Below are 56354 nucleotides of genomic sequence, written 5' to 3' on the forward strand. Positions count from 1 at the left end.
TGACGGGCGCGACGCCGCGTGGAAGCACCCCGACTTCGCGCCGACCGCCGCCGACCTCGACGATCCCTCGGGCTATGTGTCCGGTGAGAAGCCAGCGATCGGCCAGCATCAGCCGGAGCCGGACGAGATGGATGACGCCCTCGCAGCGCTGCTCGCTCAGGGCCGCGCGGAGATGGACGCCGGTGAGACGCCCACCGCCAAACCCGACGCGGGCGACAAACCGGCCACCGGCGACGCCACCGACACCGATGGCGACGCAGATGACCCCACTGCTGGTGACGAAGGTCCGACCGGCGCGTGAGCTTCGCCGAACTCCGGGCCGACGCCACGCGTCTGCTCGCCGACTGGATCGCGCCCGACGAGGGTTCCGAACGGCTGCGCCTGGCCTATCTGAGCCACCTCGAGCAACACAGCGACGCGATGAGTCGGGATGGGGTGGTCGATCACCTGACCGGCAGTGGATTCGTGTTCGACCCCACGCTCGACCACGTCGCGATGGTCTTCCACGGCAAGGCGAAGCTCTGGTTGCAGCCCGGCGGACACTTCGAGGAAGGCGATCGGAGCGTGGTGGGGGCCGCGCTGCGGGAGATCAGAGAAGAGACCGGGCTCGACGTCGCAGACGAGAGCGTACGAGTGGTTGACCTGCACCACCACCAGTTGCCTGCCGCGTTCGGCCGCTGCCGATCCCACCTCGACCTGCGGGTCGGCGCCGTATTGACCCACCCGCAGACGGTGGTGGTCTCGCCCGAGTCAGAGGAGGTCCGCTGGTGTCCGGTCCAGCAGTTGCCCACCCCGACCGACCCCGACCTGCCGGCAACGATCAGGCGGGTGCGGCGTCTGCTGCTGGACCGTCGCTGAGGTCGTCCAACTCATCGAGCGCGGGCAGGCTCGCACCGAAGCTGGCTCCGGCCAGATAAGCCTCGGCGCGTTCCCGCTGGCGATAGCCGGCCAACAGGGCGTGGAAGGACCGGCCGTGGTCGGGTTGGAGCAGGTGAGCCAGTTCGTGCAACAGCACGAAGTCAATGACGTAGTCGGGCATCCCCTGCAGCCGTGACGAAAGCCGAATTTCCCTGGTCACCGGGGTGCAAGAACCCCAGCGCGACCGCTGATTGGTCACCCACCGCACCGATGCCGGAACCGCGAGGCCGCCGAGATGGGTGCGGGATAGCCGGGTCGCGCGTTCGGCCAAGGCCAGGTCGGTGGGCCGGCTTCCGCGCTGTTTGGCAACTACCCGGTTGACCAACCCGGGAACGATCCGATCGACCTCTGCCCGGCTGAGGTGAGCTGGCACGCGAACCACAATCCGCCCGTCGACGAAGGCCGCGGACGCCGAGCGCTGTCGCCGCGCTGAGCGGACGATCTCGACCTCGGGCTGCGCGGCATCCATCCCTGCAAGATACGTCGTCGACGGCCGCCGGAGAGCAACACGCGCCGCGGCTGTGGAAACCGGCATGCCTGTGGAGAAGTAGCGCCGGAAAATTCCACCGCACGCCATGCTGGCTCCTCGCCCGAGGGGAGCAACCATGGACCAACCACATTTCCGTGCACTGCGCTGCGGTCCCGACCGCGTGGTGCTCGGCATTTCGAGCCGCCACCCGCAGTTGTTGACCGGGCTGCCGGTTGCCGTGGTCGACGATCTTCTGCAGCTTCCCCCGCTGAGCGCGGCTCGGTGGCCGCAGGTGTTCCAACGCTCCGGGAATCGTCACCTCACCTCCTTGTTGCGCACCGCCATGGCCCGGATGGAGCCGACCGATCTGCGGGGGTTGCGGGTGGGTGTCGAGGGCGAGGGCCCGGTCGCCGACGACGTACGGTCGCTGCTGCATGACCTCGGTGTCAGCGACGGTTCACACCCCGACGTACGCGTCATGATCGGTGGTCCGGTCGATCTCGATCCGCTTTCCGCGCCCGGCCCCCACCTGGTTCTGCCGGTCGAGGTCGGCAGCGACCAGGTGGTCGTCGGCCCCCTACTGCGGCCCGACGACGGGCCGTGTGCGCGCTGTCTGCATCTGCGTCGGGCGGATCAGTTCGGCCCATGGCCGCTGGTGTTGGCCCAACTCCGCACCGTACGAATCAGTGAGGGTCCGGTGTCGACCGCGCCGGAGCTGAGTCGGATGGCGACCGGTTTGGTCGGTCTCGTCCTGCGCGGAATGGCCGCCGGCCACCCGATCACACCGGGCCTCGCACTCGCCGTCACCACTCCGGAACCGGTGGTGGAACACCGATTCTGGCCGATCCACCCGCGCTGTCATTGCTCCGGGATGTCGTTGGTCGGAGGTCTTGAGGTCGCTGGGTGACAATGGGGTTATGAGCGAAATCCCCCGCAAGGCTGTCGTACGCACCGCGCGACTGGCGAGCCTTCCGCTCGGGATCGGCGCCCGGGCCGCGCTCGGTGTTGGAAAGCGGATCGGCGGGCAGCCGGCCGAGGCCGTCGCGGCCGCCATGCAGGAACAGACCGCCGCCCAACTGTTCAAAGTTTTGGGTGGTCTCAAGGGTGGCGCGATGAAGTTCGGCCAGGGCCTGTCGATGTTCGAGGCCGCCCTGCCCGAGGAAATGGCCGCCCCCTACCGGGCGACGCTCACCAAGCTGCAGGACTCCGCGCCCTCGATGCCGGAGAAGACTGTCGTGCAGGTTCTGGGCGCTCAATTCGGGGCTGACTGGCGCGACCGATTTACCTCGTTCGAGATGAAGCCGGTGGCGAGCGCGTCGATCGGCCAGGTGCACCGTGGTGTCTGGGAGGACGGCCGCGACGTCGCGGTGAAGATCCAATACCCCGGGGCAGCCAAGGCATTGATGTCCGACCTCAACCAGTTGAGCCGGGTGGCGAAGATCAGCACCCTGTGGGTTCCCGGCCTCGACGTCGGTCCGATCCTGGATGAACTGAAGGCCCGGATGAGCGAGGAGACGAACTACCTGCTCGAGGCGCAGATGCAGGACCAGTTCGCCGAGGCCTATGCGGACAGCGATCACGTGCACGTCCCGGCGCTGATCGAGGCCACCGAAACGGTGATCGTCAGCGAATGGATGCACGGCACCCCGCTGTCGCGAATCATCTCCGACGGCACGCCCGGCCAGCGGGACCTCGCGGCCCGTCGATACCTGGAGTTCCTGCTCGGCGGCCCCGAACACGCCGGACTGCTCCACGCCGACCCTCACCCCGGCAACTTCCGATTGCTCGATGACGGACGTCTTGGGGTGCTCGACTTCGGCGCGGTCAACCGATTGCCCGATGGGCTGCCCACGGCACTCGGTGAGATCGCCAGTCAAGCCATGCTCGGCGATGGCGAGGCCCTGCTGGAGGTGCTGCGTGACCACGGCTTTGTTCGCTCCAGCATCCAGGTCGACCCAGACCGACTGCTGGACTACCTCGGCGTCTTCGTGGAGCCATTGCTGCAGGACCAATTCCGGTTCACCCGCGCTTGGCTGCGTGGGGTGTTCAACCACATCAACGATCCGCGCAGTTCACGGTTCACTGTCGGTCTACAGCTGAACCTGCCGCCGGAGTTCGTGCTGATCCACCGCACCTGGCTCGGCGGTATCGCGGTGTTGTGTCAGATCGAGGGGACGGTGCCCGCGCGTGACATCTTCGCCGAGTGCGTTCCGGGTTCCATCGGCCGCTAAAGGTCATAAACGGCAGTGACTCCCTGCCCCTGGAGCACCAACCCGCTGATGAGCGAGGCAGTCTTCCAAGGGCAGGGAGCCACATACCGAAGGCGGCGACCGGCCACGCCGGTCCGGGAAACGGTCACGCCGCGACCGGGTTCTTCCGTGGCCGCCCACGCGGCCGTTTGCGGGCGATCACGACACCCTGGTCGAAGATCTCTCCACCCCAGACGCCCCATGGCTCTTCCCGCTCCAGCGCACCGGCGAGGCACTCCTGTTGCAGCGGACAGGTGCCACACAACGCCTTCGCGAACTCGACGTCCTCGGGGCGCTGCGCGAACCACATCTCCGGGTCGTTGACCTGACAAGGAAGGTCAAGGCCTTCCTCGACGGCCGCAAACGTCTGATCGATGAACCCGCTCAAACTGATCTGTTGCTGATCGACATCACACATGTCTGGTCGTTCTCTCTGGTCGTTCCTGCTTGGAAGGGCGACCGCGGCGGACAAACACAAAAGCCGCGGACCCATGTTCACTGGGGTTCCGCGGCCTTGGTAAGGACCGATCATCTGTGGGTCAGATCAGATCGAGGTCCTCCCGGCAGCGGAGACAACTCCGGCGAAGGGGGAAATGCGCTCACGCTTCGAGAAAGCCGACGCGGACACAGTGGTCCCCTGGGTCGACGCCGGGACGGCGGCGAGGATCGGCAAGGTCGAGTGCATGACGCAACCGTCGAACGTATCGTTCGACAGCACCTGGGTGAGGTTCTTCTTCATCTCGCCAACCCTCCTTTCATCTGATCCCGGCCCCGATCGACCTGTGGTCAACCGAGCTGAACGGGATTCAGGCTAATCGCCTTGTCTCATGACGGGCAACTTATTTTCACGTCGAATTTCTGTGAATTCTTCGGTCACTCGGATTCTGTTGCAGCACAAGCAATTTCGATCATCTTCTCGACATCTTCGCCGCGCAGAACACCAAGGACGGCAGCGCCGTAGCGGTCGAGCTTGGTGCGTCCGACCCCTGAGACGGTCGACAGGCCACGCTCATCGGGCGGGTTCTTCTCCGCGATCGCGATCAAGGTCGCGTCAGTGAAGATCACGAACGCTGGCACTCGCTGCCGGTCGGCAACGGCCTTGCGCCAGGTGCGCATCGCTTCGAAGGTCTGCTCGTCATAGGTCGGCGGGCAATCGGCGCAGCGGCCGATCTTGCGTTCGGCGGCGAGGTAAAGGTCCTTGCCGCAGCCGCGGCAGCGTACGGCGCGGGCTCGCTCGGAGGTGCGGCCCCGGACGGGGGCGGCCCGACGCCGCGGAGCGACGCCATCCAGGACCCGATCGGCCGCGTTCAGGAACCGGCTGACCGACCTCGTGGGCTTGCCGCCCGGTTGTCGCGCCGCCGCCCAGGTCAGCACCAAGTGGCGGCGGGCACGGGTGAGCCCGACGTAGGCCAGCCGGCGCTCCTCCTCGATCGCGTCCGGGCCTTCAGCATGGGACAACGGCAGCAGTCCGTCCGAGCAGCCGGCCAGGATCACCGCATCCCACTCCAGCCCCTTTGCGGCGTGCAGGGATGCCAGGGTGACACCCTCGACCGCCGGGGCATGCTGTTCGGCCGCGCGCCGGTCGAGTTCGGCGACAACTTCGGGCAGCCTGGCCTCAGGGGTGTTGCGGGCAACCTCGTCGGCCACCGACGCGAGCGCCTCCAATGACTGCCAGCGCTCCAACAGCGCGCCACCGGACGGCCGATCGGGCTGCCACCCGGCGCCGCTGATCACGTCGCGAACCAAACGCCCCAGCGCGATGCTGCCGTCGTCGGAGCGCGCGGCGCCGCGCAGCAACAAGACCGCCTGGCGCACTTCTTGCCGGCGGAAGAAGCGCTCCCCGCCGCGCACCAGATAGTTGATGCCGGCCTGGGCGAGCGCTTGTTCGAGCGGCTCGGATTGCGCGTTGATGCGATACAACACAGCGATCTGGGAGTGCGGAACACCTTGCGCCACAAGGTCATTGACGTGGCCCGCAATCGCCTCTGCTTCGGCGACGTCGTCGGCGTATTCATGGATCCGAACCGCCGGACCCTGTTCACCCTGAGCCTGCAACGGCACCGCGTTGCCACCGCGCGCGGCGGACAACACCGCATTGGCGACCTGCAGGATCTGCGGTGTTGAGCGGTAGTTGCGCACCAGTCGTACGGTCGAAGACCCGGGGTGGCGCCGGCCGAACTCCAGCAGATGCTGGGCCGAGGCGCCGGTGAAGGAGTAGATCGTCTGGGCGGGGTCGCCGACGACACACACGTCGTTGCGGTCGCCCAGCCACAGGTCGAGCAAGGTCTGCTGGACCGCATTGACGTCCTGATACTCATCGACCACGAAGTGGCGATACTGCGACCGCACCTCACGGGCGACGTCGTCGCGCTCGGCGAGGAAACCAGCCATCAACAGCAAGACGTCCTCGAAGTCGATGACATGGCGCTCGGTTTTGACCTCTTCGTAGGTCTCCCAGAGCCGGGCCATTGCGGTGTGGTCGAGGTCGGCAACCTTCCGCCCCAACCGGGCGGCCTGGGCCGGATAGACCTGCGGCGTCAGCATGCTGACCTTTGCCCATTCGATCTCCGAGGCGATGTCGCGAATGGCCAATCGATCCAGTTCCAGCCGCAACCGGCCACCAGACTCACCGACCGCGGCCGCTTTGTGGCTCATGATCTCCGGCGGCGCACCGCCGATGACCTTCGGCCAGAAGTGGCCGAGTTGGCGCAGCGCTGCAGCGTGGAAGGTTCGGGCCTGGACGACCGGCAAGCCCAGGCCGCGCAGACGGGTGCGCATCTCCCCTGCAGCCCGCGCGGTGAAGGTCACTGCCAGCACCCGGTTCGGCGCGTAGGCGCCGGAGTGGACGCCATAAGCGATGCGGTGGGTGATGGCCCGCGTCTTCCCGGTTCCGGCGCCAGCCAGCACGCACATCGGCCCCAGCGGGCTAGCCGCCACCTCGCGTTGTTCGGGGTCGAGCCCCTCGAGTACTTCGTCAGGCGTCATGCGGGGTCGCCAGGTTGCGGCGGCACCGCGCCATACCAACGCTCGATGAGGTGGCGCGCGATCGACAGCTGAGGGGGCACCGTGACTTCGCCCGATGCCATGGCGGCGCGCAACTCCTCGCGAGAGAACCAGCGCGCACTACGAATCTCGCCCGGGTCGATGGTGATGTCGGTCGAGATCGCACGCGCCTCGAAGCCCACCATCAACGACGCCGGCATCGGCCATGGCTGGTTGTCGACATAGCTGACCTCACCCACTCGGATGCCCACCTCCTCCATCACCTCGCGCCGCACGGTCGCTTCGAGCGACTCACCAGGTTCCAGGAAACCAGCGAGCACCGACAACCCACTCGGCAGCCGAAACCGGGTGCCCTGGGCCAGCAGCAGGCGATCGTCGTCGTCGACGACGGACATGATCACCGCGGCGTCGGTGCGCGGGAACGTACGCAGTCCGCATCGGTCGCAAGCGTGAACCCAGCCGGCTTCCTCGATCCGCGTCGCGGACCCGCAGCGCGAGCAAAAACGTTGCATCACATGCCAATTGGACATCGCCGCGCCCGTCACGGCGACGCCCAGGTCAGCGACGGTCAGCGCCGAAGCGATCGACCGGAGGCTGCGGTAGGTCTCTGCCGCCGGCCGGCCCAACGCGGTAGGACCCTGCGCCGCGTCGCCACCCTCGGCCAGGGGCTCCCCCAGCAGTGCGATCACCGCTCTGCCGTCCTGACGTCCGAGGTAACACCAGGCCACTGTGTCATCGCCGTCGGCCGGCGCCCGGAACGCCAAGGCGGCCGGTTCGCCAACCACCGGCATCCGCGCGCCGCGCATGTCCAGGACCCGGGTCTGCGGGTCAGCCAGCAGTCGGTCCCGTAGTCCGTGGTCGAATCTTGCTGCGGCGTCCCGGTCAAGGGTGCCGGCGGACAGCATGGGTGTTCTGCGAGTTTCTAGGGGATCGGCCACGGCTCCCAGGCTAGGCGACGCGTCTCGCGTAGCGTGACCCCCGTGCTGCGCCACCCGAATGCCCTCGCTGCCCTCGCCGACGCCGCGCTGCCGCGGCTGATGCCACGCTCGGTAGCCGACGTGCCGACGCGGGTTACTGACAAATTCCAGGAAGCCGTCGTCGTCGGGGCCGATGACCAGCAATGGACAGTACGCGTCTCCCGCACCCCCGCTGCGGCTGCCGCGGCGGAGCAGGCCGACGCGTTCCTTGCGCTGCTGGCCAAGCGGGTTCCCTTCGCTGTGCCCCAGACCGAGGCCCGGATGATGCTGGCCGACCACAACCTGGTGACCCTGCACCCGTTGCTCCCCGGCAACCCGGCGACGTGGCGCAACCTGCGCGGTGGAAGCACCCTCGCGCGCAGCGTGGGCGAGGCACTCGCCGCGCTGCACGACGTCGACCCCCGCATCGCCGACGAGGCATCGATTCCCGTCTACGACGCTGATTCCTATCGCTCTCGGCGGCTCGCGGTGCTCGATCGCGCCGCCGGAACGGGGTTGGTGCCTTCGGGACTGCTGACTCGCTGGGAACGCGCCCTGGAAGAGGTCACGCTCTGGCGCTTCCCGACCTGCATCACGCACGGTCCGCTGGAGGCCCGCGACGTGCTGGTCGACGATCACGTGCGCGCGATCACCGGGTGGGAGAACGCCTCGGTTGCCGACCCCGCTGACGATTTCGCGGCCATCGTCGCCCTTGCTCCGACCGAAGCCCTCGACACGGTGCTCGAGGTCTACTCCGCCCATCGCTGCGAGGCCCCCGACAACCACCTCGAGCGCCGCGCGCGGTTGTCCGCCGAACTGCAACGGATCACGGCTTTGTTGGAAGCGATCGGTACGGGCGACGACGGCTTGATCGATCGGCGCGCCGCAGCGCTGCGCCGACTCGACGAGCAGACCGTCGACGACACCTCGCTGCAGCCGCGTCCGCCCACGCGCAATCCGTCGATGGCCGACGATTCCGAGCACCCCGCGCGGTCCGAGGACCCGACGGCGCCTGCGGGCCTCGATGACGTCGATGACGTCAGTGACACCCCTGGCGGCGACGCCCAGCCGGGGCACGACAGCATCCTCGACTCCAACTCGCTCGACCCCGAATCCACATCCGAACTCAGCTCGGACGATCGTTGCGCGGAGGACCTTTCCACGGAGGAAGACGAAGCGTTGCGGACCGACGACACCCAGGAGATCCCAACCGCTCGGTCCCCGGAAGATTCCCGCACTCAGCGCGAGGACTGAGCTTCGTGGAGGACTGTCAGCCCTGAACCTGCGGAATCGACTCGAACATTCGCGCGATCGCGTCATCCGCAGGGAGCACCGGCCGAATCGTCTCGCCCGTCACAGCGTAGTAGAACGCCACGTCGACTCGCTCGGCGGCCAGCCCGTTTAGTCGGGCGTAGGCGAGGCGGTAAGCCGCCAGTTGGAGCACTCGGGCCGAGGCGGTCAGGCCCGTGGGTGGCCGACCGGTTTTCCAGTCGACGATCGTCACCCGCCCGTCGTCCTGCGCGAAAACCGCGTCGATGCGGCCACGGACGGAAACGCCGTTGATCCAGGTCTCCACAGGCACCTCAATGGCCACCGGCGTTCTGGCTGCCCATTCCGACTCCAGGAACTGAGCCTTCATCAGATCGAGGTCTGCGTCAGGATCGGCTTCCAGATCGAAGGCTCCCGGCAACTCGTCGACATCGACCAAGGCGGCCTGTTGGTAGTGCTGCTCGACCCAGGCGTGGAAGCGGGTGCCGCGACGGGCGGCGACCGCCGGCCGGCTCGGCAACGGTCGTCTCAGAGAGCGCGCGAACTCCTCCGGGTCAGTGGCGAGTTGTACGACGGCCGAGGCAGACAGGTGAGACGGCAACAGCACCGAAGGGCGCCGGCGGGCCGTCGACCGAGCTCGCTCTTGCAGCAGGATCCGCAGCTCCCGGCGTCGGGCTCGTTCGTCGGATCCGAACTGCGCGTCATCGACCGCGATCGAGCCCAGCGGATCGCGATCGTGTGGTCCGGCGGCCGTTCGAATGTCGCGCACAGCCCGCCATCCCGCGGACAGCTGCTCTCGCCGGTGGGCCAACGGGTCGTCCGGCCACGAGACGGTGACGTCGGTGGCCAGCCGCGGGTTCTCATCCTCCGGACCACCCGGCAGCGCGGTGTTGGGTTCCGGCGCCACGAGTCCGGCGTCGATCAATTCGCCGAGGAACCGCGAAATCAGGCGTGGGTATTTTCCGGTGAACCAGACCGAGGAGGTCAACAGCAGGTCGTGCTTGGCCCGGGTCAGGGCGACGTAGGCCAAGCGACGTTCCTCCCCAAGACTGTGTTCGCCCGCAGCCCGTTTGAACTCCTCGACCGCTTCCCGAAATTCTTTGATGTCGTCGGCGCCGGCGAGATCCAGTTCCGGGAGGGCCTCGCGGTCACCACGCAACGCGTAGGGCACCGAATCGAGGCCGCTGAGCCAACCGCTGTCGTTGACCGCCCAGGTCGACCGGTCGCGGGGATCGCCATCCTTGCCGAGCCCCCAGCCACTGCCGTCTTTCTTGAAGCTTGGTCGACCGTTATGGGCCGGGAACACCCCTTCGACCAGTCCGGGGACTGCAACGTGGTCCCACTCCAGACCCTTGGCGGCGTGGATGGTCAGGACCTGCACTGCGCCGTAGGCCGCCTCAAGCTCCGGACGGTCCAGACCGCGCTCTTCATCCTCGGCCGCATCGAGCCAGCTGAGGAATCCGGACAAGGTCGGTCGATCGGCACTCGCCGAGAAGTGCGTTGCGACGTCAGCGAACGCATCGAGGTGAACACGCGCCGATTCGGCGGAGTGGCCGGGCCGAGAGAGGACCTCGATGTCGAGCCCGAGCGCCCGCTCCGCCTCGCCGACGAGTTCCGCAAGAGGCAGACCGGTCAGCGACCGCAGGGTGGTGATGGTTCCGGCGAGTCCGGCCAGTCGCGCTCGAGCGGGAACGGACAGTTGCTCCGCATCCGGGCCTGTCCACTGCAGGGGCGGCAGAGTTTCCAAGGCCTCGATGATCGAGACCCGGTCACGGGTGTCGGGCGCCTGGTCGCGTTGCTCGCGCGGAATCAGGGCCTGCTGTTCACGGGACAACTGGGTCGCCCAGGCGGCCAGCGCGTCGATGTCGGAGGCGCCAAGTCGGAGCGCGGGACCCACAAGCAGCCGCATCAGTCGGTCGCCCCGGGTGGGGTCCTGCACCGCCCACAACAGAGCGACGAGATCGGCAACCTCGGGAGTCATCAACAGACCGCCGACGCCGACGACTTCGACCGGCAGGTTGGCCGCCTCCAGTGCATCAACGACAAAAGGAAACAGCGACCGTTTCCGACACAACACCGCGGCGCTCGGCAGCAACCCGTCGTCGCCCGGGACCCAACGCTGCGCGATCCAACGGGCGACGTGGGTGGCTTCCTCCTCGATCGTCAGCAATCGCGCCGCGTCGACACGGCCCTGCGCTGCCGCCGGGCTCGGGTGGAGCGCCGACACCGGCACAACACTCGCCCCTCGCAGTGGCGCAGCCGCTCGGTTGGCAACGTCGAGCACCGCACGGTCGTTGCGCCAACTGGTCGACAGCGGACGGATGGTCGCAGTGCCATTCGCGTCGGCGAACTGCTCCGGGAACGATCCAAGAGTGGTAGCCGAGGCCCCGCGCCAGCCATAGATCGACTGGTGGGGGTCGCCCACGGCGGTCACCGGCACCGGCTCGTCCGCGGTCACGAAGAGCGCCTTCAGCAACTGCAGTTGCGCCTCGCTGGTGTCCTGGAACTCATCCAGCAACACCACCCGGAAGCGCCGGCGCTCAAGGGTTCCAACCCCTGGGTGTTGCTGGGCCAGGCGGGCGGCGAGCGCCATCTGGTCGGCAAAGTCCAGCGCGGCGCGGGAACGCTTCATCTCGTCGTAGGCCCGCACTATTGGCAGGATCGCGCGGCGAGCCTCGACCGAGTCCAGGAACGTTCGGTCGCCCGCCGTGAGCCCCTTGATCCGAGCCGTTGGCCGCATCGAGCGGATGTTCTCGGCGGTTGCTCGCAGTTCCTCATCGACCTCGTCGACGCCCAGCAAATGTTCGGCCATCTCACCCGCGAGAGCGGTGACGGCAGCAATCACGGTGGACTCCGCATTTGCTACGGCTTCCATATCGCCGGAGTAACGCTCGACCACCTCCGCGGCGTATTGCCACGCCGCCGCCTCGGTGAGCAGCCGCGCGTCGGGCTCAACACCTACGCGCAGGCCTTGCTCACGCACCAGTCGGCCGGCGTAGGAGTGATAGGTCAGAACGGTGGGCGCATCGCTGAGGCCGAGGGTTCCGTCGTCGTCAACCTCCGGCGTCCATAATCCCGCCTCCTGCAGGCTGCGCAACCGACCACTAATCCGTTCAGCCAGTTGACCGGCGGCTTTGCGGGTGAAGGTGAGCCCCAGCACCTGATCGGGCTGCACGAACCCGTTGGCGACGAGGAAGACCACGCGCGAAGCCATCGTCTCGGTCTTGCCGGACCCGGCCCCCGCCACCACCAGCATCGGTCGGGTGGCATCCGCCTCGATGATCGCCTGCTGCTCGGGCGTCGGGGTGAACTGGCCCAAAGCTTCGGCGATGTGGGCTGCCGAATAGGTCACGCCGGTCAGCGCACTCATGATGCCGCTCCTTCCGCCGCCGCCGGGCAGGCTCGTCGCACCGGACAGATCTGACACTGCGGACCGGGGGTCGCGGTGAAGTCCGCGCCGCCCATTCCCTCCGCAGTCGCCTGCAACAGCTCGCCGGCCCACTGCGGGTCAACGGTCTTGGCAAGTGGCGCCTGACGCTGCAGATCGACCCCGGAGCTAGCAGCCTTACCCACCTGGAGCAGGGCAGCACCGCCGGAGGTATCGCCGTGATCGGGGAATGCCTGGGATTCCACCGCCCACTGGTAGGCCGCCAGCTGCGGATGCTCCTCCAGTTCCTTGCGGCTCGGCTTGGAGCTGCCGGTCTTGAGGTCGATGATCCGCAGGCCGTGATCGTCGTGTCGTTCGAGACGGTCGACCCGACCCTTGAGGCGTAATCGGTCTTCGGTGACATCGAACGCGATCTCCACCTGAACCTTGGTCCATCCTTCGTCGGCAGCCGCCGCAATGTAGGAACGCACCCGCTCGAGCATGCCGATCGCCAGCTCCTTTTTTTGCCGACCGATCCAGGTGTCGCCCAGCCCGAGCTGGCCCCATCGTTCGTGGAGTGCGGGAATCATCCGGTCGGGGTCGTCGTCACCGAACTCGGCTGCGATCTCATGGACCAGGGTTCCCAGGCTGGCCGCGCCGATGTCCGGGCCTTGCCCGCCACGCGAGGACAGGAACCAGCGCAGCCCGCATTGCGCGAAGTCGGAGACTTTCGAGGGCGATACGGTGACCTGCTGATCAGGCCGGCGAACCGGGTTCAGACTGGACAGATCGTGGAATGCCCACCAGGAATCCGGGTCGGCGCCCGGTACTGCGAGGTCGTCGAGCTCGGCGAGCAGCGACGCCGCGCGATCGGGTGGAAGAACTCCGCCGCCGGGCACCAATTCGCGGCGCAACTCGGCGACCATCGCGCGCAGCGTCAGCGAGCGCCCGACGCCGGTGAACGGCCGTGGCCGATCTAACGGGTCGACCAGGTCGAGGTAGACGCTCGGCTGCTCCTCGTCGGAGCGCACGGCGGTGACCAGCACCCGCTCCGAGGCTCTGGTGAGTGCAACGTGGAACTGTCGTGTCTCGTCATAGCGCACTGCTGCGGCTTGCGCCCGCAGGTCGTCGGGTCGTCCGGTCAGGGCGTCGACCAACGCCTCGGAGCCGAGCAGCGAGCCACGCAACCGCAGGTCTGGCCAGACGCCTTCCTGCACGCCCGCGACCACCACGAATTGCCACTGCCGACCAGCCGCCGCTGCGGTCGTCAAGAGATCGACCGCTTCCCGCGCCGGAGCCGCAGAAGTCATCCGGTCGCCAGGCACCTCCTGCTCGCGGATGTGGTCGAGAAAACCAGCCGGTGACACCCCTTCGAGTCGGTCGACATAGGCCTGGGCCGCGCTGAAAAGCGCCACCACCGCATCGAGGTCGTGGTCGGCCCGCGTCCCCGCCTGTCCACCGGCAACGGCAACTTTCGCCCACCCGTCGGCAATACCCGCCGCTGACCACATCGCCCACAGCACCTGCTCCGCATCGGCCCCGGGTTCGTCCCAGGCGGCGACTGCTGCGGCGATCATTCGAGACACCAGCAGCATTGGATTCGCGATCGGCCCGAGAGTGACCAACACGTCGGGTCGGTGAATCGAGTCGGTCATCATCTCGTCGGCCGTCCGGCCGCCCCCATCAGCCAGTTCCATCGCCCGCAGCGCCCGACGGAGTCGGCGGATGGTCAGAGAATCGGCTTGAGCCAGAGGCGAAGTCAGCACATCGCAGAGTTCGTCGGCGGTCCAGCTCGGCAGTTGTCCGGCGGCGATGTCGCGAGCCACCTCGAAGACTGCCAGCAACGGTCGTACCGCCGGTTCATCGCGCAGCGCGAGGACGGTGGGCGGAACCGCCACCGGAACCCCGGCGACCTGCAGTACCCGGCGCAATCCGGTCAGCCGGCTCTGCCCACGGGTCAGCACCGCCATTTGGGACCACGGGACGCCCCGTTCGAAATGGGCGCGGCGCAGTTCGGCAGCGATGTGGGCCGACTCCTGACTGACAGCCTTGAACAGGGCGACCTCGGCCGACCCCTGCCGCAATGTTTCGGGACGTCGATGGTCGACTCCGGCGACCGCACCGATCCGGTCGGTGACGCGGCCGGCCGCGACCGCGATCGCGCTGGGCAGCCGGTAGGACCGAGACAGGACGAAGCGCGCAGGCTCCCCCGAGCGCGCAGCGAGAGCCCCGAACAGGCTTGGGTCTGCGCCACGGAAGGTCTGCACGGCCGCGTCGGGATCACCGATCAGCACCAACCGGGTGTTCGGACCAACCAGCAGACCGATCAACCGGACGGCGGCCCGCGTCAGCTCCTGGGCGTCATCAACCACGATCAGCCGCAGTTCGTCGTGCAGCTGCGCGAGTTGTTCCGGCTCCGTCTCGAGGAGGTCGGCGGCCCCACTCATGATCCACGCCGGGTCATAAGCGCCCGGCCGCGACAGCGCTGTGACTTGGTCGTATTCGTCGAGGACCTCGGCGGCAGCTAGCCAGGCGGTGCGTTCATGTTCCTGACCCAGCGCTCGCAGTTGCTCGGCGTCGATCCCCCACTCCACGGCGCGCATCAACAGGTCGCGTAGTTCGTGGCGAAAGCCCTTGGTGGGCAAGGCTTCTCGCAGAAAGTCCGGCCAGTTCGGGGCGGGCGCATCGCCGCGCGCGTGGCCCGCTAACAGCTCCGCGAGGATCACGTCTTGTTCGGGGCCGGTCAGCAGACGAGGCGCTTCACGTCCGGCGAGGGTCGCCAGCCGACGCAGGATGCCGAACCCGAGCGCTTGCGGGGTTCGGGCCATGGGGGCCGAGGACGATGTCGTCAGGCGCGCCGCTGCCACCTCGCGCAGCGCCGCCGCCTGGAGCCGGGTGGGCGCCAGGATCACGCAGCTGTCGGCCGGCAGGCCGCCGGCGTGGGCATGCACCACGGCCTCGACCGCGACCACACTTTTACCCGTCCCTGGCGCTCCCAACACCAACCGGGAAGCCGAAGGATCCTCGACCGCGGCGCGCTGGACAGCATCGAGCACCGGCACCGTGGTGGTGCTGCCCGGTGTGCGAACGAGTTCGACCATGCGGACCATGGAATCAGTCGGCACCGACAACCTCACCGGTCAGGTCAGGCGAGCGGCAGGGCAGGGTCGATTTCGGCAGCCCACGCGAGAATTCCACCGCGCATCGAACGCGCTGCGATGCCTCGCTCGGCGAGCAGATTGACCGCCGCCGCCGACCGCATGCCCGAGCGACACATGACCACCACGGGCCGATCGGTGGCAACCGTGGCTCCGGCCCGCAGGTCGTCCAACGGCACCCATTCAGCGCCCTCGATCCGCGCGATCTCGCGTTCCTGCTGGGTGCGGACGTCGATCAACAGAATCGAACCCTCGCGCAGGGCAGAGGCGACTTCAGCCGGGGAAGCCTCACTCACGGCGCACGCAGCCGGGGCGTCCTCGAGCAGCGGCGCGGCCCCCTCGGCACAGGTCGGACACTGCGGATCGCGCCGTACGGGCACTTCGCTCCACCCGAAGCCAAGGGCGTCGAAGACCGCCAACCGGCCGATCAGCGGCTCACCAATTCCCGTCAGCAGTTTGATCGCCTCCAGCGCTTGGGCCGTGCCGACCAGTCCGGGCAGAACGCCCAACACCCCCGCTTCGGCACAGGACGGAACCGAAGCCGGGTCTGGCGCGGCAGGGAACAAACACCGCAGGCAAGGGCCCGCACCCGGGGACCACACCGTCAGCTGCGCGTCGAACCGTTGCACCGCCGCCCACACCAGCGGCAACCCGAGCAAGACACAGGCGTCGTTCAACAGGAACCGAGTGGCGAAGTTGTCGGTCGCGTCGACGACGACATCGGCGTCTTCCAACAATCGCAATACGTTGTCCGCGACGACCCGCTCACGGATTCCCACGACCTCGACGTCGGGGTTCAACTCGGCTCCCAAGCGCACGAACGAGTCGATCTTGGCCGCGCCGACATCCGCCGTACGGTGCACCACCTGCCGCTGCAGATTGCTGAGGTCGACCACGTCATCGTCGACCACGGTGAGTCGACCGATCCCGGCTGCCACGAGGTATTGCCCCACCGGCACACCAAGGCCCCCGGCGCCAATCACGACGACATGCGCCGCCGACAGCCGACGTTGCCCTTCAGCACCGAATCCGGCAAGCGTGAGGTGTCGTGCGTAGCGCTGTTGCGACGCGCCGATCCGTTGGAACTCCATGACAGACAGGTTATGTCTGGACATAGGATGCTGACTCGCGAGTAATAAGCAGTCATCAGGAGGAGACCGTGGTCGGCACCCAGCCCGAGGCGTCCGTACGGGGGCGTCTGCCACGTTCGGCACGCCGTGCACAGCTGATGGAAGCTGCCCAGAGCGTTTTCGTCGAAGCCGGCTACCACGGCGCCGCGATGGATGAGATCGCCGAACGTGCCAACGTCAGCAAACCGGTTCTCTACCAACACTTCCCCGGCAAGCTCGACCTGTATCTAGCGCTGCTGGACCACCACACCCGCGAGGTGCCGGAGCTGGTGAACCAGGCGCTGAAGTCGACCGACAACAACAGCGATCGCGTTGCTGCAGCGATGAGTGCGTTCTTCCAGTTCGTCGCCCGCAAGGACGCGGCGTTCCGGATGGTGTTCGAGTCTGACCTGATCAATGAGCCGGCCGTCGCCGCCAAGGTCGAGCGGATGAGCCACCTCTGCGCCGCCGCCGTTGCCTCGGTGATCGCCGACGACACCGGATTGCCCGAAGACCAGTCGATGATGCTCGGCGTCGCACTGGTCGGCATGGCCCAGGTCGTCGCTCGCAACTGGATCTCCCAAGCCGATCGGATGCCCCGCGAGGAGGCCGAGCGACTCGTGACAGTGCTGGGCTGGCGCGGCATTGCGGGCTTCCCGAGGGTCGGCGACACCGCCTGACGAATCGGTCGCGCAAGCGTCGACATAGGCTCGTTGGCAGAAGATCCACCCACCCCTAGGCGGAGGTAAGACATGGAAGTTCGCATCGGCGTACGAAACGTGGCCCGTGAGGTACTCATCGAGTCCGAGCAGACCCAGGACGAGGTCGTCAAGGCCGTCTCCGAGGCCCTGACCAACGGCACCCCGGTGACCCTCACCGATGAGAAGGGCCACACCGTTATCGTTCCCGGCGACGCTCTGGGCTACGTCGACATCGCCCCCGAGCAAGGTCGCCGGGTCGGCTTCGGCAGCTGATTACTGCCCCATACGGTTCGACGTCGAATCGTTATACAACGCGACGGTGTCACTCAGCTGGAATACAGCTGAGCCTCAGTAGCGTTTAACGTCAACGACGCCCGTTTTACAACGGGTGCCGCCCGTTGCCCGACAAGGCGACGGGATCCTGGTTCCAGGAACACATTCGAAGGAGTCGAAATGCTTGGGAACATCATCGCTTGGATCGTCCTCGGTGCGATCATCGGCCTGCTCGCTCGCCTGGTTCTGCCGGGCAAGCAGAACATCAGCGTCGCGATCACGATCGTGCTCGGCATCATTGGTGCGGTCGTCGGCGGCCTGATCGCGAACGCTCTCGGCGTGGGCGACACGAATGGCATCGACTGGATCAAGTTGATCATCAGCGTGGTCGTTGCGGCCGCTCTCGTCACCGGCTACGGCGCCATCACTGGCAAGAAGGTCTGACCTTCCGCACAACGCAACGGGCCCCGCACTCCTTGGAGTGCGGGGCCCGCTTTTTTCGTACGAGGTCACGGAGTCAAGCCGAGGGCCTCCATCCGCGCGGTGTGCGCCTCGGTGATCCGGGTGAACATCCGCATCAGCTCCGCCAGGTCGTATCCGTTGCCCGAACCGTCGTCGACCAGCAAGGCCGTCAGGTCGTCGTTCTCGGCCGCGGCCCGCTGGGCCTGCGAGAGGGCCTCCCCCACAATCCGGCGGCCCCACAGCGCCATCCGCGCCCCGAGCCGCTCGTCGGCGGCGATCGCCGTCTGCAGTTCGCCCTTGGCGAAGTCGTAATGCGTGCTGTCGGCCAGAACACCGGCGACCAGCTCCCGGGTCTGCGGGTCGACGAACTGGCCACACTCCGCGTAGAAGTCGGTGGCGATGCTCGCACCGGCGTAGACCTTCATCAGGCCTTCGTACCAATCACTGGGGGTGCAACGACGGTGCCACTCGTCCAGGTGCGGACGGAAGGGCGCCATCACGGCGTGGACGTCGGCGCCGAGTTCATCCAGGCGCGCCGCCAACAATTCGTAGTGGTCGAACTCCTTGCGGGCGGCCTGCGCCAAGCGCACCTTGTCGTTGGTCGAGGGCGCCCGGTTGGCGTCGGCAACCACGGTGAAGAAGCTCACCAGCTCGCCGTACGACAGCATTCCCAGCAAGGCTACGACGCCGTTGCGGAAGGCCGGATCCTCCAGGTCTTCCGTGGTGCGGACGGTGGGGGTGCGGCGCTCGTCAGCGGCAGTGGGCGGGGTCTCATCGCGGGCCATATCGGCGATCGTAGCGATCAGCCGCTAAAGTGGCGCCTGACCACAGCGGTGCCCGGTCGGCACGCCTCTCATCCGTCGCAAGCGATTCTCGCGCCCGACACCCGAAATTCTCCGATCGGCCCGGACACAACCGCCCTGGACCGCGCTCGCGCGCGGGTCGCCCGACGCGTCGTCGGACGGCGGGGACCGATCGAAGGATCCACTCACCATGACCGAAACTCAGACGTTCGCCGACTTCGGCATCAACCCGAAGATCGCCGCCTCCCTCGAGGCGGCGGGCATCATCCACCCGTTCCCGATCCAGTCCATGACACTGCCGGTCGCGCTGTCGGGCCACGACATCATCGGCCAGGCCAAGACCGGAACCGGCAAGACGCTCGGCTTCGGCGTTCCGCTGCTGCACCAGGTCACCGGCCCTGACGAAGACGGCTTCGAAGACCTCGAGCTGCCCGGTGCGCCGCAGGCCCTCATCGTCGTTCCGACCCGCGAACTCGCGGTGCAGGTCACCGGTGACCTCAAGACCGCCTCCACCCAGCGCTCCGTGCGCGTCGAGGCTGTCTACGGCGGTCGTGCGTACGAACCGCAGGTCGCCGCGATGAAGCGCGGCACCGAGGTCGTCGTGGGCACCCCCGGCCGACTCATCGACCTCTCCCAGCGCGGTGACCTGAACCTGCGCCACGTGAAGTCTGTGGTCCTCGACGAGGCCGACGAGATGCTCGACCTTGGGTTCCTGCCTGACGTGGAGCGCATTCTCGCGATGACGCCGACCGGCCGCCAGACCATGCTCTTCTCGGCCACCATGCCGGGTGCGGTCATCTCCCTGGCCCGTCGCTACATGACTCAGCCGACCCACATCCGCGCGATGTCCGACGACGGCGAGACCGACCGCCAGATGGTCGCCGCGATCGAGCAGTTCGTCTACCGCGCCCACGCGATGGACAAGGTCGAAATGCTGGCCCGCATCCTGCAGGCCAAGGACCGCGGACTGACGATCATCTTCTCCCGCACCAAGCGCACCGCCGCGAAGGTATCCGACGATTTGGCTTCGCGTGGCTTCGCTGCCGCAGCCATTCACGGTGACCTCGGCCAGGGTGCCCGCGAGCAGGCGCTGCGCGCGTTCCGTGGCGGGAAGGTCGACATCCTCGTCGCCACCGATGTTGCCGCCCGCGGCATCGACGTGGAGAACGTCACCCACGTCATCAACTACCAGTGCCCCGAGGACGAGAAGACCTACGTCCACCGCGTCGGCCGCACCGGCCGCGCTGGAAACACCGGCACCGCAGTCACCTTCGTCGACTGGGACGACCTGCACCGCTGGGCCATGATCAACAAGGCGCTCGACCTCGGAATGCCGGAGCCGGTGGAGACCTACTCCTCCTCGGACAACCTGTTCTCCGACCTCCACATCGACCCCAAGGTCACCGGCTCCCTGCCGCGCTCGGCCCGCACCCGTGCCGGGCTCGACGCCGAAGAGTTGGAAGACCTCGGCGAGGTCGGTGCGTCGGCCGGCAAGCGCGGCTCTTCCCGCTCCGCAGGCCGCGGTGGCAACCCCCGTTCGGGTGGCGACAACCGCCACAAGCCGCGCTCGGAATCCAGCGAGCCGCGCCAGCGCTCCGGTGAGCGCGCAGGCGCCCCAGGCGGTTCGAACGCGGACGGTGCACCGCGTCGTCGGCGTCGCACCCGCAACGGCAACACGGCCGGCGGAGCACCGCAAGCATGAACGCCGCGCAGCCGTTCTCCGATCGGGTGGTGACGCACCTGCGTCTGGCCGATCACCGGCTGCGTACGACCGACCCGTCGATGCGTCGACGTCGTTATGCGATCTTGCGCATGACGATGTCGAACATCACGACGGTCGACAGTTTTTATATCGGGTTCTACCTCGGCGACGACACGGTCATCATCCCGTACATCTACGACCACGACGTCTACATGCAGCCGGACATCAGCAAGTACGGCCCGGGCGGGATGTCGCATTGGATCCGGTCCAGCGGCAAGACCTACACCTGGTCCCAGGACAACGGCGCGCTGATGTCGCGGACCATCCCGTTCGGCAATTGCGACGAGCGCTCGTTGGACGCGATTGTCATTCCGCTGCGGGACCCGGAGACCGGAGAACCCACCGGCATCATGAGCGTCCAGAGTCTGACGGCGAACACCTACGACACGGAGACGATCCGGGCCGCGGAGTGGTTGGGCGAAGCGCTGATGCTGTCGGCCGCGCGGGACCGGCACATCGGGGGCAAGTCGGCCGTCTATGCCGCTCACCCGGAGTTGAACAGCGCCGAGGCGATCGATCACGGCGAACGGTTCAGCCTGATCAACCACCAGTTGGAACAAGCGGCGCAACGCAGCTCGGAACTGATCGCCGCGGCCGAACAGGTCGGCAACGAGTCGATGACTCGGTCGGCGTCGACCATCAAGTCGTTGCTGGAGAACGTCCAGACCGATATCGCCGAGTGGATGCTCGCTCAACCCGACGAATCCTCCGAGGGCGGCTGGGCGAACGCCGCCACATCGCTGACCTCCCGGGAGCTGGAGATCGCCTCACTCATCGCCTCGGACAACGTCACCAACACCGAGATTGCCCAGCGATTGCACATCTCGCTGAAGACGGTCAAGACCCACGTCGGCAACATCCTGCGCAAGCTGGGCGTGAGTCAACGATCGGCCATCGTCTTTGCGCTCGCGGACGTGCTGGCAGAGCCGCCGCAGGTGAAGCGGGGGTCCTAGGACCCTTCGCCCCCGCGAATCAGCCAAAGTCCCATAGCGCAGCACCGGGGGTCTCAGGCATCATCTAAGCATCGGGTTCGCACCCGAAGCGGGTGGTAGCCAGCATGCAGGGGGGATGCTGGCTATCACGATCTGCAGGTGGTGTCTCGCGCCGCCGCGCGAATCCGTTCGTACGCCTGCTCAGTCGTGGTGTTCTCGCCGAGCCGGTTCGGCTTTCCGTCGCCGTGATAATCGCTGCTGCCGGTCATCACCAGACCATGCCGCCCGGCCACCGCCCGTGCTTTGGCCCGGGCCGTTTCGTCTTGGTCGCGGTGATCCACCTCGATACCAACGAGCCCCGCGTCTGCCATCGCGTCCACCGTCTTGTCCGGGACCACTCGTCCGGTGACGTGTGCGAACGGGTGCGCCAGAACCGGCACTCCCCCGGCCTCGAGCACCAACCTCACACCCGTCAGCGGGTCCACCGCGTAGTGACTCACGTGGTAGCGACTTCCGGAATGCAAATATCGGTCGAACGCCTCGGCGCGGTCGCCCACCACACCGCGGGCAACCAGTCCATCGGCGATGTGCGGTCGACCGATGGTTGCCCCGGGCCGCACTTGCTGCTCGACGTCGGCCCAGGTCAGCCCGGTGTCGGGGCCCAACAGCTCCACCATTCGTTGCGCCCTGGTCTCGCGGGACTCACGCGCCTTGCCCAACTCGGCCAGCAACGCGGGGTCCGCCGGATCAACGAAGTAGCCCAGCAGGTGCAGGCTCGTGTGGTTGACCTCGCAGGAGATCTCGATGCCGGGCACGAATTCGATGCCCAACGCTTTCGCTCGCTCCTGCGCCGAGGGCCATCCGGCGGTGGTGTCGTGATCGGTCAGCGCCACGACATCCAGGCCGGCCGCCACCGCCGACTCCATCACATCCTCCGGCGCCTGGGTTCCGTCCGAGACGCGGGAGTGAGTGTGCAGGTCGATACGCATGTCGCGAGCGTAGTTGCCATCGCTGCCCGGCAACCGTGGGCGCCACCCCGTAGGCTGCCCTGCGAGCATCCGACGACATACCGAGGAAAGATTCGTGACCGACCTCCCGCGCGCGACGCGTTACGCCGTGCTGTTGATGTTCGTCGGATGCGCGCTCTCGTTGCTCTCAGCGGTGGCTGCCTGGCTGTCCGAGGACCACGTACGAGCCGAGATCACCCGGCTGCATAGCCTCCCGGGGGCTGAGCGCATGACGAGCGCCCAGATCGCCCAGACGGCGTCGACCAGTGTCACCGTGCTGGTCGCGACCGCCCTGGTCGCCGCCGTGGTTTGGGCCGGGATGGCCTGGGTGAACCGTCAGGGGCTGTGGTGGGGCCGCATCACGGCGATCGTGCTCACCCTGCTCTGCGCCCTGCAGAGTTGGAGCTTCCTCACCCGAAGCCACCCCACCGCCCTGACCGGCACCCTCAATCTGCTCACCCTCGCCGTGGCGATCGCCTGCACCGCGCTGCTGTGGCGCAAGGAGAACAGCGCCCACTTCGGCCAGTCGGTCCCGGACCAGATGGACGTGGCCGACTAGCCTGTCGACCATGCGTGCACGTCGTTCCGGGGGATTCTTCCTGCTCACCTCCACCCTGCTGCTGAGCGGGTGTGCGTCGACATCACCGGTGTCGACCAACCCCAGCAGCACCCCGTCAGCGATCACGACCAGCGCCGCAGCAGAGGCGACACCCTCGACCTCGGTGTCGGTCGGGAGCACCGCCGACAAGAGCAATTCCCTCGCGATCGTGCCGCCGAGCGGATGGCAAACATCGGCTCCCGCCAACGCCTCGTCGGTGCTCGGTTTCCAGGCACCGACCGCGAGCGCCGACATTTACCCGACCTTCAACATCACCCGCAGCGCGCTGGTCAAGAAGGCGACGCTCGACAGCCTCACGACCGACGCCATGACCCAACTGCGCCAAACGGGTGCCAAGGTGACCCCGGTCGCCGACCGCACAATCGGCGGAGAGCCAGCGATGGGCTACCTCATCGAACAGACCGTGCAGCAGAAGGCCGTTGCGCAGACCCAGTTCTTCGTGGTCCACAACGAGCAGGTCTACGTGACGACGCTGACCTCGTCGCCGCAGGGACGCACCGAGGCCGAGGCGGCGCAGAACTCGATGTTCGGCACCTGGGCCTGGACCTCCTGACCATCGGTCCGTCAGCTGCCGTATGTCCTCAGACGACGGCCGACCTTCCGCCGCGGTAGCGACGTGCGACGATGGCCGGGTGAGCGAGGAACAGCGCAAACCAGAACACCGCAGCCGACCGACCAGCCAGGCCTTCCGCGATTTCGTCGCCTCGGGCTGGGCCGAACGCGACGCCACGCCACCGCCCCGGGCGGATGCCGCGCCGTACGCGCTCGAGCGACGCGCGGCGATCAGTGAAAGTTTCCGTGGTGACCGTTTGGTCATCCCGGCGGGCGGCTTGAAGGTTCGCAGCAACGACTGCGACTACGTCTTCCGACCGCATTCGGCGTTCGCTCATCTGACCGGTCTCGGCAGCGACCGCGAGCCCGATGCGGTGCTGGTGCTGGAGCCGACCGAAGAGGGCCACGAGGCGGTGCTGTATTTCCGACCGCTCGCCGGACGCGACACCGAGGAGTTCTTCGGCGACTCGCGCTATGGCGAGTTCTGGGTCGGTGCGCGCCCCACGCTGGAGGACATCGAGGCCGAACTGGGTGTGACGGCCCGCCACATCGACGAGCTCAAGGACGCCCTGGCCAAGGACGCCGGCACGACGCGTCTCGCCGTCGTGCGCGACGCGGACCGGGAAACCACCGAACTGGTCGACGCCGTCCGCGCCCAGGCCGGCGTGGAGATCGCCGCCGATGACGACCTCGACAACCGGCTCGCCACGCGGTTGTCGACCATGCGCCTGACGAAGGACGAGTGGGAGATCGACCGGATGCGCGAAGCGGTCGACGCCACCCAAGAAGGCTTCGAAGCCGTCATTGCAGACCTGCCCGTGGCCATCGAGCGCGGGCGCGGCGAGCGCTGGATCGAGGGAGTGTTCGGGCTGGTGGCTCGCCACGCCGGCAACGGCGTGGGCTATGACTCCATCTGCGCCTCCGGCGACCACGCCAACACGCTGCACTGGATCAAGAACACCGGCGAGGTGAACGACGGCGATCTGCTGCTGCTCGATGCCGGCGTCGAGGTCGACTCGCTCTACACCGCCGACATCACCCGTACGTTCCCGGTCAACGGCCGGTTCTCGGACGCGCAGCGAAAGGTCTACGACGCCGTCCACGCCGCCCAGGAGGCTGGGATCGCAGCAGTCCGCCCGGGCAACAAATTCAGCGATGTCCACGCGGCGGCCATCCGAGTGATCGCGGAGCACCTGCACGAGTGGGGGTTGCTGCCCGAGGGTGTCGACGTCGAGACCACCTTGGATGCCGAGAAGGGGCAATACCACCGTCGCTGGATGGTCCACGGCACCAGCCACCACCTCGGCATCGACGTCCACGACTGCGCTTTGGCGCTGCGCGAGGACTACATGGAAGCCGAGTTGCGCCCAGGGATGATCCTGACTGTCGAGCCGGGTCTCTACTTCAAGGCCGACGATGAACTGGTGCCTGCGGAACTGCGCGGCATCGGGGTGCGCATCGAGGATGATGTGTTGGTGACCGCGACAGGCTGCGATGTGCTGTCGTCGGCCATGCCGCGCAGCAGCACCGACGTCGAGGAGTGGATCCGCGAGGTCCAGGCCCGCTGACTTCCCCCTACAAACAAGAAGACCCTCGCCGCGCCTGCGGTGAGGGTCCTTTTGTTCGGTCGCTCAGGTGTCAGCGGTGACGCCAACGACGCCGCGCCTTCTCGGTGCGGTAAGCGTCGGCGGCCCGGACGACACCCTGGCTGATCAGCGAGACGTTCATGTCGAGCCTCCTGGGACATCGGTTCTGTACGGACATCACTCATAATACATTTCGATATCGAAATATTCCAAATCGAATTTATGAGACGCCCGTCACAAAGGCGAGGTCACCAGAGAACGAGGCTGCGCCGGAAGATGCCGGCCAGATCGTCCTCCGTCACCGGCTTCGGACAGGTAGCCAGCAATCGCTGCTGCTGCATCGCCCCCGCCACCAGCGCTGGAATGTCGTCTTCGTCGTAGCCGACCGCCGCGCAGCCGTTCGGGATGCCGATGTCCCGCATCAGTTCGGTCAGGACCTTCGGCAGGAGTTCTTCGTCCGCGACGCGGGGGCGCGGCCGGTCCCCCAACAGCAACTCTGCCGCCCGCAGGTGACGGCCGGGGTCGGCGTCGAAGGTGAACCGGAAGGCCTCCGGCGCCGTCAGCGAGACGCTCATCCCGTGGGGGATCATCGGCTCCGCGGCCGGGTAGTCACGGGGGCGGAAGTCCTTCACCCGCCCCGCGATCGGGTAGGCGCAGGCATGCGGGATGTGCACCCCGGCGTTGCCGAAGCCCATTCCCGCGAACGTCGCCGCGAGCGCCATCCGGCCGCGCGCCTCCTGATCGTCGCCCTGCCGAACCGCCTCGCGGAACGAGCCGGCCAGCAACCGCATCGCCTGTTCGGACCACATGTCGGCGATCGGGTTCGAGCCGCAGTAAGGCACGCGCTCCTGCGGCTTCTTGTGTTCGTACGAGGTGAAAGGCCGTGCGGTGTACGACTCGAGCGCGTGGCAGAGGATGTCCATGCCCGCCGCCGCCGTCACGCCTGCGGGCTGGCTCAGGGTGAGCAGCGGGTCGATGACCGCCGCCGTCGGTCGCAATCGGGCGTGACTGATCCCGGTCTTCACCTTCAGGTCCAGGACATCCAGCACGCAGATCGTGGTGGACTCCGAACCGGTGCCGGTCGTGGTCGGGACCGCGACCAGCGGCTTCAGCGGGCTTTCGGGGGCACGGCCGCCGCCGACCGGGGCGTTGATGTAGTCCATCAACGTTCCGTCGTTGCAGGTCAGCAGATTGATCGCCTTGGCGGTGTCGATGCTCGATCCACCGCCGACAGCCACGAACGCATCCCACGGACCGTGCTCCCGGCCGTACGCAACGGCCTCCGCAAGGGAGACGTCGGTCGGTTCAACGTGGGCGCCGGAGAAGACCACCGCCTCGATGTCGTACGCCGCAATCGCCTCCGCGACCCGGCCCGCGACCCCGGCGGCGGCAACCCCGGGGTCGGTGACCACGAGCACTCGCCGGGCCCCCGTCAGCCGCAGGTCGTAGCCAATCTCGTCGGCTGCGCCCGCCCCGAATTTCAACTGGGGAGCGCCATAGGTGAAGACGGTCTCTGGATGCTGCGGAGCCGGATGGGTCGTCATATCGATCACGGTACGACGCCGCGCGCTTCGGCGGGCTAAGGTCGGCGCCATGCTCGACGTCGCCGCCACGATCGCCCGCACCGCCATCAGCTGGTTGGTCATCGACGGGCGTGCCTGGCCGGTCTGGCACGCCGTCGACGGTGACCGCCTGTTCGTGGTGTCCGGACCCGACGAGCAGCCGCTCCCCCATGTCCCCGAGACCGTCGAGCTCATCCTGCGCACCAAGGACACCCACAGCCGCCGCGGCCCTTACCCAGCGCGCGCCTCCCGGATCCGCCCCGGCGTGACCGCCTGGGATCCCGCTGTCGCCGCGCTGCTCGCCGCGCGGCAGGGCGCGCCGGGCGAGGCGGTGGTGGACCACTGGAAGGCGACCTGCGCTGTCTGGGCCATCGATGTCGACCCGAACGCCGACGAGCCCGTGGCGACCCGCCAGGACCCCTCGTACGCCGCCCCGCCGTTGCCGACACCGGCGACCACCAAACCGCGTCTCCCGCGACACCTCGGCCGGCTCCGGCGGCGCTGACCGCCGTACGGACGGCTGTCGCAGCCACTTTTCCTTCGCCCCCATAAGGTGGTGACCTGTGAGCACCCGCATCTTCGTCTCGAGAATGTCCGGCCTGACCGTGCTGGACCCGCTCGGCGACCGTGTCGGAACCGTGCGCGACGTTTTGGTGACTTTCACCGGCCAGGCTCCCCGCGCCATTGGGTTGGTCATCGAGGTCCCGGGCAAGAAGCGCGTCTTCCTGCCGATGACCCGGGTGACGAACATCGACCCCGGCGCGATCATCAGCACCGGCCTGGTCAATATGCGCCGCTTCGAGCAGCGAGCCACCGAGATGCTGGTCTGCGGTGAAGTCTTCGACAAGACGGTGACGGTGCGCACCACCGACGAGACCTACGACGGAACCGTCGAAGACGTCGCCATCCAGCAGAACACCCGCCGCGACTGGGTCATCGTGAAGGTGTTCGTACGCCAGCAGAGCCAGTCCGTTTCCAGCACCACCCGCGCCGTGTCGCGCCTGATCCGACGACGCCCGGGGAACACCGCGCTGGTCGACGTCGCCGACGTCTACGGGCTGCGCCGCCAGACCGGCGCGCAGAGCGCCGAACGTCTGCTGGAGACCTACGACGACCTGCGTACGGCGGACCTCGCCGAGGTCATCCACGACCTGAACCCCAAGCGGCGAGCCGAGGTGGCTGCCGCGCTCGATGACAGCCGGTTGGCCGACATCCTTGAGGAACTGCCAGAGGAGGACCAGGTCGAGATCATCGCCGGTCTGAAGAGCGCGCGCGCCGCCGACGTGCTCGAGGCCATGGAGCCCGATGACGCTGCAGACCTGCTGTCCGACCTGCCACCGGAGCAGGCCGAAGAGTTGCTGCAGTTGATGGAGCCGGATGAAGCAGCCCCGCTGCGTCGGCTGATGACGTATGACGAGCGGACCGCCGGCGGCATGATGACCACCGAGCCGGTCATCCTGGGACCCGACGCCACGATTGCCGAGGCGCTGGCGACGATCCGGCGCGAGGAGCTCGCGCCGGCGCTGGCATCGGCGATCTTTGTCTGCCGGCCGCCGCTGGAGACCCCTACCGGCCGCTTCATCGGTTTGGTCCACGCGCAACGATTGCTGCGCGAACCGCCGCACATCTCGGTCGGGATGGCCGTGGACCGCACCATCGAGGCGATCGGTGTCAACGCCCGCCTCGAAGAGGTCACCCGCACCCTCGCGACCTACAATCTGGTCGTCGTTCCCGTGGTCGACGACGACGGCCGACTGCTCGGCGCGGTCAGCGTCGACGACGTGCTCGACCACATCCTCCCGGAGGACTGGCGCGAGGAGCGACACGACGTGAAGATCACCCCGACGCCATCGGGCGGTGAGCGATGAGCGAGCGCACCACCCGCAGTTCGCGCGATGGCGGCCGGCTCGATCAACCGCGTGAGCTGCGCGGCCGGTTCCTGCCGCGGATCGGTCACGACAACGACCGCTTCGGGATCCTGTCCGAGCGGTTCGCCCGTTGGATGGGCACCGCCCAGTTCCTGATCTGGATGACCATCTTTGTGGTCGTCTACGTCGGCTGGAACGTGTTGGCGCCGGTGAAGTTCGACCCCTACTCCTTCACCTTCCTGACGCTGGTGTTGAGCCTGCAGGCCTCGTACGCCGCCCCGCTGATCTTGTTGGCGCAGAACCGCCAGGACGACCGCGACCGGGTGGCGCTGGATGCGGACCGGCAGCGCGACGAACGCAACCTGGCCGACACCGAGTTCATCACCCGGGAAGTCGCCTCGCTGCGACTAGCCTTGCGGGAGACCGCAACTCGTGACTTCGTGCGTAGCGAACTGCGTAACTTGCTCGACGAACTCGAGGATCGCGGGCTGGTCAGCGCCACATCGACAGACACTCGCAAGGGCAAGAAGAAGCCGAAGAACGACAAGAGTGCCTCCGCCGAACGCGCCTCCGATTCCAACGAACCCACCCCACCAGCCTCAGACTGACCGGCCGGGCGCGGGTGATCCGGGTCACGGACCTACCATGGATCTCATGCCTGCACCTACGCTCGACGCCGTACGCGCCGCCCTCGCCACTGTCGAGGATCCAGAGATCCGCAAGCCGATTACCGACCTGGGCATGGTCGAGAGTGTCGACATCTCCGACACCGGCCACGTCAGCGTCACCATCTTGTTGACGATTTCCGGTTGTCCGCTGAAGAGCAAGCTCACCTCCGACACGACTGCCGCCGTGCAGCGCGTCGAGGGCGTCACCGGGGTCGAGGTGCGTCTGGGTGTGATGAACGACGAGCAGCGCGCGAATCTGCGTCAGTCGCTGCGCGGCGGCGCGGCCGAGAAGGAGATCCCGTTCGCGAAGCCGGGCTCGCTGACCCGCGTCTATGCGGTCGCTTCCGGCAAGGGCGGGGTCGGCAAGTCGTCGGTTACCACCAACCTGGCCGCCGCGATGGCCGAGAACGGTCTGCGCGTCGGTGTCGTCGATGCCGACATCTACGGCTTCTCCGTTCCGCGGATGCTCGGTGTTGATCAGAAGCCGACCCAGGTCGACGACATGATTCTCCCGGCGGTCGCCCATGACGTGAAGGTCATCTCGATCGGGATGTTCGTTCCCGGCAACCAGCCTGTTGTCTGGCGTGGACCGATGCTGCACCGCGCGTTGCAGCAGTTCCTCGGTGACGTTTTCTGGGGCGACCTCGACGTGTTGCTGCTCGACCTGCCGCCGGGCACCGGAGACATCGCGATCTCGGTGGCCCAGCTGATCCCGACGGCCGAGATTCTCGTCGTCACCACCCCGCAGCAGGCCGCGGCCGAGGTGGCCGAACGGGCCGGCTCGATTGCGTTGCAGACCAAGCAGCGCGTGGCCGGGGTCATCGAGAACATGTCGTGGCTGGAACTGCCCGACGGCAGCCGCCAGGAGATCTTCGGCTCCGGTGGCGGCCAGGTTGTAGCGGACTCGCTGACTCGATCGATCGGCGCCAAGGTCGAACTGCTCGGCCAGATACCGCTCGACACCCGTCTGCGCGAGGGCTCCGACACCGGCGCCCCGGTGGTGCTGTCGGCTCCCGACTCCCCCGCCGCCGTCGCGCTGCGCGGAATCGCCAAGGGTCTCGGCAGCCGCGCCCGCGGTTTGGCCGGCCGCAGCCTGGGCCTCACGCCCTCAGGTCGCTAGCCGCCACTCACCATCGCGTGGGGGCCGCTAGGTGGCGTCGTGGTCGTACGGCGTCGCGCGGTCCGGGTCGTAGCGCGCCGGCTCCCACGCCGGTCCGGCGTCGATCGCTGGGGCATCGGCGGCGTCGTCCGTCTCATCGAACAGTGCTTGGCGCACGATCTTGCGAGGGTCGTATTGGCGCGGGTCGTATTGGCGCCAGTTGACGTCCTCGAACTCCGGGCCCATCTCCTCTTTGATCTGCGCCTTCGCGCCCTCGGCATAATCACGGGCCTGGCGAATCCAGGCGCGCAGCTTGCCCATGTATTCGGGCAGCCGTTCGGGGCCGATCAGAAAGGCCGCCAGGGCGATCAGAATGAAGAACTCCCAGGTGTCGATACCGAGCACTGGTGGTCTCCTTCGGGGTGCGCGCCGTGACCGGGCAATCTTACGCGGTGTAGGTCAGTTCGCCCCGGCGGTCTGCAGGGTGACGTTGCGCGTCCGATCCCCGTCGCGCAGCCCAAGGGTGATGGTCTGCCCGACCGCCTTGGAGCGCAGCGCCACGACGAACGACTTCTGGTCCTTGATCGGTTCGCCGTCGAGGGAGGTGATGATGTCGCCTTCCTTGATTCCGGCCTTCTGCGCCGGACTGTCTGCGGCAACGCTCTTGGTCCGAATACCGTCGCCGGCGTAGTCCGGGTCGAACTCGATCCCGACAACCGGGTAGTCGGCTTTGCCGCTGCGGATGAGCTGGTCGGTGGTGCGCTTGACCTGCTCAGCGGGGATCGCGAACCCGAGGCCGATGCTGCCGCCGTCTTGGCTGGTCGAGGCGATCGCGGAGTTCACCCCGATGACCCGACCCTGCATGTCGAGTAGGGGGCCGCCGGAGTTGCCGTGGTTGATCGCGGCATCGGTCTGGATCGCGTTGATGTAGGAACCGTCGCCCCCGGTCGAGGAGGAGCTGTCGCTGGTGACCACCGGCCGGTTCAGGGCGCTGACGATGCCCGTAGTCACCGAGCCGGTCAGCCCGAGCGGAGCGCCGACTGCGATGACCGGTGATCCGACGGTGAGGGCTGAAGAGTCACCCAACTGCAGCGCGGGAAGGTTGCTGCGGTCGACTTTCAGCACTGCCAGGTCGTAGGGCGCTGAGCTGCCGACGACCGTCGCGCCGGCCTCGGAACCGTCGCTGAACATGACGGTGAGTTTCTCGCCGGAGCCCCCGGCGCTGGCGACGTGGTTGTTGGTCACCAGATAGCCGTCGGACCGCAAGACGAATCCGGAGCCGGTGCCGATCGGCTGGCCGCTGCTGTCGGCGATGCGGATGGTGACGACGCTGGGCAGGGCGGCCGCCGCGACGTGTTCGACATCGTCGCTGCTCGTGGTGGTGCTGTGGTTATCGACGGCGTGCATCACGCCTGCGCCGACCGCGCCTCCGACACCGCCGGCGAACAGCGCGAGGGCGGCGCCACCGGCCAGGATCGCGCCGGTGCGGCGCCGCGGCAGGCGGGGCTCACCCGCAGCCGGCGACTCCTGTTTCCCGGGCAACAGCGCTCGGGTGACGTCGGGATGCTGGTTCGCCGGGGCGTACGGGCCACGCAGCGGGGTCGTCGGCGGCTCGTAGGAGGACATGGCGGTCATTGTGTCGTAGGGCGACGACAGCGGGTTCAGGGGCGCGAGCCCGCTCGGAAGCCGGTGACCTGGGTGGTGACCGGCACCGGGTTCTCGGGCGAGGCGTCGACCGTTCGAAGGGTGGGGGTGCGGGTCTGGACTGTGTCCGTAGTCGGCACGTTGGCCGCAACGACAGCGACACTCAGGCAACCGGCAACAGCCAGCGCGGCAAATCCGAGCGACCGACGCACCGAGACGTATTGCGCGGGCGCGTGGCAGGACAACGTCGCCGGGACCTTGGTCGGGATGGGACGGCTGATCGTCGATGGCGTCGGGCCGGCGACAGACATCAGGCCCGCCATGAAGTCGCCGCGCGCCAACGGCTGAGTCGGCAGTCCGCGCATCCGTTCGATCAGCTCACGTTCGGCGGCGATCTGCAGCCGGCAACCCTGACAGGCGATGACGTGGCGTTCCATCAGGGCGACGCGAGCGGCCGGCAATGCGCCGTCGACGTAGTCGACGATCTGGTCGTGGTCGGGACAGGTCATCCAGCGGCTCCCACGGGGCGCGCGAGCACACCACCACGGGTTGGCGCCGCAGCGGGGGTGACCACCGGCCGAGCGGCCGGGTCGCGGTGAGCGAGAGCGGCGCGCAGTTGTGCGCGGCCGCGGTGGATCCGGGAGCGTACGGTGCCCAGCTTCACGTCGAGGGTCGCGGCGACCTCTTCGTAGGACAAACCCTCGATGTCGCAGAGCACGACGGCCGCACGGAAGTCGGGCGACAAAGCGTCCAGCGCCCGCTGGATGTCGTCGTCGAAGTGGGTGTCGGCGTAGATCTGCTCGGGGCTGCCGTGGCCACTGACCAAGCGCGCGGCGGCGTCGTCGGACAACGCGTCGAACCGGATCCGCTGCTTGCGGCGCATCTTGTCGAGGAAAACGTTGGTGGTGATGCGGTGCAGCCAGCCCTCGAAGGTGCCCGGCCGGTAGGAGCTCAACGAGCGGAACACGCGGACGAACACGTCGTGGGTGAGGTCTTCGGCGTCGTGCTGGTTGCCGGTAAGGCGGTAGGCGAGGCGATAGACACGAGCGGAGTGCTCGGTCACGATTTCCTCCCAGGTAGGCGGCTGCCAGCCAGGCGGAGCCTCGTCGGGCACGATCGTCCGGTTGCGGTTCACCGTCGTCCTCTTCGTCGTCTCGTCTGTCATCGTCAAGTCTGTTGTCACGCTGGTTGTCGTCATCGCTGCATCCCTTGTGGTCGATCCAGGATCAGCCTTGCTCCAGTGTCTGTGGGTCCACTGTGTGTGAACCATGATTCCCCCACCGGAAACGGCCAACCATGAACAAGGACGAGCGTGGCGGCCTGTCGGTTCAACGAACCTAACGGCACCGAAGTTCCATGGCCACCGAACAATTGCGTAGACGGCGCCGCAGGCGACTAGATTTGCCCGTTATGAGCACCATGCGCCCCGGAACCTGGACCTACGCCGAGGAGTTCGTTGCCGAGCCGGAGGTGGTCGAGCAGGCCCGCCGCCGCGGCGAGGAACTCGGCTGCACCCCCGTCGGCACCGGAACCGGCGCTGCACTGCGGATGCTGGCTGCGACCCTCAGCGCCCGATCGGTCATCGAGATCGGAACCGGTGCCGGTGTGAGCGGGCTCTGGCTGCTGGCCGGCATGCCGGACGACGGGATCCTCACTTCGATCGACATCTCCTCGGAGAATCAGCACGCCGCCAAGCAGGCGTTCGCCGCCGCGGGCTACGTCCCACAGCGCACCCGCACCATCGTCGGCAGCGCCCTGTCAGTGCTGCCCCGAATGACCGACGGTGGCTACGACTTGGTTCTGGTCGACGGCGACAAGCCGGAATACCCCGACTACGTCGCCGAGGCCTTGCGGCTGCTGCGCCCAGGCGGCGCGATGGTCATCGACAACATGCTCTGGCACGACCAAGTGGCCGACCCGACCGCGCGGGACGAGGTCACTCGCACCCTGCGCGACTTGGGCAAGCAACTGCGCGACGACGACCGACTGCGCACCAACCTGCTGCCCGTCGGCGACGGCCTGCTGGTCTGCGTACGCCGCTGACCCTGTTCGCCTGAACCGCGACGAGGGGCCCCGCACCGAATCGGTGGGGGCCCCTCGTCGCGTTGCGTCCAGGGTCAGCCGAGGCAACCCTTGATTGCGTCGCCCAGCGCCTGAGCTTCCTCGGCGTTCATCTCGACGACGAGTCGGCCACCGCCCTCGAGTGGCATACGCAGCAGAATGCTGCGAGCTTCCTTGGTCACTTCGAGCGGACCGTCGCCGGTCCTGGGCTTCATCGCCGCCATGGGTGCTTCCCCTTCCGCTGCGTGGTTGTTCGTGTGGTGCGCACCAGTCTCCACGCAGGACGTCGTTCGCCGATTGGCACCGGCGGATGCGCACCTTGATGATCACCATTATCCCTGACCGCGGGCGCGGGCGGAACCAAGGCCTCCACCAATTCTGCGCTGGTGCCAGTCTGCCGGGGCCTCGACCGTGACACGATGACGCCATGCTCGCCCGGTCCGCGGTCTTCGACATCTACGGAGACCATCTCCTCGCCCGCGGCGGATGGGCTCCGATCTCCACGTTGATCCAGTTGAACTCGACGCTCGACATCGCGGCAGCCGCCACCCGCACCGCCGTTTCCCGGATGGTCCGCGAAGGCTGGCTCACCGCGCAAGAGCAAGACGGCCTACGCGGATATGCGGCGACGCCGCGGGCCCGTCACCGGCTGGGATCGGCCGGCCACCGCATCTACGCCGAGCCACTCACGTGGGACGAGACCTGGCATGTCGTCGTGGTTGAGCACAGTGCGGACCGCTCGGTCCGAGCGCGTACAAAGGCGTCAATGCGCTACCTCGGCTATGCGCCGCTAGCAGTCGACACTTGGGTTGCGGCCCGGCGCAGCGACGACCTGATCGAGACACTCGGTCCCGGTTTTCGCGAGTTCGGCGCCCGCTTCGGTGGTGATCCGCGCTCCCTGGCCGCCGACCTGTGGGACCTGCCAGCGTTGGCCGTCGAACACCAACGGTTTCTCGCGTGGTTGACCGATCTCACCAACGACGCGGCCGCTGTGGTGAGCGACCGGGACGCGTACGCGGTCCGCGCGCGGGTCGTCCACGAGTGGCGCAAATTCCTGTTCACCGATCCCGGGCTGCCGCAAGCGGCGCTCCCGCAGGACTGGCCTGGCCGCGCCTCCGCGGACAGATTCCGCGCCGTGGCCGCCGACCTGCGCCCCGGGGCCGCCGCGTACGTTGACAGCAGTATCCGCACCGCCGGCAAGGAGAGCCCGTGAGTACCGAAGACACAGTGGTCGTCGAACGCGATGGTGGCGTGAGGACCGTACGGATCAATCGCCCCGACGCGATGTGTGCGTTGAACCTCGCGACGAAGGTCGCGCTGCTGCGCGCTTTGCGGGAGGCCGCCGACGACGAGAGTGTGCGCTGTGTGGTGCTGACCGGCACAGGGAAGGGCTTCTGTGTCGGGCAAGACCTGAAGGAACATGTCGTCGGGCTTGAAAGTGGCGAAGACCTGTCGGGAACGGTCACCGACCATTACAACCCGATCGTGGAGTTGTTGGCCACGATGAACAAGCCCGTGATCGCCGCGGTCAACGGCGTGGCCGCCGGCGCCGGAGCCTCGTTCGCATTCGCCTGCGACTTCCGGCTGGTTCACGAAGCGGCCGGGTTCAATACCTCGTTCACCGGCATCGCGTTGTCCTGCGACTCCGGTGCGTCCTGGACCCTGCCGCGACTTGTCGGCCCGGCGAAGGCGAAGGAACTGCTCTTGCTGCCCCGCACCGTCAAGGCGCCCGAGGCCAGCGAACTCGGCCTGGCCACCACGGTGTTCGCCGATGCCGACTTCGCCGCCGGGGTCAAGGAGTTCGCTTCCCGCTTGGCCACCGGACCGACGATCGCCTTCGGGTCCGTTCGCCGAGCGGTCGCCTTCTCCGCAACCAATTCGTTGGCCGATTCGTTGGCCAACGAGGGTAGGTTGATGACAGTGACCGGATCCACCGACGACCACCGCAGCGCGGTCGGGGCCTTCTTGGCGAAGGAAAGTCCGGTTTTCGAGGGGCGTTGAGCCTCAGCAGTATCCGGGGAGGACGCGAATGGACGCGCAGACGATTTTCTGGATCGTGATCGGCGTGACGCTGATCGCGACCGAGGTGCTCGGCGGCGAGTTCGTGATGTTGATGCTGGGCGTCGGCGCGCTGAGCGCCGGCGGAGCCTCAGCGGCCGGCGCCGCGCCCTGGTTGTCGGCGCTCGTCTTCGCCTTGGTCTCCGTGGTTCTCCTGCTCGGCGTCCGTCCGCCCCTCAAACGCCACTACTTGACCGGACCGATAGAGCCGATGAACACCGATGCTCTGCTGGGTGCGACGGCCGAGGTTGTCGAATCGGTCGATTCCGACGGCGGCCGGATCAAAATCGGCGGGGACCTCTGGTCCGCCCGAGCGGCCGAGCCCTCCTTTACCTACGACGTCGGCTCCAAGGTCGTCGTCCAGCAAATCGATGGCGCGATCGCCGTCGTCGAAACCGAAAACTGAACGGAAGATTCGATGGAACCCCTGCTCATCATTGCGGCGGTCATCGCGCTGCTCGCGGTGATCATCGTCATCAAGTCGGTCGCCCTGATTCCTCAGGCCGAGGCCGCCGTCGTGGAACGGCTGGGCCGCTACACCAAGACGGTGTCGGGCCAGTTGCTCTTCCTGATGCCGTTCGTCGACCGGATCCGCGCTCGGGTCGACCTGCGCGAACGGGTGGTCAGCTTCCCGCCGCAGCCGGTGATCACCGAAGACAACCTGACGGTCAACATCGACACCGTCGTCTACTTCCAGGTCACCGAACCGCGCGCCGCGGTCTACGAGATCAACAACTACATCGTCGGTGTCGAGCAGCTGGCAACGACCACCCTGCGCAACGTCGTCGGTGGCATGACCCTGGAGCAGACCCTCACCAGTCGCGAGGTGATCAACACCCAGTTGCGTGGAGTGCTCGACGAGGCCACTACCCGCTGGGGCCTGCGCGTCAGCCGTGTCGAGCTCAAGTCGATCCTCCCGCCGCCTTCCATCCAGGAGTCGATGGAGAAGCAGATGAAGGCCGACCGTGAGAAGCGAGCAACCATTCTGGCGGCCGAGGGCCACCGTGAATCGGCGATCAAATCGGCCGAGGGTGACAAGCAGAGCCAGATCCTCGCTGCGGAGGGTGCCAAGCAGGCATCCATCCTGACCGCCGAGGGTGATCGCCAGTCGCGCATCCTGCGCGCCGAGGGTGATCGCGCGGCTAAATACCTGCGCGCCCAAGGTGATGCGAAGTCCATCGAGAAGACATTTGCGGCCATCCGGGCCAGCAAGCCGACCCCGGAACTGCTGGCGTACGAATACCTGCGCCAGTTGCCGAAGATGGCCGAGGGCCAGGCATCGAAGGTGTGGGTCGTTCCGAGCGACTTCGGTTCGGCGTTGCAGGGCTTCGCCAAGTCGTTCGGCAGCCAGGGCGACGACGGCACCTTCCGCTACGAGATGCCTTCCTACGAAGACGTCCCCGAGACCAACGACGACGAGGTCGCCGAGTGGTTCAACCTGGTCCGCGACCCGGCAGTCGCCAAGGCGGTTGCGGAGGCGGAGGCGGTCGCCCGCCAGAGCACGGAGACCGAATACGAGCAGGCGGCTCGCACCGCCCGGTCGACCAAGAAGCGTCCGGACGCGCCGGCTCACGACGAACCCCAGGGTTTGCCGGCGCCGAGCGAGCCCCCGACCAGCGGCCTCCCGCTGCCGGACCCGCAGCAGTTCGGTCAAGGCGTGCAGCTGCCGAAGCCGCCGCAGCAGTCGTAACACCCGGTTCACCCACCAAACCCGCTCCGCCTCGGAGCGGGTTTGTTGCGTACGGGCTCAGATCGGGTAGTCCGAGGGCGGGTGGATCAACAGCAACTCGGCGCACCACCACCACTGCCAGCCGAGGAAAAGCACCAACCAAACGGCCGTCCGTATACCCACCAGCACTCGCCGCTCGGGTCGTTTCCACCCGGCGCCGATGAGCACGACCGCTACAGGGAAGACGAACACCAGATAGCGGTAGACGCTGGTCCAAACGTCGAGGACCGCCAGCAGATAGAACCCGTAGGCCAGACACCAGGCGCGCATCGGGCCGCCGAGCGCGGAGGCCCAGGGCCCGGCGAAGAGAACGGCGTAGCCGATGACGAAGAGCAGCAGCATCGGCAATGCCACGCCGCCAAAGAGAAGGTGGAAGTTGTCGATCCATGGTTTGAAGGGCACGACCTTGCCAGTTCCACGCCAAGACGCCATGGTCTCGGTGTAGGCGCTGCGCTCCCCGGTTGAGGCCCAGGCGATCGCCGGCCAGATCCCGGCAGAGGCCGCCGTGGCGGTCAGCATGATGCCGAGCTGGGAAATCTCCCAGCCGTCGAGGGGACGCTCCCGGCGCGCCCGCCAGCGCATCAGACAGGCGACCAGCGCCACGACGCCCAGCGGCACCGCCACCGGACGCGCGAGACCCAGGGCGATGGCGATCAGCCCGGCCCACTCCCACCATTCCCGCTCGATCGCGATCAAGAAGGCGAACAGCAACGCCAAAGCCAAAGACTCGGTGTAGGTCATCTGGAAGACCGGGCTGGGCGGCGAGGCGAAGAGCAACGCGGTTGCGCACCACGCGGCGGCGGCGCCGATCCGGGGGCGCAGCAGGATCGCCATCAACACCGCTGCAACGGCGCCACACGCCAGGGCGAACAAGGAGCCCACTACCGCAAACGATCCACCGGTGACCGCCATCAACACTCGAGTGAGCATCGGGTAAAGAGGATAGAAAGCCCACGGGTTCTGCTGGACAACCCCCAGTTCGTTTCGCGGGACCTCGCGCGGGTAGCCAGTCTCTGCAATCTTGCGGTACCACTCGCCGTCCCAGGTTCGCACCACATCCCAATACGACGTGGTGGCCCCGTTGGCCGGGCCGTTTGGCACCCCCGCCGGATCCTGGTGAGCGGCGACGACCTCGATCAGGATGGCGCTGAACACTCGCAGCACCGCGTACGTCGCCAGCACCATCACGATCAGGCGCCGGTCGGCGAGGTCGATCATTCGAGCTCGCAACGATCGATGCGCTGCCGAGCTCAAGGCGATGCCGTTCTCCCCCACCGGTTCGTGAACTCCTACAGCTCGCTGGGTGTGCTGGCGCCTCGTAGTCGGGCGATCTCGGCGTCCCGCTCGAGCAGTTCCGCGCGCAACCGGTCCAGCACGTCGTCTACCTGACCCATTCGGTATCCCCGGACGGTCTGGTCGAAGCGCAGCGCGGCGACATCGTCGGCGGTGACCGGGCCGGCCGGCAGCGGTTCGAACGGCGTGGTGTGGACGGCGTCGTCGAGGTGACCACTGAAGCGCCCCATCACTGCGGCGACGGCCACTCCGGCCACGACGACAAGAAGAACGATGAGGACGGCGATCACCGGAACAGACTAACTGCCCGTCGCGCCGGAGAGGCGAAGGGTCAGCGGCCCTCGCCCGCTCGTTGCCGGTCGGCCTTCACGATGATTTCGACGGCCTCGGCAGGTTCGTCGACGACGTGGAGGCGGTCGACGTCCTCGGCGTTGATCATTCCCTCGCTCAGCAGGGTGTTGCGGGCGAAGTCGACCAGCGGCATCCAGAAGGCTCGCCCGAGCAGGATCAGCGGGAAGCTGCTGATCTTGTGGGTCTGGGCGAGAGTGACCGCCTCGAACAACTCATCGAGGGTGCCGAAGCCGCCCGGGAGCACGACGTAGCCCTGGGAGTATTTGACGAACATCGTCTTGCGCACGAAGAAGTAGCGGAAGTTGACCCCGAGGTCCACGTACGCGTTGAGTCCGGTCTCGAACGGCAGCTCGATGCCCAGACCGACGCTGACCCCGTCGGCTCGCTTCGCCCCCAGGTTCGCGGCTTCCATCGCGCCAGGGCCACCGCCGGTGATGACGGCATAGCCCGCCTCGGCCAACAACCGGCCGACCTCGACGCCCTTCACGTAATGCTCGCTCTCGGGCTTCAGCCGCGCCGATCCGAAGACCGCCACAGCCGGGCCAAGTTCGGCCAGCGCGCCGAAACCCTCGACGAATTCGGCTTGAATGCGCATCACGCGCCATGGATCGGTGTGCAACCAATCGGAATCGGGTTGGTGGTCCAACAGCCGCTGATCGGTGGTCGTGTGTGGAACCTGAGTGCCGCGCAGCGTGGTGGCACCGCGCCGGTAGATCCCTTGTTGGCTCATCGCGCATCCCCCTGGCCCGTCGGTGACAGCCAGCGCACCATCGCGGCGTAGGCGTCGGTGATCTGCTGCTCCGGGCAGCGCTCGTCGTCGGTATGGGCCAGGTTCGGGTCGCCCGGGCCGAAATTGACCGCCGGGATCCCGAGCGCCGAGAACCGCGCGACGTCGGTCCAGCCCTCCTTGGCCACCACCGGCAGAGCCAAGGCTTCGACGAAGGCGCCGGCGGCCGGTTTATCCAGCCCGGGGCGCGCTCCGTCGGCGGCATCGGTGACGGTGCATTCGTAGCTCGGGAAGATCGACCGCACGTGAGCCAACGCCTCATCGGTGTTCTTGTCAGGCGCGTAGCGGTAGTTCACGCTCACCACGCATTTGTCGGGGATGACGTTGCCTGCAATGCCGCCGCTGATCCCGACCGCGTTGAGGGCCTCGTGGTAGTCCAGACCGTCGACCGTGACGGTCGCGGGTTCGTACGCCTGCAGGGCGGCGAGGATGTGGCCGGCCTCGTGAATCGCGTTGTGACCGTTCCACGGTCGCGCGGAGTGGGCCGAGATGCCCTTGGCCGCGACGTCGACCCGCATGGTGCCTTTGCATCCACCCTCGATGCCACCGTCGGTCGGTTCGAGCAGGACGGCGAAGTCGCCGCGCAGCCAGTCCGGGTGGGTGCGGGCGATCCGACCGAGACCGTTGAACTCGTCCTCGATCTCCTCGCAGTCGTAGAAGACGTAGGTCACGTCGCGGGTCGGCTCGGCGATCTGCGCCGCCAGCTTCAGTTGCACCGCGACCCCGCCCTTCATGTCGGTGGTGCCGCGACCCATCAGCGTCCCCTCGACCCGTTTGACCGGGACATTCGGCGGGTCGGTGATCGGCACGGTGTCGATGTGGCCGGCCAGGATCACTCGCTCGTCGCGGCCGAGGTCTGTGCGAGCGACCACGACGTTGCCCTCTCGCTCGACGCGCAGATGGGGCAGGTCACACAGAGCGGCTTCGATCGCGTCGGCGATCTGGAGCTCGTTCTTGCTGACGGACGGGATGTCACACAGGGCAGCGGTGAGGTCGACGACGTCGGCCTGCAGGTCCAGAGCTGGCATGGGAACCATCTTGTACCCCGGGTCGCTGGAGCGATGTGCCGACCTCCTCACCTAGCCTTGAGTCATGACCGCGCAGCGCAACGCTTGGGGCTACGGCCTCGCCACGACGACGTACGACGACCGGGTGCTCGACACGTGGTTCCCGCAGCCGCAGCTCGGCAGTGCCCCCGATGAGGCCCTCACTCCGTCTGCGCTGACGGCCCTGGTGCGCGACGATTCCCGCCGCGCCGTCCATACGAAGGTCGTGTTCGTCGCGATCGATCTCGACGCGGCGCCGGCCGACGCGAGTGACGCCTACCTGCGTCTCCACCTGCTGTCACACCGCCTGGTGAAGCCCAACACGATCAACCTGGACGGCCTTTTCGGGGTATTGCAGAACGTGGTTTGGACCAGCGCCGGGCCCTGCGCGCCTGAGGACTTCGAAGCGACGCGGCTGCGGCTGCGGGCCGACGGGGTCGCCGTACAGGTCTTCAGCGTCGACAAGTTCCCCCGGATGACCGACTACGTCGTTCCCTCTGGAGTGCGGATCGCCGACGCCGACCGCGTCCGATTGGGCGCCCACCTCGCTGAGGGAACGACGGTCATGCACGAAGGCTTCTGCAACTTCAACGCCGGCACCCTCGGCCACTCGATGGTCGAAGGTCGGATCGTGCAGGGCGTCACCGTCGGTGACGGCTCCGACATCGGAGGCGGCGCGTCGATCATGGGCACCCTCTCCGGGGGCGGCACCGCGCGCGTCACGATCGGCCGCCGCTGCCTGATTGGCGCTGAGGCCGGTATCGGCATCGCCCTCGGTGACGACTGCGTCGTCGAGGCCGGGCTCTATGTCACCGCTGGCACCAAGGTGACCATGCCCGACGGCAGCGTCCGCAAGGCCCGCGAACTGTCCGGCGGATCCAACATGCTGTTCCTGCGCAACAGCGAGACCGGCGCCGTGGAGTGCCGCGAACGCGACGGCCAGGGCATCGAACTCAACGCCGCGCTGCACGCCAACACGGCCACTCCCTGAGGCATCGATGGGTTTGCGCAGACGAGGGCGATCCTCCGACGACGAGTTCGACGGGCTCTACGACGACTTCCAAGACGGCCATGACGCCAACGGCTATAACGATGACGACGAGAACTCCATCCGGATCGGTGATCATCACTTCGCCGTCGACAACCGGCGCCGCCCCTGGACGACCTTCCTGGGCTGCCTACTGCCGATCGGCCTGATTGCCGCCATCGGCGGCGGCGGATACTGGGGTTATCAGCGCATCGTCGACCACTTCGCCCAGAACACCTGCAAGGTGCGCGACGCGTCCTTCGACTACCAGTGGTCCACCGAGCAGAGCGCGAATGCGGCGACCATCGGCGTCGTCGGAACCCATCTGCTCGGGCTGCCCACACAGGCCACCCAGATCGCGGAGACCACGGCGATCCAGGAGTCCAAGCTGCGCAACCTCACCTCGGGTGACCTCGACTCGCTCGGCCTGTTCCAACAACGCCCGAGCCAAGGCTGGGGCAGCAGCCAGGAGATCCTCGACCCGATCTATGCCAGCAAGCGGTTCTACCAGGCGCTGCAGAAGATCGACGGGTGGCAGTCGATGAATGTCAACGACGCTGCGCAGAAGGTGCAGAAGAGCGGCTACCCCGATGCCTACGCGCAACACGAAACGCAAGGGCGAGTGCTCGCCACCGCGTTCGACGGTTCGGTTCCAGAGGCCGTTGGCTGTCGTTTCTCGGCCTCTGATGCCAAGGGCGATCCGGCCGCCTTCGTCGACAAACTGAAGTCCCAGGCGGGGGTGAATGCCACCGCGTCCGCTACCTACGTCACCTACCGCGCCACATCGACGAAGGACGCCTGGGCGATCGGGTCCTGGTCGGTGACCCACGCTCAGGCCGAGGGTGTCACCTCGGTCGTCGTCGGCGACCGCGCTTGGAACCGCCAGTCAGGCAAGGCCGGCTGGACCTGGACCGGCGCATCCCACCCCACCGGGTCGGCCACCGTCGTACGCATCGAGTTCTGAATCGCAGCCCGCGCACGACGAACGCCGCCGACCCCGAAGGGTAGGCGGCGTTCGTCGTGTCCGAACCGTTGAGCTGGGCTCAGTTCGGGTAGTTGCGCTCGGTCTCGCCGATGTAGATCTGACGCGGACGGCCGATCTTGGTCGCCGGGTCCTCCATCATCTCGCGCCACTGGGCGATCCAGCCCGGGAGCCGGCCGATCGCGAACAGGACGGTGAACATCTCCGTCGGGAAGCCCATCGCCTTGTAGATGATGCCGGTGTAGAAGTCGACGTTCGGGTAGAGCTTGCGGGAGATGAAGTAGTCGTCGGAGAGGGCGATCTCCTCCAGGCGACGAGCCATCTCGAGCTTGGGGTCATCGACACCCAGAGCCTGCAGCACCTTGTCGGCCGACTTCTTGACCATCGCGGCGCGCGGGTCGTAATTCTTGTAAACACGGTGTCCGAAGCCCATGAGCTTCACACCGTCTTCTTTGTTCTTGACCTTCTCGACGAACTTGTCGACGTCGCCGCCAAAGTCGTTCTCGATCGAGTCGAGCATCTCCAGCACCGCGGAGTTGGCGCCACCATGCAGCGGACCGCTCAGGGCGTGGATGCCGGCCGAGATCGAAGCGAACAGGTTCGCGTGACCCGAACCGACCAGCCGGACGGTCGAGGTCGAGCAGTTCTGCTCGTGGTCAGCGTGCAGGATGAACAACTGGTCGAGGGCTTCGGTGACCACCGGGTTCGGGGTCCAGTCTTCGGTCGGGAAACCGAAGGTGAGGCGCAGGAAGTTCTCCACCAGCGGCAGGTTGTTGTCCGGGTAGAGCGTCGGCTGACCCTGGCTCTTCTTGAACGCGTAGGCAGCGATCGTCGGAAGCTTGGCGAGCAGGCGAACGGTCGACAATTCGACCTGATCACGGTCGGTGATCGACAGCGAGTCCTGGTAGAAGGTGCCGAGCGCCGAGACGGCCGCGGACAGCACCGACATCGGGTGTGCGTCACGCGGGAATGCCGCGAGGAGGCTCTTGAGGTCCTCGTGCAACATCGTGTGGCGCTGGATGCGTTCGGTGAAGGCCTTGAGTTCATCGGCGGTCGGCAGCTCGCCGTAGATCAGCAGGTAGGAAGTCTCGATGAAGGTGGACTTCTCAGCGAGCTGATCGATCGGGTAGCCGCGGTAGCGCAGGATGCCTGCGTCGCCGTCGATGTAGGTGATGGCGGACTTGCAGGACGCGGTGTTCACGAAACCCACGTCGAGCGTGACGTTCCCGGTCTCCTTCATCAGAGCCGCGATGTCATAGCCGTCGTTACCCTCGCTCGCCGGGATGACGGCGAATTCGAGGGTCTTGTCACCCGCGGCGAAAGTGGCCGGAGCGTTATCAGTCATAAGGAAGCCTTCCGTCCTCACATGGATTCCGACGCGGGTTCATACGCGTCGGTAAGTCAGCCTTGTCCGACGGTACCTCAGCGCAGGCACCCCGCCCACATCACCCCGTGGATGAAGAATCGCACTTCTGCAGGTGTGGTGAAACGTCCCTGTTCACCCTGCGGTGAGCCGGGAGACCGCTTCGTCGATCCGTTCATCGGTGGCGGTCAGGGCAATTCGTACGTGGGCCGCGCCGGCGGCGCCGTAGAAGTCACCGGGCGCGGCCAGGATGCCCAGACCGGCGAGGTGATCGATCGTCTCGCGACAGGGTTCACCGCGGGTGGCCCAGAGATAGAGTCCGGCCTCGGAGTGATCGATCCGCCATCCTGCCGATTCCAGCGCCGCCCGCATCGCATCTCGCCGCCGCCGGTAGGTCTCCTTCTGGACGGCGACGTGGTCGTCGTCCTGAACCGCTGCCAGCAGGGCCCGTTGGATCGGCCACGGCACGATCATTCCGGCGTGCTTGCGGAACTCGACCAGTTGTCGAACCAGCGCCGGGTCGCCGGCAACGAACGCCGCCCGATAGCCGGCGAGATTCGATTGTTTCGACAGCGAGTAGACCGACAACAGGCCGGTGTGGTCGCCGCCGCAGACACGGTCATCGAGGATCCCCGGGGTCGTCGGACCGTCGGGCTGTTCGCGCCAGTCGAGCTCGGCGTAGCACTCGTCACTGGCGACGATCACGCCGCGCTGGCGCGCCCATGACACCACCTTCGCCAGATGGTCGACCGGGAGAACTTGCCCACTGGGGTTTCCAGGAGTGTTGAGCCACAACAACTTCGGTGAGGACGGACCGTATTGCAGCAGCGAGGCAGCTGGGCGGGGGTCAGCGCCAGCGATGCGGGCACCGACGTCGTAAGTCGGGTAGGCAACCTCGGGAAAACCGACGATGTCGCCCGCGCCCAGTCCGAGCATCGTGGGCAGCCAGGCCACCAGTTCCTTGCTGCCGATCGTCGGCAGGACGCCGTCGGGGTCGACGGCGGAGGCGCCGCGTCGCCGGGCGTGCCAAGCAGCAATAGCCGCACGCAGGTCCGGGGTTCCCCACACCTGGGGATAGCCCGGAGCATCAGCGGCAGCGCTCAACGCATCGCGGACGACCTGCGGCGTGGGGTCAACGGGGGTGCCGACCGACAGGTCGACGATGCCGCGCGGATGCGAGGCCGCAACACGCTTGGCTTCGGCCAAGGAGTCCCAGGGGAAGTCCGGTAGCCGACGGGGGTTCACCCGATCACTCGTCGTGGGTCTGCGGCGGCAGCGCCGTGATCAACGGGTGGTCCTTGTCGATCTTGCCCATCTTGTTGGCGCCGCCGGGGCTGCCCAAGTCGTCGAAGAACTCGACGTTCGCCTTGTAGTAGTCGGCCCACTGCTCGGGGACGTCGTCCTCGTAGTAGATGGCCTCCACCGGGCATACCGGCTCGCAGGCGCCACAGTCGACGCACTCGTCGGGGTGGATGTAGAGGCTGCGCTCACCCTCATAGATGCAGTCGACCGGACATTCCTCGATGCACGCCTTGTCCTTGAGGTCGACACAGGGCTGGGCGATGACGTACGTCATGAGAGGAATCCTCCTGCTGTTCGGGGAGCGGCTGCTCGCTAGTCCGGCACCTAGTATGCAGTGATGCCGGACCCCGAACAGAGTAAGTCTCACCTTCCCTGGTCGGTTCGTGTCGGTCGCCGGGTGGTGTTGCGCCACCGGCTCGATTCCGCAGAACCATCTGGCGCCCTGTTCACCGACGTCACCGGCGACCTCATTGCCGCCGACGCGACGCATGCGACGGTCCGGAGCCGGACCGATGAGGTCGTCGTGGCCTGGGCCGATGTCGTTGCCGCCAAGGAACTCCCACCGCGCGCGAGCAGGCCCGGCCGACCCCACCGAACGATCGACATCGAGGACCTGCAGCGGTTGATGGTTGACGGCCTGCCGGGCCTGTTCCAGCTGCCGATCGGCGACTGGTTGTGTCGGACCGCGGAGGGCTACACGGGCCGCGCGAACTCCGCCCTCACCGTGGGTGATCCGGGCCTGCCCCTCCCCGACGCCGTCGCGGAGGTCGCGGCTGCCTACGCGCGGCTCGGCCAGCCGGCGTTGTTCCAACTCGCAGTGGAGACCGCGAGCGACCCGGCCCAGCACCCGGTGGCGGCCGAGCTGCTGCGCCGCGGTGGAAGCTTGTTCCAGCGGACCTTGGTGATGACTGCCGCCACCCGGGAAGTTGCGCTGGCGACGGCTGCCCCGCAAACGGCCGTCGAGGTGTCACCCGCCCCGCCCGACGCCTGGTGGGTGGCCAGCAGTCCACGCAGCGTGGAACACCGCGACATCGTCGAGCGCCTGATCGAGCAGGTCCATGACGGCTGGTTCCTGACCGCCCTCCAGCCAGGTGGTGACCCGGTCGCCGTAGCTCGAATCGCCTACTCCCCCGGGTGGGTTGGCCTCTATGACCTGCACACCCCACCCGCGGCTCGCGGTCACGGCTATGCCCGCACGCTCGTGGGCGAGGCCGCACGCGACGCCGACCGGCGCGGGGTCCGGTCGGCGTATTTGCAAGTCAGCGCGGACAACGAACCCGCTATCGCGCTGTATGAGTCTCTGGGATACACCACGCATCACGAGTATTGGTACGCCCGGCCCTGACCGCGGTCGGCGATCGTTGGGCTTCACCGGAATAGATGACACGTCCATTATCTTGTACGAGGCAGACGCTCACCCTGGAGGAATCATGAACGACAGCATCGTCCAACTCGGCCTGGACTCGTTCGGCGATATCAGCACTGACCGCAACGGAAACCCGAACACCGCAGCCCAGGAGATCCGCAACCACCTCGACCACGCCGAGATCGCCGATCGAGCCGGTGTCGACGCCATCAGCTTCGGCGAACACCACCGCGGCGACTTCGCGATTTCGGCCCCCGACATGGTGTTGGCCGCGGCCGCCTCGCGCACCGAACGAATCACCCTCGGCACAGCGGTGACCGTTCTGAGCAGCGACGACCCGATCCGAGTCTTCGAGCGCTTCTCGACCCTGAACGCGCTCAGCAACGGTCGCGCCGAGATCACCGTCGGGCGCGGCTCGTTCACCGAATCCTTCCCGCTGTTCGGTTTCGACCTGGCTGACTACGACGTGCTCTTCGAGGAGAAGTTCGAGATGTTCGCCGAACTGCTCACCGAACCGGAGCGGTTCTCCTGGAGCGGCACCCACCGCCGCCCGGTCGAGAACGCGGTGATCATGCCGCGCACCGAAGGCGGCCTGAAGGCGTGGGTGGGGGTCGGCGGTTCGCCGCAGAGTGTCGTACGCGCGGTGACCCACGGGGTGCCGATGATGCTGGCGATCATCGGCGGCGACCCCCGGCGCTTCCAGCCGTACGTTGATCTGTATCGCGACGCTCAGAACAAGCTCGAGATCTCCCTGCCACTGGGCGTGCACTCCCCCGGCCACATTGCCGAGACCGATGCCGAGGCGCGCGACCAGGTGCGCGATGCCTGGATCGACAACCGGAATCGGATCGGCCGAGAGCGCGGGTGGGGACCCACCAGCGCCGCCGAGTTCGAGTCCGAGGCCGACCACGGGTCGATGTACGTCGGCTCACCGGACACCGTCGCTCGCAAGATCGCCGACACCGTGTCGGCCCTCGGGGTGGACCGATTCGACCTGAAATACAGCAACGGTCCAGTCCGCGAAGACCACCTGCGCCGGTCGGTCGAGCTCTACGGCACCGAGGTCATTCCGCGGGTGCGCGCGCTACTGGCGCAGTGACCTCACCGGCTGCCGTCGAGCAGCTGCGCTAGGTGGAGCCCCGCGCGCCCGCGCAGGTCGTCGGCCTGCGTACGGCAGGAAAAACCATCGGCGAGGAATGGCACGTCGGGCTCCTCCTCCAGCGCCGGGAGCAACTGTTGTTCGGCGATCTTGACGCTCACGTCGTAGTGGCCGAGTTCGACGCCGAAGTTGCCGGCGAGGCCACAGCATCCGGAGAGGCGGCGCACATCCGCGCCGGCGTCGTCGAGCAGCTGCGCATCGGTCGACCAGTTCATCACCGCGTGGTGATGACAGTGCGGCTGAGCGATCACCCGCACCCCAGACAGGTCCGGCGGAGTCCAGTCGGGCAGTTCGGCCAGGAACTCCGCGAGGGTACGGGTCGCCGCGGCAACCCGAGCCGACGCGTCGTCGCCAATCAGGTCCGCGGCGTCGTTGCGATAGACCGCGGTGCAGGACGGCTCCAACCCGACGATCGGAACATCTTGAGCGGCAGCCTGATCCAGATCTGCAATCGATTTGCCCAAGATGGTGCGCGCCTTGTCGAGCTGACCGGTGCTGATCCAGGTCAGGCCACAGCAACCGTCGCGCTCCACGATCACCGGCTCACGACCGGCAGCCCGCAACACGCGTACGGCTGCCTGAGCCACCGCCGGCGAGAAGTAGTTGCTGAAGGTGTCGACCAGCAGCACCACGCGGTTCTCGCCCGTCGACTCCTCGAAGGTGCGCACCCCGTTCTTGGCGCACCACGCGCGGAACGTCTGTGGCGCCAGCGGCGGGATGGAGCGGCGCGGGTCGACACCAGCGAGTCGCTTGGCGAACGCGAAGCGGTCGCCCACTCCACTCAGCCGGGCAGCAACTCGAGATCCCTTGCGGCTCAATCGAACCCACTGCGGAAGGCGACCGAGGGAGTAGTGGGAGGCGGGCCGCCGTCGACCCTGGTAGGTCTGGTGCAGGACCTCCGCCTTGTAGGACGCCATGTCGATGCCGGTCGGGCAATCCGACAGACAGCCCTTGCACGAAAGACACAGGTCCAGCGCATCGTGGACCTCCGGCGCATCCCAGCCACTGACCAGGGAGCCGTTGAGCATCTCCTGCAACACTCGAGCGCGCCCGCGGGTCGAGTCCTTCTCATCGCCCGTGGCGAGATAGGACGGACACATCACCCCGCCGGTCGCGGAGTTGTCCGCGCGACATTTGCCCACGCCTGTGCAACGGTGGACCGCCCCCAGGAAGTTGCCGTCGTCATGCGGATAGAGCAGCGCCAATGGCTCCCTCGGGCGTTTTGCCTGCGGGATGCGCAGTTGCTCGGTTGGTGCATCCGGGTCGACCAGGACCCCCGGGTTCAGCAGGTGGTTTGGGTCGAAAAGTCGTTTCACCCGGGTGAACAGCGCGATCGCCTCGGGCGAATACATGTGCGGCAGCAAACCGCTGCGGGCGCGACCGTCGCCGTGTTCGCCGGACAGCGACCCGCCGTACTTGGCGACCAGCTGCGCCGACTCGGTGAGGAACCGTTCGAAACCACTCACGCCGTCGGGCGACTCGAACGGGAAGTCGATCCGGATGTGCAGGCAGCCGTCACCGAAATGTCCGTACGGCAGCCCGGTCAGGTCGTGCGCCTCCAGCAAAGCGTCGAACTCGCGCAGGTAAGGACCCATCTGCGCCGGCGGAACAGCCGCGTCCTCCCAGCCCGCGTGGGCCGGGCGGTCGCGCGGGCTGCGGCCGGACAGACCGGCTCCGTCCTCCCGGACGCGCCAGATGGCGGCCGCCGTACGCGGGTCGTCGACGATATCGACCGCGAGCGCCCCTGCCGCAGAGGCAAGTTCACCCGCCGTTGCTTTGAGTTCGACGAGATCGTCACCGGCCAACTCGACCAGCAACCAGCCTTCACCCCGCGGTAACGGCGGCACAGCCGCGGCCCCGCGGCGGGCGGTCATGATGTCAACAATCCGCTTGTCCATGCCCTCGACTGCGACCGGTCCGAAGCGCAGCAGTCCGGCCGCGGCGTCACCGGCGTCGTAAATGTCAGCGAACCCCAGGACCACCAGCAGGCGGTGGGCCGGTTCCTTGACCAGTCGCACCGTCGCCTCGGTGGCTATCGCGAGTGTTGCCTCGCTGCCAGCAAGGAAGCGCGTCACGTCGAAACCGTTCTCGGGCAACAGTTGCTGCAGCGCATAGCCGCTGACCTGGCGGCCGAATCGGCCGAACTCCTTTCGGATCAGGGCCAACTCGGCTCCCACCAACCCGTCGAGCTCGGCCAGCAGGGGTGACGTGGCGAGCGCCTCAGCGCGGGATCGGCCGTGGACGGTGCGCAGGATGCTGCCATCCGCCAGCACCGACTCCAACGACAGCAGGTTGTCCGATGCCTTGCCATAGCCGAGGGCTCGGTTGCCACAGGCGTTGTTACCGATCATTCCGCCGATGGTGCAACGGGTGTGTGACGACGGATCAGGGCCATAACGCCAACCCGCCGCGAGTGCCTGCCGTTGGAGCGCAGCGTGGACGATTCCCGGTTGCACCACGGCGGTTCCGGCGGCCGGCTCGAGGTCGAGGATGGCGTTCAGGTGCCGCGAGAAGTCGAGGACAACACCCGGCCCGATCGCGTTGCCGGCGATGGAGGTGCCGGCGCCGCGGGCGGTGACGGGAACCCCGAGCTCCCGGCAGACGGCGAGTGTCGCGACGACCTCGTCACGATCGTACGGACGCACCACCGCCTGCGGGACCACCCGATAGAGCGAGGCGTCGGTGGAGTAGGCAGCGCGGTGGGTGCTGTCGGCGAGCACGTCACGCAGACCCGCTCGCAGCAGCGCGGCCCGCAGGTCGGCGGTGTGGTCTTCGCCCGGGAGATTCACGCCACCGAATCTACCGAGCGGTTCGGAAGATCGCGCGCGGCATTCGGGTCATGGACTCTTGCAGATGATCCGGTCAGCCGGGATGTAGTGCGTGGTCAGTCGCTCGTTCTTCACGACGACCCCGCCTTGGGTGACGACCCGGGTGACGGTCACGTCGAATCCGTCCTGCTCGGGCTGCTGGATGCATCCGGCCTTGGTGACGGTTCGGGTCTTGCCCGGCTTCACGTTGAACTTGGCGCTGGTGGACGACTGCACGTCGAACACCTTGGTGCCATAAATCTTGACCCACGCGGTGGTGCCGGCCGGGCCGGCGCCCGCCTCGATCCGGATCGGGTGGCCGGAGTCGTTGGTGAACTTGTTGTCGATGGTCGGCACCCACAAGGTCGCCTCTCGACCCATCGGGTAGCGCGGGATCCAGTAGGCGTGCGAGGTGTGTTTGTCCTCTTGGAGCCCGGCGAAGAAGGTCGCGTTGTAGAGCGTCGTCGAGACCTGCGAGATGCCGCCGCCGGTGCCGAGTTCGTCGACTCCGTCAACCAACACCGGAGCGTCGACGTAGCCGTTCGCCTTCGTGATCGGGGTGAGGGCGGCGAGCAGGCTGAACTGCTCGCCCGGGGCGATCACCGTGCCGTTGATCCGTGACATCGCGACCTGGATGTTCTTGGTGCGCGCCAGATTGCTCGCACCGCCGGGCAGCGGGGTGGAGAACTCGGAGACCAGGCCGCTGCCGAGCGTGTGGAGATCGGCCGCCTGGATCTTCGCCTTGATCGGCGTGGTCTTCAGGGTCATCGTGCGGCCGGGCGAGGTCAGCGCCTGCAGCAGCGCGGCGGAGGCCCCGGTGGCATCGAGTTGGGTGCCGTCCTTGGCCTGCACCACGTTGCCGGCACCGTCGTAGCTCGCGTTCTCAGCCGGAGTGACCAACACCGACGATCGGTTGGCCAGCACCTCGGCGAGCGCCTTCTCATCAACGACCGGGGTGAGTTTGCCGTCCTTGACGGTGGTGCTGAGCACCCCGCTGAGCGCGGTCGGGGTGATCGGTGCGGTCTTGTCGCCCACCTTCACAATCACCGGTGCACTCATCGCCGGAGCGGCGAAGGTGGTGACGTAGTTGTCGATCTCGGCGTCGGTGATCTCAGCCTCGACCTGACCGACTGTGGCGGTGTAGGTGGTGCTCGACGGCCAGCCGGCCGCGATGGCCTTGGCGGTGCGAGCAACGTCGATCCCGGTTCCCGGCTTCGATCGAGTGACGGTGACCTTGCCGTCGGTGAAGCTGACAGTGCCGTTGACCGGAGCTCCCTTGAACACCCCGCTGCGCGCGCGCAGCGCTTGTTGCAACTTGGCGATGTCGACCTTGGCCGGCAGTTTGCGGTCAATACTGTTGCCGGACAGGTGATCCCAGACAACCGAGGGGTTCAGGCTGAATCCGGTGAGATCGTCGACCGCGCCGGTTGTGTCGACCGACAGGCCGGCCGTCTTCGCGTCGAAGGAGATGGTGTGGCCGCTGGCGACCACGGTGACGTTGCGGCCAACGCTGGACGCTTTGGTATTGATCGCGGACTTCGCTGCTGCGAGGCTCTTGCCTCCGACTGCGACACCGCCGACGTGGCTACCGGCCGGGATCTCTTGGGTGACCTTTGCCGCCACTCCGACGTAGCCCGCCGCGACCAGCACGACTAGCCCTGCTCCGGTCCAGGCCGCGATGCGACCGCGGCCGCGTCGCCCCTGTTCGCTGTTCGCCACGTGAGTAAAACCCTAACGCTGAGATCCGAATTGACCGCGGAAATAGACCAGCGCCTCCCCCGGCGTTGCCGCGATCTGTAGAGAGGTTACGTTGCCGAGCACGATCGAATGGTCACCCGCCGGGTATGTCGCGGCGGTCTGACACTCAATCGTTGCCAACGAGCCTTTCAACAAGGCCACACCGCTCTCCCCGCGTTCGAAGGGGATGCGGTCGAGCTGGCCGTGCAATGGCCGCCCTCGGGTCGCCAACCAGGCCGCCGCGGGACGCTGGGCCACGTCGAGGATGCTCACCCCGAAGACGCCCGCGGTCGTCACCGCGTCGTGGAACCGGGCGTCCTGTTCCACGCAGAGCAGAAGCATCACGGGGTCCAACGACACGCTCGTCACCGCATTGGCGGTCATCGCGTGGTCGATGGCACCGTCCAGTGTCGTCACCACGGTGACGCCGGTGACCAAGCGACCAATCGCCTGCCGGTAGGCGTCGGGGTCGACGGCCATGCTCACTCCTTCTGGCGGATCGATCCGTCTCGCGGGTCGAGTCGGACCATCGCCTCACGCCCACTCAATCGGGCGGCGACGTTGTTAGACAACGTGTACCACCCGTCGCGAACCTCGACTTGAGTGCGGTGGTAGCGCAGCGCTTCGACCTGTCGCTGCGCCGCCGTCGGATCATCGAGGATTCGAACGTTTTCGAGGTCGAGCACCGACGGCGGATAGGAGTCGTCCAGCTCCGGGACCACGGTCCCTTCGGCCGGCGCAACGTGGGCTCTGAGCCACTGCCGGTCTTCCTCGGCCCATCGCAGCGGCACCACGATCCCGCTCAACGACGGGTGCGACTGCGCCGCTCGGACGGAGGCACAAGCCAAGCGATGCGCCTGGATGTGGTCCGGATGGCCGTAGCCGCCGTTGCTCTCGTACGACACAACATCCGTGACGCCCTCGGTGTCGATCAGGTGCGCCACGGCGACCGCCAACGCCTCGACATCCGCGGCCGCGAATGCGTTGGCGTGAGCGGCAGCGGCGCTGCCGACCATTCCCGAGTCGCGCAGCGGCCGCCCGGCCACCTGGGACAACAGAACCGACCGGGCACCGAGCGTGGTCACAGCGGCTCCGAGCTCGGCCGCCCTCAGCGTCGCGAGTTCGGCACCGGTGTCGGCCCTACGGGGTTGCTCCGGCGTCAGCTCGAAACGCTGATTGGCCGCAGGGATGACTTCGCCCTCTTCGCCGAGGGTGCAGGTCATGACGATCACCTCGTGGCCCAACAGGGCCAACTCGGCGATCATCACCCCACTCCACAGCGACTCATCATCCGGGTGGGCGTGGATGAAGAGGACGGTGTCCATGCGCGGGTCGGGTCAGGCGTCGCGGCGAGCGCGCGAGGCGGACTTGGCCCGCTCACCGGCAGGCAGCACCAGCTTGCGGATGCGCACGTTCTCCGGCGTCACCTCGACACATTCATCTTCCCGGCAGAACTCCAGGCTCTGCTCGAGCGACAGCTTGCGCGGCGGAATGACCTTCTCGAAGTTGTCCGCGGAGGAGGCGCGCACGTTGGTGAGCTTCTTCTCCTTGGTGATGTTGATGTCCATGTCGTCGGCGCGCGAGTTCTCGCCGACGATCATGCCTTCGTAGACCTCGGTCGTCGGGTCAACGAAGAGCACGCCGCGCTCCTGCAGGTTGACCATCGCGTAGGCGGTGACCACACCACTGCGGTCGGAGACCATCGAGCCCGACATGCGGGTGACGATCTGGCCGTGCCACGGCTCGTAGCCATCGAAGACGTGGTGGGCGATGCCGGTGCCACGGGTTTCGGTCAGGAACTCGGTGCGGAAGCCGATGAGGCCGCGCGACGGAACCTTGAACTCCATCCGGATCCAGCCGGTGCCGTGGTTGGTCATCTGCTCCATGCGGCCCTTACGAGCAGCCAGGATCTGGGTGATCGCGCCGAGGTATTCCTCCGGCGTGTCAATGGTCAGGTGTTCAACCGGCTCGTGGGTCTTGCCGTTGACCTCCTTGGTGACCACCTGCGGCTTGCCGACCGTCAGCTCGTAACCCTCGCGACGCATCTGCTCGACCAGGATGGCCAGCGCCAGCTCACCACGACCCTGCACCTCCCAGGCGTCGGGACGCTCGGTCGGCAACACGCGCAACGACACGTTGCCGATCAGTTCGCGGTCGAGGCGGTCCTTGACCATCCGCGCGGTGACCTTCGAGCCACGCACCTTTCCGACCAACGGCGAGGTGTTGGTTCCGATCGTCATCGAGATCGCCGGCTCATCGACGGTGATCAGCGGCAGCGGGATCGGGTTTTCCGGGTCGGCGAGGGTCTCACCGATGGTGATCTCCGGGATACCGGCAACGGCGATGATGTCGCCGGGACCGGCCTTCTCGGCCGGCTCGCGGTCGAGGCCCTGGGTCATGAGCAGCTCGGTGATCTTCACGCGCTGCTGGGTTCCGTCGTGGCGGCACCACGTGACCTGCTGGCCCTTGGACATTTCACCGTTATGGATGCGCAGGAGCGCCAGGCGGCCCAGGAAGTTGGAGGAGTCCAGGTTGGTGACGTGGGCTTGCAGCGGCGCCTCGTCGTCGTAGACCGGGGCGGGGATGGTCTCCAGGATGGTGCGGAACAGCGGCTCGAGGGAGTCACCCTCGGGCAGGCCACCGTTCTCAGGGCGCTCGCGCGAGGCCAGACCGGCCTTGGCCGAGGCGTAGACCACCGGGAAGTCGAGCTGGTCGGCGTTGCCGGCCGCGTCGTCGATGAGGTCCATGAAGAGTTCGTAGGTCTCCTCCTCGACCTCCTCGATGCGGGAGTCGGGACGGTCGACCTTGTTGATGCAGAGGATGACCGGCATCTTGGCGGCGAGCGCCTTGCGCAACACGAAGCGGGTCTGCGGCAGCGGGCCCTCGGAGGCGTCGACCAGCAGAACCACGCCGTCGACCATCGACAGGCCGCGCTCGACCTCCCCACCGAAGTCGGCGTGGCCGGGGGTGTCAATGATGTTGATCGTGACGATCTTGCCGTCGGCGGCCGGGCCGTCGTAGGCGATCGCGGTGTTCTTGGCGAGGATCGTGATGCCCTTCTCGCGCTCGAGGTCACCGGAGTCCATCACCCGCTCACCAGTGGTCTCGACGGTCTGCCGTTCGCTGAAAGCGCCCGTCTGCCAGAGCATTTTGTCGACGAGGGTCGTCTTCCCGTGGTCGACGTGGGCAACGATGGCGACGTTACGTACGTCGTCGCGGGTCTTGATAGCCATGTGCTCCATTCTCTCAG

The 56354-nt window shown here is 67.2% G+C and carries 54 protein-coding genes (1 of these 54 only partly in view); 26 read left to right on the top strand and 28 right to left on the bottom strand.

Annotated elements, in window-relative coordinates; translation table 11 throughout:
• Positions 1-301, top strand: the 3' end of a protein-coding gene (locus ACYU98_RS11170) for a zinc-dependent metalloprotease (protein ID WP_460468279.1). Its footprint begins 1193 nt before the window's first position; the window shows 301 of its 1494 coding nt (coding positions 1194-1494); its start codon lies beyond the left edge, outside the window; it ends in the stop codon at positions 299-301.
• On the top strand, positions 298-858 hold the full coding sequence (locus ACYU98_RS11175) for an NUDIX hydrolase (protein WP_460468280.1): 561 nt from the start codon (positions 298-300) through the stop codon (positions 856-858). Before ACYU98_RS11170 ends, ACYU98_RS11175 begins: the two co-directional genes overlap by 4 nt.
• Here the strand turns inward: ACYU98_RS11175 and ACYU98_RS11180 are convergent.
• A complete protein-coding gene (locus ACYU98_RS11180) occupies positions 821-1387 on the bottom strand; it encodes a M48 metallopeptidase family protein (protein WP_460468281.1) in 567 nt (188 codons plus the stop codon). The two genes, ACYU98_RS11175 and ACYU98_RS11180, sit on opposite strands and share 38 nt — an antisense overlap.
• Before the next feature lie 136 nt (positions 1388-1523).
• Here ACYU98_RS11180 and ACYU98_RS11185 point away from each other — a divergent pair, with 136 nt between their 5' ends.
• Together ACYU98_RS11185 and ACYU98_RS11190 are read left to right on the top strand one after the other, a co-directional pair.
• Positions 1524-2294 carry a hypothetical protein gene (locus ACYU98_RS11185; protein ID WP_460468282.1) on the top strand — a complete coding sequence of 257 codons (771 nt, stop codon included), beginning with the start codon at positions 1524-1526 and terminating at the stop codon, positions 2292-2294.
• A gap of 10 nt (positions 2295-2304) precedes the next feature.
• Positions 2305-3618 carry an ABC1 kinase family protein gene (locus tag ACYU98_RS11190; RefSeq protein WP_460468283.1) on the top strand — a complete coding sequence of 438 codons (1314 nt, stop codon included), beginning with the start codon at positions 2305-2307 and terminating at the stop codon, positions 3616-3618.
• Between the two features lie 124 nt (positions 3619-3742).
• Here the strand turns inward: ACYU98_RS11190 and ACYU98_RS11195 are convergent, their stop codons facing one another.
• The 4 genes from ACYU98_RS11195 to nudC all read right to left on the bottom strand — a co-directional run bounded on the left by ACYU98_RS11195 (position 3743) and on the right by nudC (position 7577).
• Complete coding sequence (locus ACYU98_RS11195) at positions 3743-4054, bottom strand: WhiB family transcriptional regulator (RefSeq protein ID WP_460468284.1); 312 nt, start codon at positions 4052-4054, stop codon at positions 3743-3745.
• Between the two features lie 126 nt (positions 4055-4180).
• Positions 4181-4375 carry a hypothetical protein gene (locus tag ACYU98_RS11200; RefSeq protein WP_460468285.1) on the bottom strand — a complete coding sequence of 65 codons (195 nt, stop codon included), beginning with the start codon at positions 4373-4375 and terminating at the stop codon, positions 4181-4183.
• 134 nt (positions 4376-4509) lie between these two features.
• A complete protein-coding gene (locus ACYU98_RS11205) occupies positions 4510-6621 on the bottom strand; it encodes an ATP-dependent DNA helicase UvrD2 (protein WP_460468286.1) in 2112 nt (703 codons plus the stop codon).
• Complete coding sequence (gene nudC, locus ACYU98_RS11210; RefSeq protein WP_460468287.1) at positions 6618-7577, bottom strand: NAD(+) diphosphatase; 960 nt, start codon at positions 7575-7577, stop codon at positions 6618-6620. The genes ACYU98_RS11205 and nudC overlap by 4 nt, the downstream gene beginning before the upstream one ends.
• 42 nt (positions 7578-7619) lie before the next feature.
• Here nudC and ACYU98_RS11215 point away from each other — a divergent pair, with 42 nt between their 5' ends.
• The gene (locus ACYU98_RS11215) at positions 7620-8849 is read left to right on the top strand and encodes a phosphotransferase (protein WP_460468288.1); all 1230 of its coding nucleotides are present in this window, start codon (positions 7620-7622) and stop codon (positions 8847-8849) included.
• A gap of 16 nt (positions 8850-8865) precedes the next feature.
• On the opposite strand, the gene ACYU98_RS11220 is transcribed toward ACYU98_RS11215, so the two are convergent.
• From ACYU98_RS11220 to moeB, 3 genes are read right to left on the bottom strand one after another with little or no spacing between them, the layout of a single operon-like run.
• Positions 8866-12234: an ATP-dependent helicase gene (locus ACYU98_RS11220; RefSeq protein ID WP_460468289.1), complete on the bottom strand. Its 3369-nt coding sequence runs from the start codon at positions 12232-12234 to the stop codon at positions 8866-8868.
• Positions 12231-15332 carry an ATP-dependent helicase gene (locus ACYU98_RS11225; RefSeq protein ID WP_460468290.1) on the bottom strand — a complete coding sequence of 1034 codons (3102 nt, stop codon included), beginning with the start codon at positions 15330-15332 and terminating at the stop codon, positions 12231-12233. The genes ACYU98_RS11220 and ACYU98_RS11225 overlap by 4 nt, the downstream gene beginning before the upstream one ends.
• A gap of 44 nt (positions 15333-15376) precedes the next feature.
• On the bottom strand, positions 15377-16480 hold the full coding sequence (gene moeB / locus ACYU98_RS11230) for a molybdopterin-synthase adenylyltransferase MoeB (protein WP_460468291.1): 1104 nt from the start codon (positions 16478-16480) through the stop codon (positions 15377-15379).
• A 137-nt stretch (positions 16481-16617) separates the two neighbouring features.
• Between moeB and ACYU98_RS11235 the strand changes: the two genes are divergently transcribed.
• The 3 genes from ACYU98_RS11235 to ACYU98_RS11245 all read left to right on the top strand — a co-directional run bounded on the left by ACYU98_RS11235 (position 16618) and on the right by ACYU98_RS11245 (position 17916).
• Positions 16618-17178, top strand: a complete 561-nt coding sequence (locus tag ACYU98_RS11235; protein WP_460468365.1) for a TetR/AcrR family transcriptional regulator — start codon at positions 16618-16620, stop codon at positions 17176-17178.
• Positions 17179-17250: 72 nt separating this feature from the next.
• Positions 17251-17472 (top strand): DUF3107 domain-containing protein, encoded by a 222-nt coding sequence (locus ACYU98_RS11240; RefSeq protein ID WP_460468292.1) that lies wholly within the window; start codon positions 17251-17253, stop codon positions 17470-17472.
• 180 nt (positions 17473-17652) lie between these two features.
• A complete protein-coding gene (locus tag ACYU98_RS11245; protein ID WP_460468293.1) occupies positions 17653-17916 on the top strand; it encodes a GlsB/YeaQ/YmgE family stress response membrane protein in 264 nt (87 codons plus the stop codon).
• Between the two features lie 65 nt (positions 17917-17981).
• Here the strand turns inward: ACYU98_RS11245 and ACYU98_RS11250 are convergent, their stop codons facing one another.
• Positions 17982-18719, bottom strand: coding sequence for a ferritin-like fold-containing protein (locus tag ACYU98_RS11250; protein ID WP_460468294.1), 738 nt, complete (start codon positions 18717-18719; stop codon positions 17982-17984).
• 208 nt (positions 18720-18927) lie between these two features.
• On the opposite strand from ACYU98_RS11250, the gene ACYU98_RS11255 reads away from it, so the two are divergent.
• Positions 18928-20439, top strand: coding sequence for a DEAD/DEAH box helicase (locus ACYU98_RS11255; RefSeq protein WP_460468295.1), 1512 nt, complete (start codon positions 18928-18930; stop codon positions 20437-20439).
• Positions 20436-21452 carry a helix-turn-helix transcriptional regulator gene (locus tag ACYU98_RS11260; RefSeq protein ID WP_460468296.1) on the top strand — a complete coding sequence of 339 codons (1017 nt, stop codon included), beginning with the start codon at positions 20436-20438 and terminating at the stop codon, positions 21450-21452. The genes ACYU98_RS11255 and ACYU98_RS11260 overlap by 4 nt, the downstream gene beginning before the upstream one ends.
• A gap of 125 nt (positions 21453-21577) precedes the next feature.
• Here ACYU98_RS11260 and ACYU98_RS11265 read toward each other — a convergent pair whose 3' ends face one another.
• Positions 21578-22420 carry a PHP domain-containing protein gene (locus ACYU98_RS11265; RefSeq protein WP_460468297.1) on the bottom strand — a complete coding sequence of 281 codons (843 nt, stop codon included), beginning with the start codon at positions 22418-22420 and terminating at the stop codon, positions 21578-21580.
• 94 nt (positions 22421-22514) lie between these two features.
• On the opposite strand from ACYU98_RS11265, the gene ACYU98_RS11270 reads away from it, so the two are divergent.
• The 3 genes from ACYU98_RS11270 (at position 22515) to ACYU98_RS11280 (ending at position 25177) form a co-directional block, all read left to right on the top strand.
• Positions 22515-22997 carry a hypothetical protein gene (locus tag ACYU98_RS11270; RefSeq protein WP_460468298.1) on the top strand — a complete coding sequence of 161 codons (483 nt, stop codon included), beginning with the start codon at positions 22515-22517 and terminating at the stop codon, positions 22995-22997.
• Between the two features lie 10 nt (positions 22998-23007).
• Entirely contained in the window at positions 23008-23610 is a 603-nt protein-coding gene (locus ACYU98_RS11275) for a hypothetical protein (protein WP_460468299.1), read from the top strand.
• A 79-nt stretch (positions 23611-23689) separates the two neighbouring features.
• Positions 23690-25177 carry an aminopeptidase P family protein gene (locus ACYU98_RS11280; RefSeq protein ID WP_460468300.1) on the top strand — a complete coding sequence of 496 codons (1488 nt, stop codon included), beginning with the start codon at positions 23690-23692 and terminating at the stop codon, positions 25175-25177.
• Between the two features lie 266 nt (positions 25178-25443).
• Here the strand turns inward: ACYU98_RS11280 and ACYU98_RS11285 are convergent, their stop codons facing one another.
• Positions 25444-26739 (bottom strand): hydroxyacid-oxoacid transhydrogenase, encoded by a 1296-nt coding sequence (locus ACYU98_RS11285; protein ID WP_460468301.1) that lies wholly within the window; start codon positions 26737-26739, stop codon positions 25444-25446.
• Positions 26740-26788: 49 nt separating this feature from the next.
• On the opposite strand from ACYU98_RS11285, the gene ACYU98_RS11290 reads away from it, so the two are divergent.
• Genes ACYU98_RS11290 through ACYU98_RS11305 form a run of 4 tightly spaced genes read left to right on the top strand, consistent with a single transcriptional unit; the run spans position 26789 to position 30413 of the window.
• A complete protein-coding gene (locus ACYU98_RS11290; protein WP_460468302.1) occupies positions 26789-27262 on the top strand; it encodes a hypothetical protein in 474 nt (157 codons plus the stop codon).
• Positions 27263-27320: 58 nt separating this feature from the next.
• Positions 27321-28625, top strand: coding sequence for a magnesium transporter MgtE N-terminal domain-containing protein (locus ACYU98_RS11295; protein ID WP_460468303.1), 1305 nt, complete (start codon positions 27321-27323; stop codon positions 28623-28625).
• Positions 28622-29233: a DUF1003 domain-containing protein gene (locus ACYU98_RS11300; RefSeq protein WP_460468304.1), complete on the top strand. Its 612-nt coding sequence runs from the start codon at positions 28622-28624 to the stop codon at positions 29231-29233. Before ACYU98_RS11295 ends, ACYU98_RS11300 begins: the two co-directional genes overlap by 4 nt.
• Positions 29234-29279: 46 nt before the next feature.
• Complete coding sequence (locus ACYU98_RS11305; RefSeq protein ID WP_460468305.1) at positions 29280-30413, top strand: Mrp/NBP35 family ATP-binding protein; 1134 nt, start codon at positions 29280-29282, stop codon at positions 30411-30413.
• Positions 30414-30440: 27 nt separating this feature from the next.
• Here ACYU98_RS11305 and ACYU98_RS11310 read toward each other — a convergent pair whose 3' ends face one another.
• From ACYU98_RS11310 to sigE, 4 genes are read right to left on the bottom strand one after another with little or no spacing between them, the layout of a single operon-like run.
• Entirely contained in the window at positions 30441-30797 is a 357-nt protein-coding gene (locus ACYU98_RS11310; protein ID WP_460468306.1) for a Sec-independent protein translocase family protein, read from the bottom strand.
• A gap of 54 nt (positions 30798-30851) precedes the next feature.
• Positions 30852-32018: a S1C family serine protease gene (locus ACYU98_RS11315; RefSeq protein WP_460468307.1), complete on the bottom strand. Its 1167-nt coding sequence runs from the start codon at positions 32016-32018 to the stop codon at positions 30852-30854.
• Positions 32019-32053: 35 nt separating this feature from the next.
• Complete coding sequence (locus tag ACYU98_RS11320; protein WP_460468308.1) at positions 32054-32545, bottom strand: anti-sigma factor family protein; 492 nt, start codon at positions 32543-32545, stop codon at positions 32054-32056.
• Positions 32542-33234 (bottom strand): RNA polymerase sigma factor SigE, encoded by a 693-nt coding sequence (gene sigE, locus ACYU98_RS11325; RefSeq protein ID WP_460468309.1) that lies wholly within the window; start codon positions 33232-33234, stop codon positions 32542-32544. The genes ACYU98_RS11320 and sigE overlap by 4 nt, the downstream gene beginning before the upstream one ends.
• A 212-nt stretch (positions 33235-33446) precedes the next feature.
• Between sigE and ACYU98_RS11330 the strand changes: the two genes are divergently transcribed.
• Positions 33447-34079 (top strand): O-methyltransferase, encoded by a 633-nt coding sequence (locus ACYU98_RS11330; RefSeq protein WP_460468310.1) that lies wholly within the window; start codon positions 33447-33449, stop codon positions 34077-34079.
• A gap of 74 nt (positions 34080-34153) precedes the next feature.
• On the opposite strand, the gene ACYU98_RS11335 is transcribed toward ACYU98_RS11330, so the two are convergent.
• A complete protein-coding gene (locus ACYU98_RS11335; RefSeq protein WP_460468311.1) occupies positions 34154-34321 on the bottom strand; it encodes a DUF3117 domain-containing protein in 168 nt (55 codons plus the stop codon).
• A gap of 203 nt (positions 34322-34524) precedes the next feature.
• Between ACYU98_RS11335 and ACYU98_RS11340 the strand changes: the two genes are divergently transcribed.
• From ACYU98_RS11340 to ACYU98_RS11355, 4 genes are read left to right on the top strand one after another with little or no spacing between them, the layout of a single operon-like run.
• Positions 34525-35310, top strand: a complete 786-nt coding sequence (locus ACYU98_RS11340; RefSeq protein ID WP_460468312.1) for a PaaX family transcriptional regulator — start codon at positions 34525-34527, stop codon at positions 35308-35310.
• Positions 35307-36098 carry an enoyl-CoA hydratase/isomerase family protein gene (locus ACYU98_RS11345; protein WP_460468313.1) on the top strand — a complete coding sequence of 264 codons (792 nt, stop codon included), beginning with the start codon at positions 35307-35309 and terminating at the stop codon, positions 36096-36098. The genes ACYU98_RS11340 and ACYU98_RS11345 overlap by 4 nt, the downstream gene beginning before the upstream one ends.
• 28 nt (positions 36099-36126) lie before the next feature.
• Positions 36127-36561, top strand: a complete 435-nt coding sequence (locus ACYU98_RS11350; RefSeq protein ID WP_460468314.1) for an NfeD family protein — start codon at positions 36127-36129, stop codon at positions 36559-36561.
• 12 nt (positions 36562-36573) lie between these two features.
• A complete protein-coding gene (locus tag ACYU98_RS11355; RefSeq protein ID WP_460468315.1) occupies positions 36574-37845 on the top strand; it encodes an SPFH domain-containing protein in 1272 nt (423 codons plus the stop codon).
• Between the two features lie 57 nt (positions 37846-37902).
• On the opposite strand, the gene ACYU98_RS11360 is transcribed toward ACYU98_RS11355, so the two are convergent.
• The 4 genes from ACYU98_RS11360 to dapE all read right to left on the bottom strand — a co-directional run bounded on the left by ACYU98_RS11360 (position 37903) and on the right by dapE (position 41343).
• Positions 37903-39102, bottom strand: a complete 1200-nt coding sequence (locus tag ACYU98_RS11360; protein ID WP_460468316.1) for a hypothetical protein — start codon at positions 39100-39102, stop codon at positions 37903-37905.
• Positions 39103-39173: 71 nt separating this feature from the next.
• On the bottom strand, positions 39174-39467 hold the full coding sequence (locus tag ACYU98_RS11365; RefSeq protein ID WP_460468317.1) for a DivIVA domain-containing protein: 294 nt from the start codon (positions 39465-39467) through the stop codon (positions 39174-39176).
• A 41-nt stretch (positions 39468-39508) separates the two neighbouring features.
• Positions 39509-40258, bottom strand: a complete 750-nt coding sequence (locus tag ACYU98_RS11370) for an LOG family protein (RefSeq protein WP_460468318.1) — start codon at positions 40256-40258, stop codon at positions 39509-39511.
• Positions 40255-41343: a succinyl-diaminopimelate desuccinylase gene (gene dapE, locus ACYU98_RS11375; protein ID WP_460468319.1), complete on the bottom strand. Its 1089-nt coding sequence runs from the start codon at positions 41341-41343 to the stop codon at positions 40255-40257. Before dapE ends, ACYU98_RS11370 begins: the two co-directional genes overlap by 4 nt.
• 64 nt (positions 41344-41407) lie before the next feature.
• Between dapE and dapD the strand changes: the two genes are divergently transcribed.
• Positions 41408-42352, top strand: coding sequence for a 2,3,4,5-tetrahydropyridine-2,6-dicarboxylate N-succinyltransferase (dapD, locus tag ACYU98_RS11380; protein WP_460468320.1), 945 nt, complete (start codon positions 41408-41410; stop codon positions 42350-42352).
• A 7-nt stretch (positions 42353-42359) separates the two neighbouring features.
• Positions 42360-43352 carry a hypothetical protein gene (locus tag ACYU98_RS11385; RefSeq protein WP_460468321.1) on the top strand — a complete coding sequence of 331 codons (993 nt, stop codon included), beginning with the start codon at positions 42360-42362 and terminating at the stop codon, positions 43350-43352.
• A 79-nt stretch (positions 43353-43431) separates the two neighbouring features.
• Here the strand turns inward: ACYU98_RS11385 and ACYU98_RS11390 are convergent, their stop codons facing one another.
• The 3 genes from ACYU98_RS11390 to fdxA form a co-directional block, all read right to left on the bottom strand.
• Positions 43432-44715, bottom strand: a complete 1284-nt coding sequence (locus ACYU98_RS11390; RefSeq protein ID WP_460468322.1) for a citrate synthase — start codon at positions 44713-44715, stop codon at positions 43432-43434.
• Between the two features lie 153 nt (positions 44716-44868).
• Entirely contained in the window at positions 44869-45978 is a 1110-nt protein-coding gene (gene dapC / locus ACYU98_RS11395) for a succinyldiaminopimelate transaminase (protein ID WP_460468323.1), read from the bottom strand.
• 4 nt (positions 45979-45982) lie between these two features.
• Positions 45983-46309: a ferredoxin gene (gene fdxA, locus ACYU98_RS11400; protein ID WP_460468324.1), complete on the bottom strand. Its 327-nt coding sequence runs from the start codon at positions 46307-46309 to the stop codon at positions 45983-45985.
• A gap of 63 nt (positions 46310-46372) precedes the next feature.
• On the opposite strand from fdxA, the gene ACYU98_RS11405 reads away from it, so the two are divergent.
• Together ACYU98_RS11405 and ACYU98_RS11410 are read left to right on the top strand one after the other, a co-directional pair.
• A complete protein-coding gene (locus ACYU98_RS11405; RefSeq protein WP_460468325.1) occupies positions 46373-47380 on the top strand; it encodes a GNAT family N-acetyltransferase in 1008 nt (335 codons plus the stop codon).
• 85 nt (positions 47381-47465) lie between these two features.
• Positions 47466-48500 carry an LLM class flavin-dependent oxidoreductase gene (locus ACYU98_RS11410; RefSeq protein WP_460468326.1) on the top strand — a complete coding sequence of 345 codons (1035 nt, stop codon included), beginning with the start codon at positions 47466-47468 and terminating at the stop codon, positions 48498-48500.
• A 2-nt stretch (positions 48501-48502) separates the two neighbouring features.
• Here ACYU98_RS11410 and ACYU98_RS11415 read toward each other — a convergent pair whose 3' ends face one another.
• From ACYU98_RS11415 to typA, 5 genes are read right to left on the bottom strand one after another with little or no spacing between them, the layout of a single operon-like run.
• The gene (locus tag ACYU98_RS11415) at positions 48503-51349 is read right to left on the bottom strand and encodes an FAD-binding and (Fe-S)-binding domain-containing protein (RefSeq protein ID WP_460468327.1); all 2847 of its coding nucleotides are present in this window, start codon (positions 51347-51349) and stop codon (positions 48503-48505) included.
• 48 nt (positions 51350-51397) lie between these two features.
• Complete coding sequence (locus tag ACYU98_RS11420) at positions 51398-53086, bottom strand: VanW family protein (RefSeq protein ID WP_460468328.1); 1689 nt, start codon at positions 53084-53086, stop codon at positions 51398-51400.
• A gap of 12 nt (positions 53087-53098) precedes the next feature.
• Positions 53099-53584 carry a flavin reductase family protein gene (locus tag ACYU98_RS11425; protein WP_460468329.1) on the bottom strand — a complete coding sequence of 162 codons (486 nt, stop codon included), beginning with the start codon at positions 53582-53584 and terminating at the stop codon, positions 53099-53101.
• A 2-nt stretch (positions 53585-53586) separates the two neighbouring features.
• A complete protein-coding gene (locus ACYU98_RS11430) occupies positions 53587-54429 on the bottom strand; it encodes a PIG-L family deacetylase (RefSeq protein ID WP_460468330.1) in 843 nt (280 codons plus the stop codon).
• 12 nt (positions 54430-54441) lie between these two features.
• Positions 54442-56337: a translational GTPase TypA gene (typA, locus tag ACYU98_RS11435; RefSeq protein WP_460468331.1), complete on the bottom strand. Its 1896-nt coding sequence runs from the start codon at positions 56335-56337 to the stop codon at positions 54442-54444.
• Positions 56338-56354: the final 17 nt, after the last annotated feature.

The sequence above is a fragment of the Calidifontibacter terrae genome (assembly GCF_054778835.1).

Excerpts from the sequence above, each read along its gene's own strand:
- ACYU98_RS11180 (WP_460468281.1), bottom strand. The coding sequence starts at position 1,387 with ATGGATGCCGCGCAGCCCGAGGTCGAGATCGTCCGCTCAGCGCGGCGA.
- ACYU98_RS11185 (WP_460468282.1), top strand. The coding sequence starts at position 1,524 with ATGGACCAACCACATTTCCGTGCACTGCGCTGCGGTCCCGACCGCGTG.
- ACYU98_RS11190 (WP_460468283.1), top strand. The coding sequence starts at position 2,305 with ATGAGCGAAATCCCCCGCAAGGCTGTCGTACGCACCGCGCGACTGGCG.
- ACYU98_RS11195 (WP_460468284.1), bottom strand. The coding sequence starts at position 4,054 with ATGTGTGATGTCGATCAGCAACAGATCAGTTTGAGCGGGTTCATCGAT.
- ACYU98_RS11200 (WP_460468285.1), bottom strand. The coding sequence starts at position 4,375 with ATGAAGAAGAACCTCACCCAGGTGCTGTCGAACGATACGTTCGACGGT.
- ACYU98_RS11205 (WP_460468286.1), bottom strand. The coding sequence starts at position 6,621 with ATGACGCCTGACGAAGTACTCGAGGGGCTCGACCCCGAACAACGCGAG.
- ACYU98_RS11220 (WP_460468289.1), bottom strand. The coding sequence starts at position 12,234 with ATGAGTGCGCTGACCGGCGTGACCTATTCGGCAGCCCACATCGCCGAA.
- ACYU98_RS11225 (WP_460468290.1), bottom strand. The coding sequence starts at position 15,332 with ATGGTCGAACTCGTTCGCACACCGGGCAGCACCACCACGGTGCCGGTG.
- moeB (WP_460468291.1), bottom strand. The coding sequence starts at position 16,480 with ATGGAGTTCCAACGGATCGGCGCGTCGCAACAGCGCTACGCACGACAC.
- ACYU98_RS11235 (WP_460468365.1), top strand. The coding sequence starts at position 16,618 with ATGGAAGCTGCCCAGAGCGTTTTCGTCGAAGCCGGCTACCACGGCGCC.
- ACYU98_RS11240 (WP_460468292.1), top strand. The coding sequence starts at position 17,251 with ATGGAAGTTCGCATCGGCGTACGAAACGTGGCCCGTGAGGTACTCATC.
- ACYU98_RS11245 (WP_460468293.1), top strand. The coding sequence starts at position 17,653 with ATGCTTGGGAACATCATCGCTTGGATCGTCCTCGGTGCGATCATCGGC.
- ACYU98_RS11250 (WP_460468294.1), bottom strand. The coding sequence starts at position 18,719 with ATGGCCCGCGATGAGACCCCGCCCACTGCCGCTGACGAGCGCCGCACC.
- ACYU98_RS11255 (WP_460468295.1), top strand. The coding sequence starts at position 18,928 with ATGACCGAAACTCAGACGTTCGCCGACTTCGGCATCAACCCGAAGATC.
- ACYU98_RS11260 (WP_460468296.1), top strand. The coding sequence starts at position 20,436 with ATGAACGCCGCGCAGCCGTTCTCCGATCGGGTGGTGACGCACCTGCGT.
- ACYU98_RS11265 (WP_460468297.1), bottom strand. The coding sequence starts at position 22,420 with ATGCGTATCGACCTGCACACTCACTCCCGCGTCTCGGACGGAACCCAG.
- ACYU98_RS11275 (WP_460468299.1), top strand. The coding sequence starts at position 23,008 with ATGCGTGCACGTCGTTCCGGGGGATTCTTCCTGCTCACCTCCACCCTG.
- ACYU98_RS11285 (WP_460468301.1), bottom strand. The coding sequence starts at position 26,739 with ATGACGACCCATCCGGCTCCGCAGCATCCAGAGACCGTCTTCACCTAT.
- ACYU98_RS11290 (WP_460468302.1), top strand. The coding sequence starts at position 26,789 with ATGCTCGACGTCGCCGCCACGATCGCCCGCACCGCCATCAGCTGGTTG.
- ACYU98_RS11300 (WP_460468304.1), top strand. The coding sequence starts at position 28,622 with ATGAGCGAGCGCACCACCCGCAGTTCGCGCGATGGCGGCCGGCTCGAT.
- ACYU98_RS11305 (WP_460468305.1), top strand. The coding sequence starts at position 29,280 with ATGCCTGCACCTACGCTCGACGCCGTACGCGCCGCCCTCGCCACTGTC.
- ACYU98_RS11315 (WP_460468307.1), bottom strand. The coding sequence starts at position 32,018 with ATGTCCTCCTACGAGCCGCCGACGACCCCGCTGCGTGGCCCGTACGCC.
- ACYU98_RS11320 (WP_460468308.1), bottom strand. The coding sequence starts at position 32,545 with ATGACCTGTCCCGACCACGACCAGATCGTCGACTACGTCGACGGCGCA.
- sigE (WP_460468309.1), bottom strand. The coding sequence starts at position 33,234 with ATGACGACAACCAGCGTGACAACAGACTTGACGATGACAGACGAGACG.
- ACYU98_RS11330 (WP_460468310.1), top strand. The coding sequence starts at position 33,447 with ATGAGCACCATGCGCCCCGGAACCTGGACCTACGCCGAGGAGTTCGTT.
- ACYU98_RS11335 (WP_460468311.1), bottom strand. The coding sequence starts at position 34,321 with ATGGCGGCGATGAAGCCCAGGACCGGCGACGGTCCGCTCGAAGTGACC.
- ACYU98_RS11340 (WP_460468312.1), top strand. The coding sequence starts at position 34,525 with ATGCTCGCCCGGTCCGCGGTCTTCGACATCTACGGAGACCATCTCCTC.
- ACYU98_RS11350 (WP_460468314.1), top strand. The coding sequence starts at position 36,127 with ATGGACGCGCAGACGATTTTCTGGATCGTGATCGGCGTGACGCTGATC.
- ACYU98_RS11355 (WP_460468315.1), top strand. The coding sequence starts at position 36,574 with ATGGAACCCCTGCTCATCATTGCGGCGGTCATCGCGCTGCTCGCGGTG.
- ACYU98_RS11360 (WP_460468316.1), bottom strand. The coding sequence starts at position 39,102 with ATGATCGACCTCGCCGACCGGCGCCTGATCGTGATGGTGCTGGCGACG.
- ACYU98_RS11370 (WP_460468318.1), bottom strand. The coding sequence starts at position 40,258 with ATGAGCCAACAAGGGATCTACCGGCGCGGTGCCACCACGCTGCGCGGC.
- dapE (WP_460468319.1), bottom strand. The coding sequence starts at position 41,343 with ATGCCAGCTCTGGACCTGCAGGCCGACGTCGTCGACCTCACCGCTGCC.
- dapD (WP_460468320.1), top strand. The coding sequence starts at position 41,408 with ATGACCGCGCAGCGCAACGCTTGGGGCTACGGCCTCGCCACGACGACG.
- ACYU98_RS11385 (WP_460468321.1), top strand. The coding sequence starts at position 42,360 with ATGGGTTTGCGCAGACGAGGGCGATCCTCCGACGACGAGTTCGACGGG.
- ACYU98_RS11390 (WP_460468322.1), bottom strand. The coding sequence starts at position 44,715 with ATGACTGATAACGCTCCGGCCACTTTCGCCGCGGGTGACAAGACCCTC.
- fdxA (WP_460468324.1), bottom strand. The coding sequence starts at position 46,309 with ATGACGTACGTCATCGCCCAGCCCTGTGTCGACCTCAAGGACAAGGCG.
- ACYU98_RS11405 (WP_460468325.1), top strand. The coding sequence starts at position 46,373 with ATGCCGGACCCCGAACAGAGTAAGTCTCACCTTCCCTGGTCGGTTCGT.
- ACYU98_RS11410 (WP_460468326.1), top strand. The coding sequence starts at position 47,466 with ATGAACGACAGCATCGTCCAACTCGGCCTGGACTCGTTCGGCGATATC.
- ACYU98_RS11425 (WP_460468329.1), bottom strand. The coding sequence starts at position 53,584 with ATGGCCGTCGACCCCGACGCCTACCGGCAGGCGATTGGTCGCTTGGTC.
- ACYU98_RS11430 (WP_460468330.1), bottom strand. The coding sequence starts at position 54,429 with ATGGACACCGTCCTCTTCATCCACGCCCACCCGGATGATGAGTCGCTG.
- typA (WP_460468331.1), bottom strand. The coding sequence starts at position 56,337 with ATGGCTATCAAGACCCGCGACGACGTACGTAACGTCGCCATCGTTGCC.